44 protein-coding genes are annotated in these 57,671 nt (G+C 70.0%); 20 read left to right on the forward strand and 24 right to left on the reverse strand.

What is annotated here, in order from left to right; genetic code table 11:
* Nucleotides 1–284: endo-1,4-beta-xylanase (locus ACLQ2R_RS34400; protein WP_425965592.1), on the reverse strand; the 284-nt coding region annotated here is incomplete at its 3' end.
* A 424-nt stretch (nt 285–708) separates the two neighbouring features.
* Here ACLQ2R_RS34400 and ACLQ2R_RS34405 point away from each other — a divergent pair.
* A complete protein-coding gene (locus ACLQ2R_RS34405; protein WP_425965593.1) occupies nt 709–1,104 on the forward strand; it encodes a hypothetical protein in 396 nt (131 codons plus the stop codon).
* A 299-nt stretch (nt 1,105–1,403) separates the two neighbouring features.
* Here ACLQ2R_RS34405 and ACLQ2R_RS34410 read toward each other — a convergent pair whose 3' ends face one another.
* The 3 genes from ACLQ2R_RS34410 to ACLQ2R_RS34420 all read right to left on the reverse strand — a co-directional run bounded on the left by ACLQ2R_RS34410 (nt 1,404) and on the right by ACLQ2R_RS34420 (nt 3,777).
* The gene (locus ACLQ2R_RS34410; protein ID WP_425965594.1) at nt 1,404–1,628 is read right to left on the reverse strand and encodes a hypothetical protein; all 225 of its coding nucleotides are present in this window, start codon (nt 1,626–1,628) and stop codon (nt 1,404–1,406) included.
* Nucleotides 1,629–1,893: 265 nt separating this feature from the next.
* Nucleotides 1,894–2,709 (reverse strand): cellulose binding domain-containing protein, encoded by an 816-nt coding sequence (locus ACLQ2R_RS34415; RefSeq protein ID WP_425965595.1) that lies wholly within the window; start codon nt 2,707–2,709, stop codon nt 1,894–1,896.
* A gap of 198 nt (nt 2,710–2,907) precedes the next feature.
* Nucleotides 2,908–3,777 (reverse strand): endonuclease/exonuclease/phosphatase family protein, encoded by an 870-nt coding sequence (locus tag ACLQ2R_RS34420; protein ID WP_425965678.1) that lies wholly within the window; start codon nt 3,775–3,777, stop codon nt 2,908–2,910.
* 619 nt (nt 3,778–4,396) lie between these two features.
* Here ACLQ2R_RS34420 and ACLQ2R_RS34425 point away from each other — a divergent pair.
* Nucleotides 4,397–5,275, forward strand: coding sequence for an alpha/beta hydrolase (locus tag ACLQ2R_RS34425; protein WP_425965596.1), 879 nt, complete (start codon nt 4,397–4,399; stop codon nt 5,273–5,275).
* A gap of 111 nt (nt 5,276–5,386) precedes the next feature.
* Here the strand turns inward: ACLQ2R_RS34425 and ACLQ2R_RS34430 are convergent, their stop codons facing one another.
* Entirely contained in the window at nt 5,387–5,752 is a 366-nt protein-coding gene (locus ACLQ2R_RS34430) for a YybH family protein (RefSeq protein WP_425965597.1), read from the reverse strand.
* 101 nt (nt 5,753–5,853) lie between these two features.
* Here ACLQ2R_RS34430 and ACLQ2R_RS34435 point away from each other — a divergent pair, with 101 nt between their 5' ends.
* Together ACLQ2R_RS34435 and ACLQ2R_RS34440 are read left to right on the forward strand one after the other, a co-directional pair.
* Entirely contained in the window at nt 5,854–6,777 is a 924-nt protein-coding gene (locus ACLQ2R_RS34435) for a LysR family transcriptional regulator (RefSeq protein ID WP_425965598.1), read from the forward strand.
* A gap of 710 nt (nt 6,778–7,487) precedes the next feature.
* Nucleotides 7,488–9,053 (forward strand): PIN-like domain-containing protein, encoded by a 1,566-nt coding sequence (locus ACLQ2R_RS34440; RefSeq protein ID WP_425965599.1) that lies wholly within the window; start codon nt 7,488–7,490, stop codon nt 9,051–9,053.
* A gap of 5 nt (nt 9,054–9,058) precedes the next feature.
* Here the strand turns inward: ACLQ2R_RS34440 and ACLQ2R_RS34445 are convergent, their stop codons facing one another.
* The gene (locus ACLQ2R_RS34445; protein WP_425965600.1) at nt 9,059–10,333 is read right to left on the reverse strand and encodes a DNA cytosine methyltransferase; all 1,275 of its coding nucleotides are present in this window, start codon (nt 10,331–10,333) and stop codon (nt 9,059–9,061) included.
* An 85-nt stretch (nt 10,334–10,418) separates the two neighbouring features.
* Between ACLQ2R_RS34445 and ACLQ2R_RS34450 the strand changes: the two genes are divergently transcribed.
* Nucleotides 10,419–10,952 (forward strand): very short patch repair endonuclease, encoded by a 534-nt coding sequence (locus ACLQ2R_RS34450; RefSeq protein ID WP_425965679.1) that lies wholly within the window; start codon nt 10,419–10,421, stop codon nt 10,950–10,952.
* 54 nt (nt 10,953–11,006) lie between these two features.
* Here the strand turns inward: ACLQ2R_RS34450 and ACLQ2R_RS34455 are convergent, their stop codons facing one another.
* The 3 genes from ACLQ2R_RS34455 to ACLQ2R_RS34465 form a co-directional block, all read right to left on the reverse strand.
* Nucleotides 11,007–12,146 carry a DNA cytosine methyltransferase gene (locus tag ACLQ2R_RS34455; RefSeq protein ID WP_425965680.1) on the reverse strand — a complete coding sequence of 380 codons (1,140 nt, stop codon included), beginning with the start codon at nt 12,144–12,146 and terminating at the stop codon, nt 11,007–11,009.
* Between the two features lie 101 nt (nt 12,147–12,247).
* Entirely contained in the window at nt 12,248–13,198 is a 951-nt protein-coding gene (locus ACLQ2R_RS34460) for a NaeI family type II restriction endonuclease (RefSeq protein WP_425965681.1), read from the reverse strand.
* A gap of 572 nt (nt 13,199–13,770) precedes the next feature.
* Entirely contained in the window at nt 13,771–14,994 is a 1,224-nt protein-coding gene (locus ACLQ2R_RS34465) for a helix-turn-helix domain-containing protein (protein ID WP_425965601.1), read from the reverse strand.
* A gap of 316 nt (nt 14,995–15,310) precedes the next feature.
* On the opposite strand from ACLQ2R_RS34465, the gene ACLQ2R_RS34470 reads away from it, so the two are divergent.
* Genes ACLQ2R_RS34470 through ACLQ2R_RS34480 form a run of 3 tightly spaced genes read left to right on the forward strand, consistent with a single transcriptional unit; the run spans nt 15,311 to nt 16,490 of the window.
* A complete protein-coding gene (locus ACLQ2R_RS34470; RefSeq protein WP_425965602.1) occupies nt 15,311–15,742 on the forward strand; it encodes a hypothetical protein in 432 nt (143 codons plus the stop codon).
* Nucleotides 15,739–15,882 carry a hypothetical protein gene (locus ACLQ2R_RS34475; RefSeq protein ID WP_425965603.1) on the forward strand — a complete coding sequence of 48 codons (144 nt, stop codon included), beginning with the start codon at nt 15,739–15,741 and terminating at the stop codon, nt 15,880–15,882. Before ACLQ2R_RS34470 ends, ACLQ2R_RS34475 begins: the two co-directional genes overlap by 4 nt.
* Nucleotides 15,879–16,490: an ATP-binding protein gene (locus tag ACLQ2R_RS34480; RefSeq protein ID WP_425965604.1), complete on the forward strand. Its 612-nt coding sequence runs from the start codon at nt 15,879–15,881 to the stop codon at nt 16,488–16,490. The genes ACLQ2R_RS34475 and ACLQ2R_RS34480 overlap by 4 nt, the downstream gene beginning before the upstream one ends.
* Before the next feature lie 170 nt (nt 16,491–16,660).
* Here the strand turns inward: ACLQ2R_RS34480 and ACLQ2R_RS34485 are convergent, their stop codons facing one another.
* On the reverse strand, nt 16,661–17,020 hold the full coding sequence (locus ACLQ2R_RS34485) for a hypothetical protein (RefSeq protein WP_425965605.1): 360 nt from the start codon (nt 17,018–17,020) through the stop codon (nt 16,661–16,663).
* A gap of 258 nt (nt 17,021–17,278) precedes the next feature.
* On the opposite strand from ACLQ2R_RS34485, the gene ACLQ2R_RS34490 reads away from it, so the two are divergent.
* On the forward strand, nt 17,279–18,007 hold the full coding sequence (locus ACLQ2R_RS34490) for a hypothetical protein (protein ID WP_425965606.1): 729 nt from the start codon (nt 17,279–17,281) through the stop codon (nt 18,005–18,007).
* 100 nt (nt 18,008–18,107) lie between these two features.
* Here the strand turns inward: ACLQ2R_RS34490 and ACLQ2R_RS34495 are convergent, their stop codons facing one another.
* On the reverse strand, nt 18,108–19,568 hold the full coding sequence (locus tag ACLQ2R_RS34495) for a protein kinase domain-containing protein (RefSeq protein WP_425965607.1): 1,461 nt from the start codon (nt 19,566–19,568) through the stop codon (nt 18,108–18,110).
* Between the two features lie 222 nt (nt 19,569–19,790).
* On the opposite strand from ACLQ2R_RS34495, the gene ACLQ2R_RS34500 reads away from it, so the two are divergent.
* Nucleotides 19,791–20,003, forward strand: coding sequence for a hypothetical protein (locus ACLQ2R_RS34500; protein WP_425965608.1), 213 nt, complete (start codon nt 19,791–19,793; stop codon nt 20,001–20,003).
* A gap of 119 nt (nt 20,004–20,122) precedes the next feature.
* Here the strand turns inward: ACLQ2R_RS34500 and ACLQ2R_RS34505 are convergent, their stop codons facing one another.
* A complete protein-coding gene (locus ACLQ2R_RS34505; protein WP_425965609.1) occupies nt 20,123–20,515 on the reverse strand; it encodes a TIGR03618 family F420-dependent PPOX class oxidoreductase in 393 nt (130 codons plus the stop codon).
* 207 nt (nt 20,516–20,722) lie between these two features.
* Between ACLQ2R_RS34505 and ACLQ2R_RS34510 the strand changes: the two genes are divergently transcribed.
* From ACLQ2R_RS34510 to ACLQ2R_RS34520, 3 genes are all read left to right on the forward strand, one after another.
* Nucleotides 20,723–21,397, forward strand: coding sequence for an AAA family ATPase (locus ACLQ2R_RS34510; protein WP_425965610.1), 675 nt, complete (start codon nt 20,723–20,725; stop codon nt 21,395–21,397).
* A 223-nt stretch (nt 21,398–21,620) separates the two neighbouring features.
* Nucleotides 21,621–22,160 carry a DUF4262 domain-containing protein gene (locus ACLQ2R_RS34515; RefSeq protein WP_425965611.1) on the forward strand — a complete coding sequence of 180 codons (540 nt, stop codon included), beginning with the start codon at nt 21,621–21,623 and terminating at the stop codon, nt 22,158–22,160.
* A 116-nt stretch (nt 22,161–22,276) separates the two neighbouring features.
* Nucleotides 22,277–24,145, forward strand: coding sequence for a CASTOR/POLLUX-related putative ion channel (locus ACLQ2R_RS34520; RefSeq protein WP_425965612.1), 1,869 nt, complete (start codon nt 22,277–22,279; stop codon nt 24,143–24,145).
* A 13-nt stretch (nt 24,146–24,158) separates the two neighbouring features.
* Here ACLQ2R_RS34520 and ACLQ2R_RS34525 read toward each other — a convergent pair whose 3' ends face one another.
* From ACLQ2R_RS34525 to ACLQ2R_RS34545, 5 genes are all read right to left on the reverse strand, one after another.
* Nucleotides 24,159–24,293 (reverse strand): hypothetical protein, encoded by a 135-nt coding sequence (locus ACLQ2R_RS34525; protein WP_362811892.1) that lies wholly within the window; start codon nt 24,291–24,293, stop codon nt 24,159–24,161.
* A gap of 92 nt (nt 24,294–24,385) precedes the next feature.
* Nucleotides 24,386–25,603, reverse strand: a complete 1,218-nt coding sequence (locus ACLQ2R_RS34530) for a monooxygenase (protein ID WP_425965613.1) — start codon at nt 25,601–25,603, stop codon at nt 24,386–24,388.
* A gap of 269 nt (nt 25,604–25,872) precedes the next feature.
* Nucleotides 25,873–26,949 (reverse strand): lytic polysaccharide monooxygenase auxiliary activity family 9 protein, encoded by a 1,077-nt coding sequence (locus ACLQ2R_RS34535; protein WP_425965614.1) that lies wholly within the window; start codon nt 26,947–26,949, stop codon nt 25,873–25,875.
* Nucleotides 26,950–27,118: 169 nt separating this feature from the next.
* Nucleotides 27,119–28,306: an alanine racemase gene (locus tag ACLQ2R_RS34540; RefSeq protein ID WP_425965615.1), complete on the reverse strand. Its 1,188-nt coding sequence runs from the start codon at nt 28,304–28,306 to the stop codon at nt 27,119–27,121.
* 52 nt (nt 28,307–28,358) lie between these two features.
* The gene (locus tag ACLQ2R_RS34545; RefSeq protein WP_425965616.1) at nt 28,359–30,017 is read right to left on the reverse strand and encodes an alpha-amylase family protein; all 1,659 of its coding nucleotides are present in this window, start codon (nt 30,015–30,017) and stop codon (nt 28,359–28,361) included.
* A 194-nt stretch (nt 30,018–30,211) separates the two neighbouring features.
* Here ACLQ2R_RS34545 and ACLQ2R_RS34550 point away from each other — a divergent pair, with 194 nt between their 5' ends.
* From ACLQ2R_RS34550 to ACLQ2R_RS34570, 5 genes are all read left to right on the forward strand, one after another.
* A complete protein-coding gene (locus tag ACLQ2R_RS34550) occupies nt 30,212–30,649 on the forward strand; it encodes a hypothetical protein (protein ID WP_425965617.1) in 438 nt (145 codons plus the stop codon).
* Between the two features lie 144 nt (nt 30,650–30,793).
* Nucleotides 30,794–33,070, forward strand: coding sequence for a protein translocase subunit SecD (secD, locus tag ACLQ2R_RS34555; RefSeq protein ID WP_425965618.1), 2,277 nt, complete (start codon nt 30,794–30,796; stop codon nt 33,068–33,070).
* 318 nt (nt 33,071–33,388) lie between these two features.
* Nucleotides 33,389–33,745, forward strand: coding sequence for a four-helix bundle copper-binding protein (locus ACLQ2R_RS34560; protein ID WP_425965619.1), 357 nt, complete (start codon nt 33,389–33,391; stop codon nt 33,743–33,745).
* 228 nt (nt 33,746–33,973) lie between these two features.
* On the forward strand, nt 33,974–34,189 hold the full coding sequence (locus tag ACLQ2R_RS34565) for an EF-hand domain-containing protein (protein ID WP_425965620.1): 216 nt from the start codon (nt 33,974–33,976) through the stop codon (nt 34,187–34,189).
* 302 nt (nt 34,190–34,491) lie between these two features.
* Nucleotides 34,492–35,745, forward strand: coding sequence for a PucR family transcriptional regulator (locus ACLQ2R_RS34570; protein WP_425965621.1), 1,254 nt, complete (start codon nt 34,492–34,494; stop codon nt 35,743–35,745).
* A gap of 90 nt (nt 35,746–35,835) precedes the next feature.
* On the opposite strand, the gene ccrA is transcribed toward ACLQ2R_RS34570, so the two are convergent.
* Both ccrA and ACLQ2R_RS34580 read right to left on the reverse strand, forming a co-directional pair.
* Nucleotides 35,836–37,155 (reverse strand): crotonyl-CoA carboxylase/reductase, encoded by a 1,320-nt coding sequence (ccrA, locus tag ACLQ2R_RS34575; protein ID WP_425965622.1) that lies wholly within the window; start codon nt 37,153–37,155, stop codon nt 35,836–35,838.
* On the reverse strand, nt 37,152–43,775 hold the full coding sequence (locus ACLQ2R_RS34580; RefSeq protein ID WP_425965623.1) for an SDR family NAD(P)-dependent oxidoreductase: 6,624 nt from the start codon (nt 43,773–43,775) through the stop codon (nt 37,152–37,154). The genes ccrA and ACLQ2R_RS34580 overlap by 4 nt, the downstream gene beginning before the upstream one ends.
* Nucleotides 43,776–44,030: 255 nt before the next feature.
* Here ACLQ2R_RS34580 and ACLQ2R_RS34585 point away from each other — a divergent pair, with 255 nt between their 5' ends.
* On the forward strand, nt 44,031–45,155 hold the full coding sequence (locus tag ACLQ2R_RS34585; RefSeq protein ID WP_425965624.1) for an alpha/beta hydrolase: 1,125 nt from the start codon (nt 44,031–44,033) through the stop codon (nt 45,153–45,155).
* Between the two features lie 593 nt (nt 45,156–45,748).
* A complete protein-coding gene (locus ACLQ2R_RS34590; protein WP_425965625.1) occupies nt 45,749–47,653 on the forward strand; it encodes a hypothetical protein in 1,905 nt (634 codons plus the stop codon).
* Between the two features lie 201 nt (nt 47,654–47,854).
* Here the strand turns inward: ACLQ2R_RS34590 and ACLQ2R_RS34595 are convergent, their stop codons facing one another.
* The 5 genes from ACLQ2R_RS34595 to ACLQ2R_RS34615 all read right to left on the reverse strand — a co-directional run bounded on the left by ACLQ2R_RS34595 (nt 47,855) and on the right by ACLQ2R_RS34615 (nt 57,497).
* On the reverse strand, nt 47,855–49,261 hold the full coding sequence (locus ACLQ2R_RS34595) for a hypothetical protein (RefSeq protein ID WP_425965626.1): 1,407 nt from the start codon (nt 49,259–49,261) through the stop codon (nt 47,855–47,857).
* A gap of 159 nt (nt 49,262–49,420) precedes the next feature.
* On the reverse strand, nt 49,421–50,647 hold the full coding sequence (locus ACLQ2R_RS34600) for a glycosyltransferase (RefSeq protein ID WP_425965627.1): 1,227 nt from the start codon (nt 50,645–50,647) through the stop codon (nt 49,421–49,423).
* Nucleotides 50,648–50,791: 144 nt separating this feature from the next.
* Nucleotides 50,792–52,177, reverse strand: coding sequence for an MFS transporter (locus tag ACLQ2R_RS34605; protein WP_425965628.1), 1,386 nt, complete (start codon nt 52,175–52,177; stop codon nt 50,792–50,794).
* Nucleotides 52,174–55,569 carry an MMPL family transporter gene (locus ACLQ2R_RS34610; RefSeq protein ID WP_425965629.1) on the reverse strand — a complete coding sequence of 1,132 codons (3,396 nt, stop codon included), beginning with the start codon at nt 55,567–55,569 and terminating at the stop codon, nt 52,174–52,176. The genes ACLQ2R_RS34605 and ACLQ2R_RS34610 overlap by 4 nt, the downstream gene beginning before the upstream one ends.
* On the reverse strand, nt 55,569–57,497 hold the full coding sequence (locus tag ACLQ2R_RS34615; RefSeq protein ID WP_425965630.1) for a fatty acyl-AMP ligase: 1,929 nt from the start codon (nt 57,495–57,497) through the stop codon (nt 55,569–55,571). Before ACLQ2R_RS34615 ends, ACLQ2R_RS34610 begins: the two co-directional genes overlap by 1 nt.
* Between the last annotated feature and the right edge of the window lie 174 nt (nt 57,498–57,671).

A 57,671-nucleotide genomic window follows, 5' to 3' on the forward strand; every position in this document is an offset into this window, starting at 1 on the left:
TTCGGCTCGGTGGCGTCGATCTTCATCTCGTTCTCGGCCGTGATCATGTCGAACTCACGGGCGGCGATCGCGCTGTAGGTCGGGTCGCCGAGCCTGCCCGCCGAGATCGCGGTGCCGAAGTAGCGTCCGCTCTGCTGAGCCGCCGCACCGAGCGTGGACGCGGCCGCGTCGGCCGAGCTCATCGTGGCCACCAGGACCGTGGCGGCGCCGAACACGCTGAGCGCGCCGACGGCCATGGCCCGGCGCAGCCGGGACCGGGGCGGGGGTATGGCGATTGCGCCCATTCCTGAGCCTCCATAACTACGTACGGGTGAAGGGAAGGCGGGGACGTTCCCCCGCGGGCTCGACACCGCGCCCGCTCCGGGCGACCACCACCAGGCGTCAAGGACGCGGCCCTTCGCCGAACGATCCGGCGGAGGGGGCCGTCTTGATGCCTCAGTGTGGAAACATGTCCGAAACTTGTCAAGGCCGATCGAAACTTTCGGTTATCGCGTCCCTCCTGCCTGCGCCTCATCGCTCGTACGGAGCAGGATCGACGGTGTGAAAGTTTCGCCGTGGCCCTCTTCCAGCTGGGAGCACGGGTGAACGTTTCATCGGAGGCCGTCGCCCGCGGACCCGGCCCGCGCGATAGAACCAGGTGGATCGGCCGGCGGTCCCGGACCCGCGATACGGCGATGTTTCCGATCCTTGACAGCCGCTTCCCCTCTCGTGTGGGATCTGCGGCACCACCACCACCCCCACCCATTCGACGGAGAGGGGCCCGACCACACCGCGAACACCATCACCCTGAAGCCGGAGTTCCTCGCCGAGGTGAACGACGGCCCCGTCACCCTGACCTTCCACTTCTGGGGCGGTGCGCAGATCACGTACCGCATCACCAGGTCCGGAACCACGGTGACCGGGACCACCCGGGCCGGGGGCCGCGCGGGACAGTGGGGAGTCCCGCGCGTTCACCTCACAAAAGGTGAATCGGTCCAATCCCCGGATGAGATCTCCGGGCGAAGACCGAACATCCCTGTTTTCCCCGGTGAATTCGGTGTTCTCGACGTCGCGGCCATATGGGGAACGACTCTGTTCAATCACCGGGAAAGCCGGGAGAAATGAGGCCGATCCGGTTTCGGATGGGCGGGCTCGCTTGTCACGATGCCGTGGACGTCGTTCCCGCACCGCTCCACGGTGACGCTCCGTGTACTCCGGCGGCGTGACGGCTCCGGCCCGCACGGTCTTCCCTGAGAGGCGCTCCTGCCGTGGTGGCCGCAGGCGCCCCCGGCAGCCGCCGGATGGCGATGCCACGGGCGGTGACCGCCGGGACGCCGCTCTCGCCGGGAAACGCGAAGGGCCCGGCCCCTCGAGGGGCCGGGCCCGTGGACCGCGCCTGGTTCACGGCGGGTCCGCCAGGGGTGCTACCGCCACGCCGTGAAGTGCCACTTGTTGGGCTGCGACCAGGTACAGGACGTCACCTGGTATCCCGAGTCCCTGACCGCGTACCTCCAGTAGTTGCAGGTACCGGCGTCCGAATAACCGCCGTAGAACTTGCTTTCGGCGTGGGCCACGCCGCCGAAGGACAAGACCGTTCCGGCGATGGCGAAGCTCGCGACGCCGACGACCGCTCTTTTCACGAAACTCATGCTTTGGACCTTCCTTTGGACCCCCGTGGGGAATTACCGCTGCATATTGATCTTCAACCAGTGATCACCGATATGCAAGACCGTCTTTTGAATCCGGATACGGCGTACCGTCGGCGACACCGTCGGCGGTAACGACCGCCCGACATCCCCCACCCCCGCGAGAGTGACGAGGTGGCGCGCTGTCAGCCGGCCCGGACCTTCGGTTCCGCCCGTCGGACGGGCCCTGGTCGTTCAGCGGGGGCGTGTCACCGGGCCGGCCCCTCCCTCACGACCGAGCACACGCGATCCCGTTGAACAGGAAGGCCCCCGGAGGGGGGTTGGCGCCCGTGTGGGTGCCCTGGAAGCCGACGAGCAGCGACTGCCCGGGAGCCAGGTCCTTGTTCCAGGGCTGGGCCACGGCCGTCACCGCGCTCGCGGTCTGCGACCAGGTGGCCGACCAGCCGGAGGTCACCCGCTGGCCGGGGTCGGCGAAGGCGAACGCGAGCCGCCAGTCGGTGAAGGTCGCGGAGCCGGTGTTGGTGATCCTGATGTTCGTGCTCATCCCGGCACTCCACGGCCAGGAGGTGTACGTCACCTCGCAACTGCCGGGCACCGGGGGGAGGTCGTTGTAGATCGTGACGTCCACCGTCGCGGACGGGGCACTCACCTCGCCCTTGGTGTCGACGGCCACGACGTACAGGTGGTGGACCTCCGAGGCGACGTGGCTCGGGGGGAACGAAAGGTAGACCCTCCCCTCGGTAACCGCGGGCTGGAAGGTGGCCACCCGGACGGCCGTGCCGTTCCTGTTCTCGTACACGTAGTAGCAGGCGATGCCGTGCGGATCGACGGAGGCGGCCCAGCTCAGGTGCACCTGGTTGAGCGTGACGTTCACGACCGTCGGCGTTCCCGGCGCGGTCGGCGGGGTGCTGGAGGGCGCCGGGGTCTGCGGTCCCGTACGGCACGGGAAGGCGGGAGAGGCGGAGGGTGCCGGTGACGGTGCCGGTGCCGGTGCGGCCGTGGCGGTTCCGGCCCCCAGGAAGAGGAGCGCGACGGCCGTCGCCCCTCCGCCGGCCCAACCGGCCAGCCATGTGGTTACTCGCATTGATGTTCCCCCTTCGATGATGACCCCTTCAAGGAACGTCACACCCCGGACGGGACCGGTCAACGCCGCACCGCCACCACGGCCGGGTGACCCTGATGAACGGTGCCGGCCGATGAAACTTTCATCGACGCGGGTGCGCGGGAGCTCCCCGGAGTGCCGGGCGCACGTCGCGTGGATCCGCGCGGCCGCCCGCGGGTGTCAGAGGTCGACGCGGCCCATGAGCGGCAGATGGTCGCTGCCGGTCGCGGGAAGGGTCCAGGCGGCGACGGGGTTCGCCCCGCGGGTCATGACGTGGTCGATGCGGGCGAGGGGGAAGGTCGCGGGCCAGGTGAAGGCGAATCCCTTCCGTGTCGAGGCCAGCCGGGAGGTGAGCGGGGCCAGGCCCCGGTCGTCGAGGGTGCCGTTGAGGTCGCCCAGCAGGACGACCCTGTCCAGCGTCTCCGAGGCGACGGCCCTGCCCAGCGCGGCGGCGCTCTCGTCCCTGCGGCCCGAACCGAACCCGTCCGGCAGCCGGACGCGGAGCGAGGGAAGGTGGGCGACGTACACGGCCACGTCGCCGTACGGTGTCCGCGCGGTGACCCGCAGCCCGCGGTTCCAGTCGGGCCCGACGCCCGCCGGCCTGATGTCCACCGGCCGCGCGTCCGCCAGCGGGTACCGGGACCAGAGGCCGACGGTGCCCACGACCGCCCGGTGGGGGTGGCCGGACGCGAGGACGCGCTCGTAGACGGGCCGGACGGCGGGCGTCACTTCCTCCAGGGCGACGAGGTCGGCCCCGGCCCGTGCCAGGGCTCGCGCCGTTCCCCCGTGGTCGGGGTTCTCCTCGCCGACGTTGTGCTGAAGCACGGTCAGGTCGCCCGCCGCCTCCCGGTCGGCGGGCAGCGACCGCCCGCCGAACACCACGCCCCAGACCGCCGCGGGCAGCACCACGGCCACCGCCGCGAGGGCCGAGCGGCGCAGCAGCGCCAGTCCCAGCAATACGGGAACGGCCAGGCCGGTCCAGGGGAGGAAGGTCTCCAGCAGGCTGCCGAGATTGCCCACGGCGTTGGGCACGACGCCGGGGAACCCCATCGCCACCGCCACCACCACCGCGGCCGACGCGAGAACCCACCCGCGCGGCCGTGACCCACCGGACCTACCGGATCTGCCGAACCTGCCGCCCGGCGCGCCCCGGCCCCACCTCCGGTTCCAGGCGCGGCGTCCGGCGCTCCTCTCCTCACCGCCAGCTTTCCGATCTTCGACCCTCATCACCCGACCGTACGGCCACCGCGGCCCGGCCGGGCCCTTCTCCGGTGACGCGAACGGAACGGCGACGGGGTGCCGCGCCTTGACAGCGTTCGTCGTGAAGCCCTGTAATGACGGGCATGTCGCGTGCCACCGGCCGGGAGGACGGCGGTGGCATGGAGGCGCCGCAGCAAGGGGATGACGTCGTGAGTTCACACTTCACTGGCAGCGGCTGACCGCACAGCGCCCGCGCGCCGCCCCCGCGCCCGGTGGTGCCCAGCACCACCGCCACCCGCGAGCCCTCCCGAGCCTTCCCGAACCCGACGCGCCCGGATCCAGCGGATTCACGCTCGACGGGTCGATGAACGGCTGACGTCCCGCTGTTCTCGCCGCGTACCTCCACCGATCTCGACCATGCCCGGAGCGGGCCGATGCCCGTCCGCTCCCGGAAAAGGAACCCCACATCGTGAACGTCACACGCATCCCCGGCACGCCCGACGACAGCACCGAGGTCCTGTCGCGGCTCATGACCCTGCACTCCTCTCCCCCCGACCTGCCCGGCGACGCCCACCTCACCCCCGTCCTGCCGCACACCGGCGGCATTCCCGGCACCTGGGTCACCGCAGGCCGGGCCACGGTCGAGAACGGGGTCACGATCTATCTCCACGGAGGCGGATTCGAGTACACGAACCCCCACTTGGAACGGCTCATGGCCTACCGCCTGTCGCGGGCGACCGGCCGTCCCGTCCTGGCGGTGGACTACCGGCTCGCCCCGGCCCACCGGTATCCGGCCGCCCTCGACGACGCGGTTGCCGCCTACCGGAGCCTGCTCGACCAGGGCGTGCCCGCGTCGCGGATCATCCTGGCGGGCGAGTCCGCCGGGGGCACGCTGCTGCTGTCGGCGCTGCTGGTCCTCAAGGAGGCGGGCGATCCCCTCCCCGCCGCGGCGCTGGCCGTCTCCCCGCAGACCGACCTCACCCTCTCCAGCCCGTCCATCGACGCCAACGACGGGCAGGACGTCGTCGGCCGGGCCGTGCTCGAACACGTCCGCACCCAGTATCTGAACGGGGAACGGCCGGACCGGGCACCCCAGTCCCCCCTGCACGGCGACCTGCGCGGGCTGCCGCCGCTCCTGCTCGTGGTGGGCTCGAAGGAGGTGATGCTCGACGACTCGCGGCGCTTCGCCGAGGCGGCCTCCGCCGCGGGAGGGGACGTCCGGCTCGACGTCTACGAGGGCATGCTCCACGCCTTCCACGCGACCGTCCTTCTCCCCGACCCGCCTCCGGTCGCCGTCACCCTGCTGCGCCGCGTCACAGAGTGGGCCGACGAGACGGTCGTGACGTAGACGCCGTCCTCCCGGAGTCGCCCCTCGGCCGTGCGGTCACCGTCATCACATGGACGTCGTCCTCCCGGAACCGTCCCCCGGCCGTGCCGTCACCGTTCTCCTCCGCGGCCCTCAGCTCCCGGGCGTCCGGAACTCCGGCTGGTCGATGACGCGCAGCCAGCTGCCGTCGGCCTGGCGGCGGACCACCTGTGCGCGGGCACCGGCACCGTCCCTGGGCGGGGTCGAGGTGAGCGCGATGTCCCCGCAGACCAGCGTCGGCAGCGGCTGCTCCCGCTCGAAGCGCGGCGCGTTGCCGAGGACCTTCTCCCACAGCCGGCGGATGGCCTCCCGGCCCACCGTCACGCCGCCCGGCGGGTAGGCCATGACGGCCTCCTCCTCGTACAGGGCGGCGAGGCCGGCGGCGTCACCGGCGTTGGCGCGCTCGACGAAGAGACGGGTGAGGTCCTCGGGCTTCATTGCCTTCTCGTTCTCGGACACCGTGTTCCTTTCCTGCGGTCCGCATGCCTACGGAACGAGTCTCGTCACGGGCCGACGATAAGTCCAATCAATCATCCGGATGAGAACTATAATCAGCACTTATGGAGATCAGGCAGCTCACGTACTTCCTGGCCGTCGCCCAGGAAGCGAACTTCACCCGGGCCGCGGAGCTGGTGCACATCAGCCAGCCCGGGATCAGCTCCCAGATCCGCCAGCTGGAGAACGACCTCGGGGCGACGCTCATCGACCGCTCCGGCCGCAGTGCCACGCTGACCGCGGTCGGCGAGGTGGTGCTCGACCACGCGAGGTCGGTGCTGGCCGCGACGGAGTCGCTGCGGAACGCCGTCGACGAGATGAACGGGCTCGTCCGGGGCAGGCTCGTCGTCGGCATGGTCACCGCGTGCACCGTCACCCCGTTGTTCGACGCGCTGGCGAGTTTCCACCTCGCCCATCCCGGGGTCGAGATCAGCCTGATCGAGGACGACTCCCGCAGGCTCGTCGAGTACGTCCGCGACGGCACCGTCGACCTGGCGCTGATCGGCGCCGCCGACCGGCCGCCGGGCGACCTGGACAGCCAGCAGATCATCAGCGAGCCGATCGTCGCCGCCGTACCGGCCGGTCACCCCCTGGCCGGACGTGACGGGGTGACGCTCGCCGAGCTGAACGCGTACCCGATCGTCTGCCTGCCCGAGGGGACCGGCATCCGCGCGGTGCTCGACCAGGTCTCCGCCGCCCGTGGCCTGAGACCGGCCATCGCCCTGCAGGCGAGCGCCCCCACCGCCGTGATCGACCTGGCCGAACGCGGGCTCGGGGTCGCCGTGCTCTCCGCGTCCATGGTCGCCTCCTGCGACACCCTGCGGACCGTCCCCATCACCGACGCCGACGTGCCCGCGGTGCTGGCACTGATCTCCGCACCGACCAGGAGCCCGGCACTACGAGAGCTGCTGCTGCACTGCCACCGCTCCTTCGACGAACCCCGGCCCGAGGACGGGGCCGTCCCGACGAACGGGGCGGCCGCCGGGTAGCCACACCACGGGGACAGCACACCGCCGACCGGGGTCGGTACGCCAGAGATGGTCGACAGGACGGCGAGGACGCTGAGCAACGGTCGGCGACCGCAAACGTCAGACGGGCAGGTCCCAACTCGGCCCGCCCGGTCCACCCCGCCGGACACACTGACCCTCTCGGCTCACCGCGAGTCCGTACGCCGACTAATGCCGGGACCCTGCGTCCTGCCAGGGAAGGACGGCGTCCTCGACCGTCTGGTCGGTGAGTGATCGGCCCTTAACAGGGTCTACCACCATGCCCCCAAGGCCGAACCGCATCTGACAGCGCGCATTCAAAGCCAAAGCATCCTGCCCTCTCTGGAGTAGTCAGCCAGCAAGGGCTACTAAGAAATTTAAAGTCCAACCGTTATGCCAAATAGAGGGAAGCCTGAATCCTCGAAACGACTCAACCGCCCCCCCCCAGAACCGCCTCTTACAGCACAGGCGGGCACGCGAATGCTCAGTTCAAGATATGACGTGTTCTGAGTTCTAATCCCTCGACAGGGCAGGTGAGCTACACAAGGCCATCGCCACTCTTCAGGAGCGCCAAGTCACCCGAACGGGACAAGAGCCCTGAAGAACCGTCACTGGTACGAAGTATTCTCTTAATCGTGTATACCTAGACATGTTAAACTTCACCATGTCTGCGACGGCTCAGGGACGCGTATCTAGATTGACGGAGGACAAGAATGGGGGTTGGAAGCGATGCGCCGCTGCTTTCTCAGTATAAAACTTGGTTACAGCAACCAGGGGACATAAAGGCCGACATAGAGGGGCGTGAATTTTTCGAGCACGCCTTGATCGTCTTAGATACCAATGTTCTTCTGAGTCTCTATGAACTGCATATATCTGCCAGGGATGAGGTCATCGACGCTTTAAGGCGCGTGCAGTCACGACTATGGCTTCCCTACCAAGTTGGACTAGAATTTGTCCGGCGCCGACACGGCGTAATAGCGGCAAGGACGCGCTCGCTCAATGAAGCGCTTAGTGATATCGACAAGAGAATGACTGCAGCCCGACAGTCTGTGATTGCTGCCCGCGATGAGGTTGGTCGTCTATATGTTAAGTATGCATGGAACTATGAAGTTGGTCAAGAATTATCAGAGTCAATAACTCAGCAGTCAATAGATGCCGCTCTCATAGACATAAAAAAAGATCTCCGAAAATGGATCAAAGACCTTAAAGATAAGCATGATCTAGCGCTCGGATCGATTGACTCCGACGATCACATACTCCCTATAGTTGCAGATCTGTATGGTAACCAAATAGCATCTCCAGTGCCGCCCGGCGTTGTTCGCGAGCGAGTTAACGAAGCAATCGCATACAGATTCCCGAACAAGATTCCTCCAGGCTTTTCTGACTCCTCGAAAGAAACAGATCTCAACCGGGCTGGAGACTATCTAATTTGGGAAGAAATTATCGAATATGCTGAGCAACTACCTACGCCAAGGCGCATAATTTTTGTATCATCTGATGAGAAGGATGATTGGTATGAGCCAGCTGAGCCGGGACGTGCTGCCCGACCATGGCCGATGCTGTCAGATGAGCTATGGGCGCGCGCAGGTACCGAATTACGAATACTACAATCAGCACAATTTTTCAAAGGAGCTCATCAGTATCTTAATGCACAAATTAGCACAGCAACCTATGAAGAAATTGACCGAGCAACGGAGACGCTTGAAGAATCGAGGGCACATCAAGATGCCGTCCGCGCTGTTGACAACCTGAGAGCTCACCTTTTAGCAGGAGACTCTTCAGACGAATTATTAGACTCGTACCTACATGTAAAGCGGGTTCTAGCTAGCTCAATGCAAGCTTTGGTGAGAGATCAAATTTCAGACAGTTGTCCCGAATTTCATGCACTACGCAATGAGCTTTCTTCATTTATGATATCGAGGGTGGAGGGAAGACTCTTAGACAAATATCTAAAAGTCCCATATGGAAGTCGGGTGCATGAAGATCTTTTTTCTGTTCTCTATCAGAACATGGGAAATCCCGTATCTGCCGCCCGCCTCCGTATCGTCACTGGAGACTCTGTACATACCGAGCGTCGCACTAGAGAATTGCGTGAACTTGGCTTCAACATCGATGCACAGAAACTAGTCGATGGTGATGCATATACCCTACACAACCTGAGTCTCGATCGCTCGCTCGTCCGGTCTATTATTGTAAATAATGTCCGGCGCGATCACGCTCTCCCCTTGCGCGAGCGTGAACAGATCTTGCAAACCCTGAACGATATTGACTTTCAATAAAGCTGCTAACTGATGCGTGCCCTGTTTTTAAGGAACTGCGCATTCCTGTCGTGATCTTCCTGCCCCAGGAAAGCCTTGAAATTTCCTAGCCTGTATACGGTTTCGCTGCTTCCATTCCGAACCTCTATGTGAAAATCATGACCGAGAAGGCTGATGCGTCGCTCCAGATCATGCAATTCGATCGGTGATGGAAGTTGTTGGAGAATCTGAGCAGCTGTCATAAAGCCGTTATTCTTGCGCAAGGCCACGTATATAGGGTCGTCTTTAACACCTGGATCGTCGGACCGACTTTGTCCTTCGTGGTTCAGTGCCGCAGCGATTGCTTTACCAAGCTGCATAGCAACAGGCGGAGGAAACGCGTTTCCGATCTGTCGGTACTTGGAAGTTTTTCGGCCAGAAAATTCCCACGCGAATTTTTTGTCATCCCAGCCTTGAATCCTGGCAACCATATCGCAGGTTAGCTTGGGTCCACGGTCAGGGTTTGTAATATCAGCATCAGTGCGCGGCGCGTGGTCCGCCAACCCCAGTGCATCAACACCAAGTAGGCGCCATGCTTCTTTAGCCCGGGACGGTCCTAGATCGGCACCACCGTGCTTTTTGGAACCTCCGACGATGGTTGGAGCGATATCATTAGCTTTTCGCGCCCACGCTTCGGCTCCGGACCAACCTTCGGCACCCATAAGACGCTTGAGCACTCCACCTACTGTAGAGCGGTTCTTCTCAGAAGGCTCGGGCCAATGAAAGTAGGAGAAGTCCTCAGGCTTCATGGCGACCAATACGAAACGCGGTCGGAGTTGAGGTACACCGTACTTAGACGCATGCAAAAGCCGCCAGTCTGCGGCATAGCCAAGGCTACGCAATCTATCTAGAACATGTTGGCGATATCCGGCGAAACGGGGCATGCTTAACCCGCGAACGTTTTCGAGCATCAGAGCTCGAGGCCTGACTACCTCGACTTGCTCGATGGCCCAAGCAAACAAATCTCGTTCATCAGAGGCGCCTAGCTGTTTGCCGGCGACTGTGAATGGAGGGCAGGGAACGCCTCCCGCTAGTAGGTCCACACCAGCGAACGTCATCGGTTGCCAGATGGAGGAGTCAGCTACATCTCCTTCCACCACCCAGTCATCACTGGTGGTCTTGAGACGCTTACTGTTGGCTCGTAGAGTGTTACAAGCATTTGGATCAAGCTCAAAGGCAAGGCGGTGAGTGAAGCCTGCGCGATGCAGCCCGAGTGCCTGCCCTCCTGCACCAGCGCATATCTCAACTACTTCAAGAGCCATGCGGAAGCACTCCCTTCGGACCGGCGCATCGCACGGTCATGCTGCTAGATGTATCTTCCCTGGGAAGACTGAGCTTTGGGTGAACATGCCTGACAGTATGAGAGATCAAGCCAGAAGGCAGGCCCATGCGAAGGGGCTGTACCCGGCGCCGCTGAGCGAGGGGCGCTCCCGGAACATGAGAGCTAACCGCCGAGCAGACACCAAGCCAGAGGTGGCGTTGCGCAGAGCCCTGCATCAGAGGGGGTACCGATACCGGAAAGATCTTCGGCTTGACCTCGAGGGTACGAGAGTGCGGCCTGACATCGTCTTCACCAAGAAGAAGGTCGCAGTGTTCGTTGACGGCTGTTTCTGGCACGTCTGCCCTGATCATGGTCGCGAACCGGTTGTGAACGAGTGGTACTGGACCCCTAAGCTCCGTCGCAACGTTGAGCGTGATCGAGCAGCTGACACGGCACTTCATGCTGCTGGGTGGTGCGTCGTACGCGTCTGGGAGCACGAGACGCTGACTGATGCACTCGCCGCCGTCGTCGCAGCCCTGAAGCCTGTGTCCGAACATGTGAGCGACGTTAACGCAAGCGGACGACAAAATCACATCGACAGGGCCGACAAGATCCCTTAAACGATCATGAATACCTGTCGGCAGGGCAAAGAGTACTTGATGGGCATGTATGTCTCACACGCAGAGTAGACACTTATCTGACGGCTGGTGGCTACCAATACAGCTTTGCACACCTACCACAGGACTAGTGGCCGCAAAGGCGACACTATGGATATGTATGGCTATTGCCTGCGCGAGGGCAGGGGGTACAGCATTTCCAATCTGCCGGGCGATTTCGATTTTTTTCCCAGCAAAAACATACGAATCTGGAAATCCTTGAAGACGCGCGGCCTCTCGGTGTGTAATGGGCCGATCAGCCTCCGGATGAAGATATCGTCCCTTCTCTGGCTTAAAAAACTCGGTTCGAATTGTAGGCGATGGACGATCCCACCACATTCTTCCCATAACATCCGTTGTACCGCTGAGCTTTTTTCTCCAACATTCAGGAAGTAAGTCAGGGCGATTTCGAGCGAGGTCGAAGCGATTTCCCCCTCGAGGGACTGCTCTGTAGCGTTCTAAAGATTTTTGTGTGGGATTTCTCCCGAAATGGAGATGCTGGCCCCCTAAAGCGTTTATTCGCACGTCAAACCCGTCCGTTTCAAACGGCAAGTCGGCGATTGCGTCCCGGACAGTGCGATGAGGAAGAGTATTTAATAAATTTGAAGCATGAGTTACTGGCGGCGGCCAAGAAATACCTTCTTGGCCTTTTATGCCAATAATGAATGCGCGAGAGCGCCTTTGCGGCACTCCATAGTCGGCAGCATTGAGGACGCTATAGGCCAGGCTATATTTTCTTAAAATGCTATCGCTAAGTGTATAAGCTTTGAAATTATGGAACTGCCGAGCACTCAAGATACCTGGAACATTCTCAATTAGAAAAACTTTAGGCTGTAAGCCTCGCACGACTCGGATGAAATCCCAAAGGAGTTCATTCCGAGGATCCTCCTCTCTCCTACTTCCGAGAGTGCTAAATCCTTGACAGGGTGGTCCACCCACTACCACATCGGCATCAGGAAAACTAGACAGATCCTGAATTGAAGAACAGTCGACCTTGCAATGAAGATTGTTTTGGATTGTTTGCGCCGCCCACCTATCTATTTCAACAGCAAGAATTGTTTCATACCCGAGATTTGCATTGTGGAACCCAAGCGAGAAACCGCCGGCACCAGAGAATAAGTCAATTATTCGGATGGGCTTAGAGGGACCTCTAAAAATAGTGACTCCCGGGGGGAACTAACTTACATCGAAGCCAGCTCTATACAATCATATTTCGGATCTAAAAGTTAGTACATGAAGGCGCAGTGCTGCGCAACTAGTCAAGGACGCTTTAGGTCAGGGAGCTCTGGAGCTGTTTCGATGAGGTCACCCGATTGCCATACAGTCCATTCTTCTCCGTCTAGAAAAACAAAGGGTTGATTAATTTTTCGTGAGCGCGACAAACGAATACTCACAAATTCACTTTCTTCTGGAACGGGTAATCCGAGCTGCATGGCAATATTTTTATGATTTATGTAATCGCCAAGAATAACAATACCTTCTTCGCGAAGCTGATCCCGGGCCCCACCGTTCTTCCGAAGCCTTTTTAGAGGATCTTGTTTGGGCTTTCCATCTCCCGTCGCTACTGTATAGATAACGTTCCTAGTTAGAAGTCGACCCTGAGCTCGGCGAAGTAGCTCGTTTAGTCGCTGCTGACCAGAACGCTTCGAAAAGATAGCCTCGACGTCCAGTTTCGGCATATGCAGGAGCGCATTTTCTGCTAACGCATGATTTGAGAATAGCCAGCGAATCTCGCCTTTTCCGTATTTGCTTAGCTGTTTCTTCTTGTCGCGATTCCCTTCACTCTCTTGAAGGTACTCCGAGCGCGCGCGAACAACTCCCGCAGACCAAACCCCTTTCTCGTCACTTGCCCACAAGCCAAATATGATCTCGTTGACGGCTTCCGGAGGAATCATCCATTTTGCGAGATCTTGCGAGTACTTACAGTCAACTTCGATATTGCATATTGAGTAATCAAGCTTATTGCCATCAGAGAATTTAAACTCTCTTTGGAGGTTGATCTCGACCAAGGTGCCACAGTGTGTCTTCTCGGTCTTGAAGAGTTGCTCCCATCTGTATCGGCCGGTATTTGGGCCATCAAGCAACATGTCAAGGGTGCGACGCAACACGGCCCCGATACGTGATCCGTCTGGATCCAAATTACGAAGGTGGCTGCACACTAGGTCTAGCTCAGAGTCAGGCATCACCATGCCAGGCAACGGTTCGTCCATCACCCTTTGAAGGGTAGCCGCTCAGGAAGACAAACGGGCACATCGTTACAATTAGGATATCTAATCTTCACAGGAGGTGGCGCACAAGGCTGCTGCAGCCCGGTGTCTACCTTCTAGTCAGTGCTCTCCTGAGGATGTGACCTTCACCCATGTACCGTTTCCTTTTAGCACCACAACGGCGATTTCACCTCACGACAAGGCCCCAACACATCTACGTGCTGAGCTATCGCTAGCGCGAAGAGATGTTAAGCATAGTCGTCCATGGTGTTAAGCGACCTAGGTATATTGACAGGCCCCTGTCTATGCCTCTAGCAGGAATTTTTCTCGTGGTTGAAATCCAATATTTAGTGATGGGAATTTCCGTAGCTTTCACCTAGGAAAAATTGAGAGACTCTCCGACCTAAAGCAAGGGAAATTAGCACAGCACTAGCCCATACGAAGTTTTGTTCTCCTGAAGAGCTCGTCCGTCCACCAAGCAGTTTGAGCGCTTCCAAGCAGTTGTCTTACCTACACGCCCTGACTGCTTTCACCGCAAACCAAAACGTAGGCAATCCGACATACGATCTGTCATCTTAAAGAATATGCATCCGCACACCAAGTCGACGGATTCGCTCCCGGTAGCTGTATCGCTCAAGGTCCAGCAGCGTTCGTACAGCCTGCTGGGCCATCGGATGATTACGCACCAACAGCGGAGCTGCCTTCTCCGCGCGCTCCAGTTCAGCCAGAGCCGCCTCGCGCTTACCACACCACAACAGACCCCGCGCGTAGTCGAGATGGTGATACCCGACGCGGCTCGCCTGCAGCTTCTTCGGTAGCCGTACCATCTCCCCCCTGTTCACAGCCTGCGGCCCGTCTCCCAGTTCGACCGCGACGGCGACACCGTGGATGTCGACGTTGGATCGATTCGTACACAGCTCGTAATAGTTCGTGCGCTGGCGTGTTCCGAGCCGGGTGACCGCCTCGTCGGCCAGCCGGTGTCGTGACCATGCCTCGGCGGCGTCGTTCTTGCGAGCGGCGGTGATCGCGGCTCGGAGCTGGAGTCCTCCCCAGACGGCCAGCGCTTCGGGCTCACCCGCCACGTATTCGTCCTCGATGCTCGCGCAGGCCGTGTCGAGCACGGTGAGCGCGTCGTTCCACGAGGTGCTGGACCACAGGTTCCGTATCCGCAGGTAGGCGAATATGGCGCCGTGGTACGGGTCCCCCGAGCGTTCGGCGGCCCAGCGGACCCGGCCGGTGGCGATGAGGGAGAGGTCGGCGTACCCGAGGTTGTAGGCGACCGAGTCGGCCGCCTGGTAGGCGGTCGAGAGCAGCCCGAACGCCGTACTCCGATCGGACTCGGGGTACAGATGGGTCGCGGCCTGGAGTTCGGAGAGCAGGGCCGGCAGGGCTTCGGCCAGTTCCGCGTAGCGGGCCTCCCTCCGTAACAGACAGACGTGTTCGGTGGCGGCGCGCAGGTCGGGCAGGGCCCGTACCTCGCCGTCCCATTCGGGGTCGAGGTCGTAGCGCTCCAGGTGTCGCCGGATCTCGGGGATCGCCGAGTGGCCGCGGTCCTCGGCCGGGGTGTCGCCGCGGTAGGGACGCGCGGTGAGCTCGTTGGGGTGGACGCGTAACACCCGGGAGAGGGTGTTGATCAACGCGATGGAGTCCAGCGGGATGCTGTCGTTCTCCACGCCGGACACCCAGGACTGCGCGCGGCCGATGCGCCGTGCCAGCTCGATCTGGGTGATGCCCGCGCGCTTACGAGCACGTCGTACGCGCCTTCCCACACTCTCCGCAGCCGGGTCAGAGTAGGCCATGGCCTCACGGTAACCCGCCATGACGCGCTTGGCTCCCGTCCTCGCCAAAGTATCAACCGCGCTGATGTCGCTGCCTCTCCGCGTCGCTACCGTCACTCTTCGTGAAGGAGCGACAGGTGTGGAAACGGCCGTCGATACGGGTGATCGGGCGATCCGATCTCGATGACGACGTGGCACTTCCGGCCGACGCTTCCCGGGACGGAGACCCGGTCACCGGCCACGGCGCGAACGTGGTCGGCGACATCGTAGAAGGCGGCCCTGCCAGGCGAATGGCGTCGCCGGGCAGAGCCTCGATCGCACAATGGAGGTGCGACCTGTGTCCAACCATAGGGGAACCATCAAGATCGTCAGGGTTCGCTGGCATGCCGAGCAGCCGCCCTCGCCGCTCGGGTGTCGCTGGTGCGGCCATCCCCCGTACGCGCACGACGCCGCCAGCCTGCCGCATCGGCCCGGTCACCTGTGGGAGCAGCCCACCCCGGCGCAGGTCCGTACCCGCATGGTCGCCCGGCGTCGTCTCGGGCTCTGTGGTCGGCTACCCGCTCCCGTGACCGGGCACGTCACGCCGAACCCGCTGACCACCGTGCCCCTGCGCGCGCAGGCCCATCCCGCTACGGGCTCCCCCACGGGCAGGGGACGCCACGCGCGTCCGGCCGCGATGGCCGTACCGCCCCACAGGCAGGAGTCGCCGCCGGGTCTGCGGCCCTGGACGGGCAGGCGCGAGTCGTACCGGAGAGGGGTTCAGGTATGAGCTTCCCTCTCGTCGGCGCCGCGACCGGCGCACCGGCCGACGTCGGCACGGCCGACACGGTGGACGTGGCCGACACCGATACGGCGGACAGGGCGGACGGGGCCGACACGGGAATTCGCAGGGGAAGGGGGGCGGAATGACCGCGCGTCTGCTGTCCGCGCTCGTCGGCGTGTTCGCCGACCGGTTCCGGACGACGGCCGGTGACGTGACGGGACCGGCTCTCCCGGTCGCAACGTGGTCGCCGCACCTCGGGCGGATACCCGGCTGGTCGGCGTCCCAGGCTCATGCGCCCGTCATCTCCCAGCGGTTCACCGCCGCCCGTGACCAGGTCAGGCCCGCGCGGAACTTCGTCGCCGAGCTCCTGGGGGACGGTCATCCGCTCCTCGACGACGCCATGCTCCTGACCAGTGAGCTGGCCACCAACGCCGTCGAGCACTCCGCCACCGACATCGAGGCCCCTCGCACCGAGCCCCCTCGGCCCGGCCCCGGTGAGGGTGAGGCCGGAGCGGACGACCGGCCCCGGGAGTTCGTCGTCACCGTGGCGTTCACCCCTCACGGCGTACTGGTCACCGTCCAGGACGCCGGAGCCTCCGGGGTTCCCTGTACGAGGGACGCCGGGCCGGCCGCCACGGGCGGACGGGGGCTCATGCTCGTCAACGAGCTCGCCACCCGTTGGGGATTCCACCGCGACTCCACCGGGACCGTCATCTGGTTCGAGCTCGGCTCGCCCGGGGCGCGGGCCGGATGAGCCACCGGATCGACGGCTCCGACGGCTCCGGGGACTCCGAGAGCCCCGACGGCTGAACACGCGTACGGCCACCGCGTGACCGTCGGCCGTCGTACGGCGGGCGAGGGTCACGCGGTGGCCGCGGGTCACGCACGGCCGGGAGTGGTTCCCGGCCGGGCGGCGACAGCCGGTCAGCAGTCGCAGATGAACCCGTAGGTGCCCCAGTCGGCCTTGATGGTCAGCTGGTACTTCGTGCCGTAGAGGCCGTTGACCGCACCCCGGTAGCTCTTGTTCGGGCTGACCGTGCCGCGGCCCACGCGTACGCCGGTCTCGCGGTCCCAGACCTCCCAGGTGGCGATGGAGGTGGTGTCGAGGCCGATCCACACGCGGTGCAGGTCGGTCCTGGCGGGGGTGTAGCCGCTGGCGCACTTGTTGGTCACGTAGGACGGCCGGCAGGTGTGGCGCGTCTCGGCGGCTGCGGGCTGCGCGAAGACGACGGATGCGGCGAGGACGGAGAGCGCGACGAGGGCCGGTTTGAAGGATTTGCGCATTAAATCGATCTCCCTAATCAAGGTTTTGGCGGGGCCAGTATGCCATTCGCCATGATCAGCCCATAAGACCTAACTCGGGTGGTTTTCGTACGCGGTGGCGGTCGGACGCGCCCTTGACGTCCGTGACCTCGCCCGGCCCGGGGAAGGGCGCCGGGCCGGACAGAGACGCCGAGGACGATCCGGCGGGTGGCGCATCGTTCGATATAGGCTGAGATTCTGTGAACCTGGAGGATTCCAGGGTGCTGTGGAGGCGGAACGGTGCGAACGATCCTCTTGCAGGCCGAGGGCGTTGCCGCCGAACCGGCCGTCGTCGAGCTTTCCCCGGGTCGCGAGGTCGTTTTCGGTCGCGGGACGGCGAGCGTCCCGGTCGATTTCCTCCTCGACCATCCGGAGGTCTCCCGGCGAGCCGGAATCATCCGTGCCAGGGATGACTACTGGCTGCTCACCAACCTCAGCCACGACGCCACCCTGGTCGTGGAGAATCCCGAGGGTGGCGGGGAGTTCGTCAAGGTGGCTCCGCGACGGGTCGCGGCGCCCGTGCCGTTCGAGTTCGCCCGCGTGGTGCTTCCGGTGGCGGGCGGCTCCTGTTCCTTCCTGGTGTTCGCCTCGCAGCACAGCTTCGTCGACCCCGACGCGCCCGAGGCCGTGGCGGGCGGCGAGCCGACGGTCTCCGGCTTCTCCCTGGACGAGACCGCGAAGTACTTTCTCGTACTGGTCGCACTCTGCGAGCCGCGCCTCCTCGACCCGGCGTCCCCGGTCATCCCGACGGCACCGGAGGTGCTGGAGCGGCTACGCGAGGTTCCCGGCTGCGCGGGACTGACGCGGTCCGCGATCAACTTTCACATCGACTATCTGGCACGTACGAAACTGCGCGTCAAGGCGTCGTCCGGCTCGCGCAAGGCCGACTGGCAACGCGCCGCGCTGGTCTCCGTCGCGCTGCGTTTCGACCTGGTGCGGGAGGAGCACCTGAAGCGGCTGATCACGTGATCGCGGCCGGTGTCCGACCTCCTCCCGCGTGACCACGGCCGGTATCGGGGGTTCTCCCCGCGCGGTCACGGCCCGTATCAGGCCCGGTGCCTGCGCGCGGTCACGGCTGGTATTCGGCCCGGTGCTTCCGCACCCGTTCGACGAACGGCCGGACACGTTCGGGAATCCCGTTCTCCCGGCGGACCACGTCGTCGGAGGAGCGGAACGCCGCGGCTCCCAGGAGGCCGGGATCTTCGGGCACCCCGGCCATCAGGGGCAGCCGTACGCACAGGTAGCGGCCGACGGCGGGGATGGTGTCCTCGGGTGACAGGGGCGGGGTGAGGATGACACCGCGGCGGTCGGCGGGCAGGTAGTACTGCAGCACCGACGGCGTCCAGCGCGCGAGGCCGTACTCGTTGCCGGCCGCGTCGAACAGGTTCTCGTCGAAGTTGCTCTCCGCCTTCAGGATGGCGGCGACCAGTGCCGGGCTCAGGCCCGGCTCGTCGCAGATCGTGCCGGCTTCGACGATCAGCGCGCGGTACCGCGAGGGGATGTCGGAATCGGAACGCAGCCAGCGCCCGAACGGATCGGCCACGGACGAGTCGACCATCCCGGCCCCCGAGACGCCGGTCAGCACCAGAAGGGCCGCGGCGATCGCCCCCGCCGTCCGTGCGCCCCTTTGCCGGCGTGGGGCCGCGGTGGTGCCTGCCAGCAGCCGCGCCCGGTAGAGCTGCCGCGCCGCGCTGGGCCGCAGCCTCGGGTCGGGGGTCAGGCAGTCGCTCACCCAGGAACGCCAGGCCTCGGGAAGCGAGACCGGAAGCGTCAGGGGGCGTTCCCCGGCCGCGTACTCGGCGGCGGCGACGTAGCGCGCGCGAGCCGTCGGGGCGCCGAAGGGAAGATGGCCGGTGAGCAGCTGGCACGCCGTCACGCCCAGCGCCCAGACATCGGCCGAGGCCCACACGGCGTGCCCGCGTTCGCTCACGTGCTCGCCCCAGCGCTCGGGGGGTACGTGGTCGACCGAACCCATCGGGGGAAGGTAGCCGTGGGTCCCGTCGATCTCGGTGGCCAGGCCGAAGTCGGCGAGGCGCACCGAGCCGTCGGCCATCACGAGCACGTTGTTGGGCTTGAGGTCCCCGTGCACCCATTTCTCGGCGTGCATGTGCGCTATGCCCTCGCACATCTCGGCGATCAGCCTCGGCGCGCCGGGAACGGGGGCACCCGCCCGGATCAGGTCGGCCAGCGACCGTTCCGCCAGGTCCATCACCAGGACGCACGCGCCGTCGAGCTCGGGATCTCCCGCGTCGTCGATGACGAGCGTCTCGTGCAGCCGGATCAGGCGATCGTGCCGCAGCCTGCCGTGCAGGCGTATCTCCCGCTGCGTCATGTCCTTGAGGTGTCCCAGTTGCCGCCGGGTGACCGTGCCCGTGGGCAGGAACTTCAACGCCGCCTGTGTCGCGCTCTCCCCGTCGCGCACTCCCAGGTAGACGCTCGCCCAGCTCCCCGTGGAGATGGGCCTGCCGACCCGCCAGTCACCGACGCGGTATCCCCGGGGAACACGGACCGCCCATCCCTCGGTGTCCATCGCCTTCCGCACTCCCTGTCGCGCACCCGTCGGAGCAAGATTTTTTAGTTGCCCATGAGGTTACATTCAGGTGAGCCGGCCGGGCCGCTGCCCTTCGCGACGGTGGCGGGCGACTCTCCGACGAGGCCGGGGGCTCCGGCGCGATCCGGACCGGGAAGGTCGCCTCGGTGTTTTTTCGCCGGACGCCGCGATGCAGAGGGAGAAAATTGGCACAATACGGGCATGCGATGCACGCAGTGCGACAGTACCGACCTGGAGCCGGGATTCGTCGAGGACTCCGGGGAGCACGCCTACGGCTACGCCCGCTGGATCGCGGGGCCGATCGAGCGTGGCCTGTTCGGCGTGAAACGCTTCGGGAAGGCCCGCTGGGACGTCGAGGCCTTCCGCTGCACCCGGTGCTTCCACCTCGAACTGTTCGCCCGCACCGAGAGGTGAACCCGCCGGGCCGCCGTGGCCGAAGCCACCGGCCGGCCGGCCGGATCGAAGCGTGATCGGATCAGGGCGTGATCGGACGGGGAGGCGCCATCGGGCCGGAGCGCGGGCGGGCCGGAGCCTCAGCCCATGGCGCTGATCTTCTCGGGCTCGATGACGAAGATCACACGCACCTGGTCGCGGCCCCCGTACCAGGGGTAGGGGGTGCCGAGGTACCTCTGGGCGAGCATCTCGATGTGGTCGACCGCGCCGTCGGTGGTGACCTTGACCACCCGGCCCCGTATCTGGACGTAGCGCGAGGGGTCGGCGGGGTCGGAGACGGCGACGGCCACGCGCGGGTCGCGCTCGATGTTCCTGGTCTTCAGGTGGCTCTGCACGCTGTTGATGATCACGTGTTCGCCGTCGGTGTCGGCCCAGGTCTGGGTCAGCTGCGGCGAACCGTCGGCCATCGAGGTGGCGAGGTAGCAGGTGCTCGGCCGGCGCAGCAGGGTGAGCAGTTCTTCTGTGAGTTTCACGGCGATCTCTCGGCCAGGTGGGTGCGACACTGTTCGAGCAGCTCAGCACGGTTGTGACGAGCATAATCACCGCGTCGCGGCAGGGGCCGGAGCGGGGTCCGTAAGGCCGTGGGCGGGGTCACGCCGGACGCGGGCGGCCGTCGGCGCGGACATGCGAGTCCGGCATTCCCGTACGACACGGGCGGGCGGGGTGGCTACCCTCGATTCATGATCGTGTGGTTGAACGGCACATTCGGCGCGGGCAAGACGACGACCGCGCGGGAACTCGTCTCGGTCATCCCCGAGGCCCGGCTCTTCGACCCTGAGCAGGTCGGCGTCATGTTGCGGCACGTCCCCGACCTGCCTCCCGTCGGGGACTTCCAGGACTGGCCGCCGTGGCGCGGCCTGGTCGTGGAGACCGCGCGGCGGCTGCTGGCGTACGTCGGAGGGGTTCTGGTGGTCCCGCAGACGGTCCTCGTGGAGAGGTACTGGACGGAGATCCGCGCCCGGCTGGAGCGGTCCCGCATCCCCGTCCACCACGTGGTGCTCCACACCGACCAGGCCACCCTGACCCGGCGGATCGAGGAGGACACCGCCGACCCCGAGGCCCGGCAGTGGCGGCTGGACCACCTCCCGGACTACCTCGACGCCCTGCCGTGGCTGATCCGCGAGGGGAAGGTCGTGGACACGACGCAGCTCTCGCCGTCGCAGGTGGCGCACGCGGTCGGCCTGCAGGTCGAGGGCGCCGGAAGGCCGCGTACGGCCGCGAGGACACCGGGAGCGGGAACGCCGGGTGCGGGGCCGGTGGCCCCTCCGGCGCGGACCGCCGTGCGGCGGACGGGCGGGCGGGTGCGGCGGGCCCCGGCGGAGCGGATCCCTCCGGAGGGCCTCGGATCTCTGTGAGGAGCCCGGCTCCGGCCGCCGCGACGAGGAGCTCGGTTCCGGCCCTCATGACGAGGAGCCCGGCTCCGGCCGCCGTGATGAAGAGCCTGGTTCCGGCCGCCGCGACGAGGAGCCCGGTTCCGGGCATCGCGACGAGCAGCCCGGCCGTCGCGGCGAGGATTTTGCTGTCCTATTAAAAGCTCGCAACGCGTCCTAAATGCCTACAGCGCATTACGCTCGATACATGTTCGACCAGCCTGTCTGTCACTGTCTGTTGTGCGTCAAGCGCGAGGTGGAGCTCGACGAGGCGGATCTCCGGACGATACGGAGCGTCCAGGACCGGGGATGGGCGGTCGTCATGATCCCCGAGGACGCGGACGGGCCGGGCTGGGCGTTCACCGTCGGGCTCTGGCACACGCTCCGCTCCCCGGAGGTCGCCATGTTCGGCCTGAGGCTGGAGGTGATGGGCAACTGCCTCGGCACGCTCGCCGACGAGATCTCCGCCGGCCGTCACCTGGTCGAGGGCCGGGAGCGGGACGACGTCATCAGGAACTACCCGGTCGTCGCCAAGACGGTGGACACGAGCTGGTACCGCTCGCTGTTCGGCACGGCGCTGCACTTCTACCAGCGGCCGCCGCTGCCGTTCATGGAGATCGTCTGGCCCGACGCCGCAGGACGGTTCCCCTGGAACGACGGCTGCGCCCCCCGGTTCCGCGAGCTCCAGCCCGCCCTGTGGATCCCGAAGGGCGAGCACGCCCCGGGCCCCTGGACCAAGCTCCCCTGACGGGTCGCGCGGCGTCGCGGCCGGTGGCGACCGGTCGCGGTCAGATTCCCGAACCCCCGTGGTGGCCTACGATTCCATGCGATCGTTGACAACGTTTTACTCACGGGGGGAGATTCATGGCACGGCGGGGGACACCGCGGGAGCGGCTGCGCTACTGGTTCGACAACACCATGTCGCGTGGCACGACCGCTCTGATCGGGTGGCTCGCCCTCATCTCGATCGGCCTGATCCTGCTGGTCACCGCGGGGGCCCTGTGGCTGACCCCGCGCGAGGCCGCGCAGCACCACGGCGCCCCGGGCATGCTGTGGATGACGCTGATGCGCACGCTGAGCCCCGGCAAGGTGGCCACCGACACCGGCAGCGCGCCGTTCGTCGCCCTGATGTTCGTCGCCTCGCTGGGCGGGATCTTCGTCGTCAGCGCGCTGGTCGGCGTCCTCGCGGGCGGCCTGATGGGCAGGTTCGAGAAGCTGCGCAAGGGCAGGTCGCGGATCATCGAGACCGGTCACATCGTGGTCCTGGGCTGGTCGGAGCAGATCTTCACGATCATCAGCGAGCTGGTCCAGGCCCACGCGAGCGACCGCGGGTCGGTCATCGCGATCCTCGCCGACAGGGACAAGCTCGCCATGGAGGACGAGATCCGGCGGTTCGTCGGCGACACCGGCAGGACCCGGCTGGTCTGCCGGACCGGCCGCCCCTCCGAGCCGACCGACCTGGACCTGATGAGCCTGGGCACGGCCCGCTCGGTGGTCGTCCTCTCCCCCCAGGGGGAGGACCCCGACTCGCACGTCATCAAGACGCTGCTCGCCCTGGCCAGGCGTGCCGGTGAGCACCCGCCGGTGGTGGCCGCCATCGCCGAGAGCTCCAACATGGCCGCCGCCCGCCTCGCCGGGGGCCCGGACGTCAACCTCGTCGACTCCGACGACACCGCCTCCCGGCTCATCGTGCAGTCGTCGCGGCAGTCGGGCGTCTCGGTGGTCTGCATGGACCTGCTCGACTTCACCGGCGCCGAGATCTACCTGCGTTCGGACCCGGACCTCACCGGGACGACGTACGGCACGGCGCTTCAGGCCTACCAGACCGCCACGGTGATCGGGCTGCGCCGGGCGGGCGAGGTCATGCTGAACCCGCCCTCGGACACCGTGGTCTCCGCCTCGGACGAGATCATCGTCATCGCCCAGGACGACTCCGTGATCCACCTGGCCGAGGGCATGCCCGGCCCCCGGGAGGAGGCGATCGTCTCCTACGAGCACACCGGTCCCGGCCCCGAGCGCACCCTGATCCTCAACTGGAACGGCCGGGGCCGCCGGATCGCCCGCTACCTCGACGCCTACGTCGCGCCGGGCTCCGTGCTGGACATCGCCTCCGACCACCCCGGGGCGACGGCCGGCCGGGAGGGGCTGGAGAACCTCACGGTCAACGTCAAGGAGTGCGACACCGCCGACCGCTACGCGCTCGAGTCACTGGGCCTGGGCCTCTACGAGCACGTGATCGTGCTGTCCGACGACCGCTACGAACCCGGCCACGCGGACATGCGCACCCTGACGACCCTGCTCCACCTGCGCGACATGCAGACCATCCTGAACGAGCACTACTCGATCGTCAGCGAGATGCACGACGAGCACAACCGGAGCCTGGCCGAGGTCACCGAGGCCGACGACATCGTGATCAGTGACACGGTGATCGGCCTGCTGCTCGCGCAGCTCGCCGAGAACCGGCACCTCGCCGGGGTGTTCGGCTGCCTCTTCGACCCCCGCGGCTCGGAGATCTACCCCCGTCCGGCGGAACGGTACGTCCGTCCGGGGGCACCGGTCGACTTCGCCTCGGTGATCGAGTCGGCCCGCCGCCGGGGCGAGACCGCGATCGGCTACCGCCTGGCGGATCACCTGAACGAGGCGCCGCACTTCGGCGTCGTCCTCAATCCGGACAAGTCACACCCGATCCGGCTCGGCCCCGGCGACTCGGTGATCGTCCTGGCCGAACACTGACCCCGGCCCGGGGTCAGGCGGTGATCATGAAGGCGAGCCCCAGCAGCACGGCGACGGGAATCAGCCAGACCACGACCTCGATCGCGAACTCCTTGTACACGGCGGGCTCTCCCTTGGACGCTGCGCGGAAAACGACGAAGGGCAGCATACGATCATTCGGCGCCTCCTCCCTAACCGAAGCCCGGTCAGGAAGGAGGCCGCCTCCCTGACCGGGGCGGGCTTTCCGGCCGTAAGGCCGTCCTACGCGCCCGGGGTCCAGAGGACCAGGCCCAGGCACATCTCGTCGCCGGTGCCCTCGCCCCAGACGACGTAGCGCGGGGTCGAGCCCTTCAGGGCGGGCAGCATCGCGCGCAGGCCCGCGTCGTGGGTGCAGGTGACCCGCAGGCGGTCGCCCTTCTCGACCGTGACGGGCTTGGCCAGCGGCCGGATGGCCTGCTCGTCGAAGTCGTACCGGGGGATGTCGAGAAGGGCTCGCTCGCCGGGGCCGCCGGGGTTCAGCTCGACCTTGATGGAGCGGCCCAGCAGGTGCATGTGCCCGGCCAGGGCGTAGATCGTGCCGTCGGCGGGCAGCGGCACCTCGCAGTGCTGGGTGTCGCCCGGCGGTGGCGGCGTGCCGCCGTTGCACATCTCGGCGAGCCCGGCCGGCGCCTCCTTCGCCTGGTCGCCGAAGCGCCGGCCCAGGTCCTCGACGGCGGCGTCGCGGTCGCACAGCGGGCCCGACTCCCGCTCGGTGCAGGGCAGCTCGATGGGGGCGATGAGCTGGCTGGTCTCCAGAGCGGTGAGCTTGGACGCCCCGTCGGCGAACCGGAGGCGGATGGCCGACTGATCGCTGCCCGTCGTCCCGCCCTGGACGGCGAGCAGGTTGTAGTGGACCTGCAGGACGAGCCTGCTGCCGGCGGCCACCGGGTGGCCGACCTTCTGGGTGAGCAGCGTCTCGTCGGCGCCCGGCGCCCAGTGGCCGATCCACGTGCCGTCCTCGATCCCGGCGTCGCCGAAGCAGGTCCAGCCCTCGCCGGGGGTGCTCGCGTCGAGGGTGCCGGCCTTCTCGGCCGCGCCCTGGTCGACCGCGTAGACGATCGCGTGGTGGACGAGGTCGGTGTTCTGCGGCAGGAACTGGTTGCCGGTGAGGAACGCCGGGGCGCTCAGGCCCGGGTCGAGCAGGAAGCAGCGGTACTCGTCGGTCGCTCCCGGGGGCGCGGCCGGGGTGTAGGGCTTGGGCAGCGTCAGGTTGACGAAGCGTTCCCCGTCGCGCAGCGGCGCGGCCGGGGGCGGGGCCGCGTTCGTCCCGTGGCCGGAGTGCGCGGCGGCACCCGGGGATGCGGGGGACGCCGGAGACGCCGGAGACGCCGGAGACGCAGTCGGATGATGCGCGGTGCTCGTGTCCCGCCCGCATGACGTGACGACGAGGGCACCCGCCAGCGCGAGGGCGGCCAGACCCGACCATCGTGTCGTTTTCATGCCTCCAGCGTCCCCGTTCGCGCCGGTTTTCTCATCGGTCCGTGAGCCCGACCTTCTCATCCTCAGGTCGTAGAGGATTCCGGGGGATCACCGTTCGCGAAGACGACGGACGGCATGGCGCCCGCCCGGACGCCAGGACGGCCGGACGGCAGGCGCCCGCCCGCCGGGACGACCGGCGGACGGGCGCGAGCCTTCAGGTGCCCGGGGGCTGCGGCTCCACCGTCCCCTCGGGGGACCGGGTGGAGCCGCGGGCACCGCTCTCCGGATCGTCAGGCGGAACCGCAGGTCACCGCCGGCGCGGTGCCGGGCGTGCCGGTGACGAGCATGCCGAACGTCGCCGAGGCCCCGGCGCCGAGCGAGCCGTTGTACGCGACGTTGCGGGCCGTCACCGCGGATCCGCTGCTCGTCACCGTCGCACTCCACGCCGAGCTGACCGTCTGCCCGCCGGCGTACGTCCAGCCGACCGTCCAGCCGGAGATCGGGGCCGCGCCGGCGACGACGCTGACCTCGGCCTGGAAGCCGCCGCCCCAGGTGGACACGACCCGGTAGGTGGCCGAGCAGCCCCGTCCGGGAGTGGGGGTGGGAGTCGGGGTCGGGGTGGGGGTCGGCGTGGGAGTGGGCGTCGGGGTGGGCGTCGGGGTGGGCGTGGGAGTCGGGGTGGGGGTCGGCGTCGGGGTGGGGGTCGGGCCGCCCGTGAAGTTCACGTCGCTGCAGAAGTAGTACGACTGGTCCGAGTGGCTGGCCTGCCAGATCGTGAACACGATGTGGTGACCGGTGCGGCCCGGGGCGTTCACCTCGACGGGGGTCGTGGCACCCGTGGGGACGCGGCCCGTCTGCCCGACCTGTTCCAGGTCACCCCAGCCCAGGCGCTGTGTCTTCGGATTGAATCCCTGCTTGGTCGCGTACACGCGTATGTAGTCCGCGCCGTGCAGGGCCTGGTCGAGGAGGTTCAGGGTGAAGCGGGCGGGCTTGTCGACCGTCTTCCACGCTCCGGGGACATCCATCGCCGCGTAGCGGCCGCCCTCGGCGAGGCCGCCGCTGCAGAGCTGGCCGTCGGGGATGGCCGCCTGGTGGTTACCGGCCACGCCCTCGCGGTACAGGCCGTTCCAGTTCCACATGGCCTGCACGTTGGCCTGCCAGGCCTGCCAGCACATGGGGTCCTGGGTGGCCATCTGCGGGTTCTGGAAGTCGCCTCCCCAGCGCTCCCAGCAGCCGTAGTTGCGGGTCGGGGGATCGCTCACCGAACCGTGCGCCGACGCGGGTACGACCAGCGCGGTGACGAGAAGCGCCAGCGCGCCCACGATGGCGAGCAGACTTCGGAGCAATGTGCGGGGGGGCGTCTGCACGGGTCTCCTCCTGGGATTCGGGGTGCATACGGGCGCCCACCATCTCCTAACCTCCTGTCAGGAACAACAGTGATGCCCGGACCGGGACCGGTGAGCTGGCCGTTCACCGCCAGAGGGATGAAACGTTCAAATTCCGCCCGCCTCCCCGGGCGCCGCGGGGCCCGCCGGGTCAGGACGAGTCCGGGCCGTTCAGGTAGTGGAAGACCGGCCGGGGGTGCATCAGGAAGTCGTGGTGGGAGATGTTCCAGGCGTAGGCGCCGGCCATGGTGAACTCGACGCGGTCCCCGGCCTTCAGCGCGATCGGGACGCGGCGGGCCAGCACGTCCTTGGGGGTGCAGAGCTGGCCGACGATCGTGATCGGCTCACCGGTCCGCGGTACGAGCACCGGCTGGTCGTGTCCCTTGGTGGCGGGGGTGCGCAGGTGGTGGGTCCCGCCCGCCACGATCGCGAACAGCTCCCCGTGCACGCGCTTGACGTCGATGACGTGCGTCACGTAGCGCCCGCAGTAGACGGTCAGCGACCGGCCCGGCTCGATCCGGAGCGTCTCGCCGGGACGGCGCAGGGCGGCCAGCCCCCGGCCGTAGGCCTCCCAGTCGAACCGGTCGCCGGGGTCGGTGTAGGAGACGGCCATGCCGCCGCCGAGGTTGATCTCGGTGACCCCCAGCGTCCGCGCGTAGTCCAGGATCGCCGCGGCCAGCTCCAGCATGCGGGGGGCGTCGAGCCCGCTGGCCAGGTGGGCGTGGACACCGCGCAGCCGTACGGCCTCCTGGGACCCGAGCAGCGCGACGCACTCGTCGACGCCCGCGGGGTCCATCCCGAACGGCGTGGCGCCGCCGCCCATCGCCAGCGCGGCCCCCTCGACGGCGATGTCCAGGTTCACCCGGAGCAGCACGTCGGCGGGGCGGCCGGAGGCGAGCAACCGGCGCAGCTCTCCGGGACTCTCCACGTGCAGCCGGGTGACGTCGGCCAGCAGCTCGGCGTCGGTCTTGCCAGGCCCGCCCAGCGCGACGGGCACGTGCGGGGCGTGCTCCCTGACGTGCGCGAGCTCGCCGCCCGAGGCGACCTCGAAGCCGTCGACGTACGGGACGAGCGTGCGCAGCAGCTCGGGGTCGGGGTTGGCCTTCACCGCGTAGTACAGCTCGACGTCCCCCAGCGCGGCGCGGACGGCGCGGACGTGGGCGTCGAGCTCGGCCAGGTCGTAGACGTAGGCGGGCGACGACCTCGGGCCCGGCGCCGAGAGCGAACCCGGCACCGGGGACGGTTCCGGGGCCGGGTCATGACCCGGAGCCAGGTCCGAGGCCGGAGCCGAGGGCCGGGCAGGGGCCGGGGCCGGGCGCGCGGGGATGGTGGAGCTCATGCTCTCCAGGATGACCGAGAGAACGCCCTGCACGCCCGCCCGACACACGGCGTCAGCGCTTGGCCGAGGTGTCCTCCGGGGCCGCCTCGGGGACGGAGGAGCGGAACCAGCGCGTCCCGTACGGCTCCAGGGTGAATTTCACCTTCCCGTCGGAGGGCAGGTCGATGGTGCCGTCGACCAGCAGGTCGACCAGGATCTCGCAGTGTTCGAGCCCTTCCAGCACGAGCTCCACCTCCGCCTTGCGCCCGGCGAAGTTGTGGACGGCGACCACGGTGCCGCCCTCGGCGTCGGCCCGGTGGGCCAGCACGGCGGTGTCCCCCGCGTCCAGGATGGTGTACTCGCCCCAGGCCAGCTCGGGGCACTCGCGGTAGCGTTCGATCAGCAGCATGACCCAGCGGAGCATCGAGTCGGGGTCGCGGCGCTGGTTCTCGACGTTGACGTTCTGCGGGCCGAAGTCGCCGGTGGGGGTGGCCACCTTTGTCTTCGGGTTCGGCGAGAAGCCGCCGCCGGAGGACCACTGCATGGGGATGCGGACCGCCATCCGCCCCTCGGCCTCCAGGTTCTCGCCCAGGCCGATCTCCTCGCCGTAGAAGAGCACCGGCGTGCCCGGCAGCGAGAACAGCACGCTGTAGGCGAGCTTGAGGCGGCGCATGTCGCCGCCGAGCATCGGGGGCAGCCTGCGGCGCAGTCCCCGGTCGTAGACCTGCATGTCCTTGTCCGGACCGAAGGCGTCGAAGACCTCCTGCTTCTGCGCCTCGGTGAGCTTGTCCAGCGTCAGCTCGTCGTGGTTGCGGACGAACATCGCCCACTGCGAGTCGTCGGGCGGCTTGGGCCGGTCGCGCAGGGCGTCGGCGAGGATCTCCGGGTTCTCGCGGGCCATCGCCAGGTGGAAGCGCTGCATGGCGATGAAGTCGAAGCACATGGTGATCTCGTCGCCGTTGCCGGCGTCGCCGAAGTACTTCATCAGGTCCGGGTAGGGCAGGTTCACCTCGCCCAGCAGGATCGAGGAGCCGTCGCGGCGGTTCATGAACGCCCGCAGGTCGGCGAGGAACTCGTGCGGGTCGCCGCCGATGCCCTCGATGAGGAACGGCACCGCGTCCACCCGGAAGCCGGACAGGCCCAGCTCCATCCAGAAGCCGAGGATGCGCGCGATCTCGTCGCGGACCTCGGGGTTGGCGGTGTTCAGGTCGGGCTGGAACCTGTAGAAGCTGTGGTAGTAGTACTGGCCGGTCTTCTTGTCCAGCTCCCAGAGGCTGTCCTCCTTGTCGGGGAAGACGATGGCCTTGGGGTCGACGGGGCCGGGCTCGTCCTGCCAGATGTACCAGTCGCGCTTGGCGGAGTTCTTGCTCGCGCGGGCCTCCTTGAACCAGGGGTGCTGGTCGGAGGTGTGGTTGACCACCAGGTCGGCGATCACCCGCATGCCCCGGTCCCTGGCGGTGCGCATGAACTCCACGAAGTCACCCAGGGTGCCCAGGCGCGGGTCGACCGAGTAGAAGTCGCTGATGTCGTAGCCGTCGTCGCGGCTCGGGCTGGGGAAGAAGGGCATCAGCCAGATACAGGTCACCCCCAGCCGGTCGAGGTGATCGATCTGCTGGGTCAGGCCCCGGAAGTCCCCGATGCCGTCCCCGTTCCCGTCCTTGTACGTCTCGACGTCCAGGCAGTAGACGACGGCGTTCTTCCACCAGAGATCGGCCGTGTAGGTCATTCGCATGCGCTCGCCCTACCCCGGCGTGGCACGTTTATGAGCACTTCCTGCGGGTCCGGAGGATCGCGCTCCCGGGGACTCGAAACGTGGCCCCGCTCCGGAGGGCGTCCGGGAGCGATCGCGTCCCGGCGGGTCCGGGGATGATCGCGCGTCAGCGGGCCGCCGACCGGCTACCGTGGACGGGACGGCAGGAGGGGATCATGCGGCAGCCACGGCGTAGCGCGCCTCTGGGCTGGCTGCTCGCGCTGCTGCTGCCGCTGCTCGTCTCCGGCGGAGCGGGCGGTGTGGCCGGCGCGACCCGCCTGGTCAGCGCCGTCGGCGCCGGTGGTGCCGGTGGTGCCGGTGTCGCCTCCTCGTCGCGGCAGCCGAGCGCGGCCCGGCCCTCCGGCGATCACCACCTCTCCTCCCGCCCGGTCTCCGACGGCGGGCGCGGCGTCCTGGTCACCGCCCTCGCCGGTCTCGGGATCGGCACGGGCGGAGGGAACGGCGCCTCGTCCGCGATCCCGCCGTCCGACCCGTGGCGTCCCGTCTCCCTCTCCGGTACGGGCTCCCGCCCGGCCGGTGACGACGGCACCCGCTCCCTCGCGGCCCTGCTCGTCAGGCCGGGCCGCGCACCACCCGCCTCCACAGCGAGCTGAGACACCCCGGCATTGCCCGGGGTGCCTTCGCCGTACCCGAAGCCGTACCGAAGCCGTACCCGAAGCCGTACTCGAAGCCGTCCCTTCGGACGCGTACGAGCCGTTCCGGAGACGTTTCCCACGTCCAAGCCTGTGGAGGCTTTCATGTCGCGTGCCCCGGTGGTACGCGCGGTGACCGCGCTCGCCGTCATCGCCGCCTCGCTCTTCATCGCTTTCACCATGTCGCCGCGCCTGGGCCTCGACCTGCGCGGCGGCACCCAGCTCGTCCTGGAGACCAGGGACTCACCGACCGTCAAGGCCGACGCCGCGGCCACCGACCGCACCCTGGAGGTGCTCCGCCGCCGCGCCGACGCCCTGGGCGTGGCGGACGCTCCGCTGGCCCGCTCCGGCGAGCGGCGCATCATCGTGGAACTGCCCGGCGTGCAGGACCCGACCAAGGCCGCCGAGGTCATCGGCAAGACCGCGCAGCTCACCTTCCACCCGGTGCTGGGCGCCCCCGACCCGGCGTCCGGCACCAAGCCGGGCAAGGGCGAGCAGATCCTGCCCGACGACCGCGGCCTCCCGGTGCTCATCGGGCCGGCCGCGCTGACCGGCGACGGCGTCGGCGACGCCGCGGCCGGGATCGACCCCCAGCAGGGCAGTGGCTGGTTCGTCACCGTCGACTTCCGTGACAGCGGCCGTGCCGCGTGGGCGAAACTGACCGGCGAGGCGGCCTGCGCCCAGCCGGGCGATCCCAAGCGCAGGGTCGCCATCGTGCTCGACTCCAAGGTGATCGTCTCGCCGCAGGTGAACGAGGGCGTGGCCTGCAACGTCGGCCTGCCCGGCGCCTCGACCCAGATCACCGGTGACTTCACCGCCGAGGAGGCCGCGGACCTGGCCCTGCTGATCAAGGGCGGCTCGCTGCCGGTGCCCGTGGAGATCATCGAGCAGCGGACCGTCGGCCCGACGCTCGGCTCGGCGGCGATCGCGGCCAGCGCGCAGGCGGCGGTCATCGGCATCGCGCTCACCGCGCTGTTCATCATCGTGACCTACCGCCTGGTGGGTCTCCTCGCCGCCGTCGCGCTGGCCTGCTACGCCCTCATCTCGTACGCGGCGCTGGTCGGGCTGGGCGCCACGCTCACCCTGCCGGGGCTGGCGGGTTTCGTGCTCGCCATCGGCATGGCGGTCGACGCCAACGTGCTGGTCTTCGAGCGGGCCCGCGAGGAGTACGCGGCCGAGCCGGTGTTCCGGAGCGCGCTGGAGAAGGGCTTCCGCAACGCGTGGAGCGCGGTGGCCGACTCCAACATCACCACCCTGCTCGCCGCGGCGCTGCTGTTCATGCTGGCCTCGGGGCCGGTACGCGGGTTCGGCGTCACGCTGAGCATCGGCGTGATCGCCTCGCTGATCACTGCCATGGTCATCACGCGCGTCCTGGCGCAGTGGGCGGTGAGCCTTCCCGCCGTGGCCGCCCGGCCGAGGATCACCGGTCTGGCGGGCATCGGGCGCGTCCGTACCTGGCTGAACGCCCGCAGGCCGGACCTGATGGGCCGCCGCACCGTGTACTACGCGGTGACCGGCGTGCTGGTGGCCGCGTCCGTGGCCGGGGTCGCGGTACGCGGGCTCGACTTCGGCGTGGAGTTCACCGGGGGCCGGCTCGTGGAGTACTCGACGAGCACCCCGATGACCGCCGACGCGGCCCGCGAGCTCGTCGGCCGGGCGGGCTTCCCCAACGCGGTGGTGCAGTCCTCCGACGACGGCATCTCCGTGCGGACCGGCCAGATCAGCCCCGCCGAGGTGGTGAGGATCGAGAACGCGCTGGAGAGCGGGGGCGCCCAGGTCGTCAAGCAGCGCGACGAGCTCATCGGGCCGAGCCTGGGAGAGGAGCTGCGCCGCAACGCGCTGATCGCGCTGGGGGTGGCGCTCCTGGCGCAGCTCGGCTACCTGGCCTTCCGGTTCCGCTGGACGTTCGGCCTGGCGACGGTGCTGGCGCTGGTCGCCGACGCGGCCGTGGTGATCGGCGCGTTCGCGTGGCTGGGCAAGCCGATCGACGGGGTGTTCCTGGCCGCGATGCTCACCGTGGTCGGCTACTCGGTCAACGACAAGGTCGTGGTCTTCGACCGGGTCCGCGAGCTGTGGGGGGCGCGGCCGAAGGCGGCGTTCGGCGAGGTGGTCAACACCGCGATCCTGCAGACCGTGCCCCGTACGGTCAACACCGGTCTGGGCGCGCTGTTCATCCTGGCCGCGCTGGCGGTGCTCGGCGGCGACTCGCTGACCGACTTCGCGGTGGCGCTGCTGATCGGGATCGTCGTCGGGACGCTCTCCTCGGCGCTGGTCGCGGGGCCGCTGGCGATCGATCTGGAGCACCGCCGTCCGGGCGTGCCGCCCCGGCCCAAGGGCCGCCGGCCGGCCCGCCCCCGCGAGGGGTCGGGCGCGGTGGTCTGACGGGTACGCTCCCCGCTCCGGCCCGTTGCCCGTCCCCTGCCCGTCCCCGCCTCGCGTGTCGTGGCCGGGGACGGGCCGAGCCGGGGGCCGGGGCGAGGGCCGGGCGGGGTGCTCGCGGCCGGGAACGGGGCCGTCGTGGCGTGTACCCGTCAACCCTCTAACCCGACCGGTGATGAGGGAATTTGTTCCTAAAAATCCCGCCACAGTGGATAAAAGGTGTCATTTCCGGCGGGACGGTTCGGGTGCCGGGGGCAGAACAGGGGTGGCGAGATCGCCGGCCGTCGCAGCGGCGCGGCCCACCGACCACGGGGAGAGAACATGAGCCACACGATGAAGATGAGCCCTCAGATCCAGAAGAGCATGGACGCGTGCATGGAGAGCCACACCCGGTGCGAGCAGACCATGACCTACTGCCTCATGCAGGGAGGCGGGCACGCCGACATGGCGATGATGGGCCCGCTCATGGACTGCGCCGACATGACCCGTCTGTGCGCGGACATGATGATGCGCCAGTCGCCGATGGCGATGGAGATGGCCGCCATGTGCGCGAAGGCGGCGACCAGGTGCGCCGAGGCGTGCATGTCGATGCCCAGCGACTCGATGATGAAGGCGTGCGCCGACGCCTGCCGGATGTGCGCCGAGGCGTGCCGGGCGATGTCTGGCGTACGGGCCTGAGCCTCCGCCCGCGAACGGTCTCCCACGGCGCCGGGATTCACGACGCGGAGGCGGTGGGAGTCGCGGAGGCGGCGGTGCGGGGATTCACGGGGCGGTGCCGGGATCCGCGCAGGCGGAGGCGGCGGGAGTCGCGGGGCGGAATCCTCCGGCCTCGCGCCGGTGATCGTTCCGGATCCCGCTAGTGTGCGTGACGTCTGATTTCCCTGCTGCCGGAAGGCGGATGCAATCGTGGCGGACGACTACGCGACAACGTTCCAGATCGTCGATGTCGACGGTGACGGCCTCATCTCGATCCCCGAGCTGAGCCGTCTCATGGAGGTGCTCGGCGAGCCGATCACCCCCGAGGCGGCCCAGGCGGCCGTCGCCAGGATCGACGTGGACGGCGACGGACTGATCTCCCTGGAGGAGTTCGCCGGCTTCCTCAGCCGGCACCGGGCCGGCTGAATCGCCCGGATCACGACCGGTCGAACCGTCCGGCACCGGGCCGGGCGGGCCGTCCGGCTTCGGCCCGGGCGCCCGCACGACCTCACACCGGACCCGTCGACGGGCCCGGCCCGGACATCCGGGCCGGGCCCGTCGCCGTACCCGGTCCGGCGGCGTTTCTGGAACGGTCCGAGCCATACCAGCGCGAATGATTTTCCCGTCAGGCTCACCAGGTGTTGCATTCGAGACAAGAACAAGCGTTTGCTAATTGTCCGAAGTGTCAATTAGGTGAGAATCCGAGGCGCACTCCGACGGGAGGGTCTATGGCGACGAAGGAACACACCCGGATCGCTGCCGCAGTCTCGAACGGCCGCAAGGCAAGATCCCAGGACCTGTCCGACCAACGATTATGGCGCTCGGCCCCGGCCAACGCCGCCAAGCTCCTGAGGCCCGGCCTGGCCCAGGTCGCGCACCAGGTGATCGAGGAGATCACGGCACGGATCCCCGAGTACGCCCGCCCCGCCGACGAGAACTACATCAAGGTCATCCGGCTGGCCGTGGACGAGGCCCTGCGCCAGTTCGTCGACCGGATCGAGAACCCCAGCGCGCCGTGGGACCCCGACGTCTTCCGGACCATCGGGCGCGGCGAGGCCAACGAGGGCCGCAACCTCGACCCCCTGCAGACCGCGCTGCGCCTGGGCGCCCGGGTCGCCTGGCGGCGGCTCACCGAGCAGTCCGAGCAGCTCGGTCTCACCCCGCAGCACCTCTACGACCTCGGGGAGGCCATCTTCGTCTACCTCGACCAGCTCGCCGACGCCGCGGCCGAGGGGTACGACGAGGCCAGGGCCCGCGCGGCCGGTGAGATCGAGCGCCGCCGCCACCGGCTGATGGACCTGCTGCTCAGCCAGCCCCCCGCCTCTCCCGAGGCCATCGCCGACCTCGCCAAGGCCGCCGGGTGGCGGCTTCCCCGGATCGTGGCCGGGGTCGCGCTGGAGGAGCCTCGCGGCGGGCACCGTCCCCCCTCGCTGCCGCCGGACGTGCTGACCGGCCTCGACCGGCCGGACCCCTGCCTGATCGTCCCCGACCCCAGCGGTCCCGGCCAGGCGCAGACTTTGGAGATGGCCCTGCGCGGCTGGAAGGCCGCCGTGGGACCCGCCGTCCCGCTGTCCGCCGCCGCCACCTCGCTGCGCTGGGCGCGGGAGGCGCTCGACCTGCGACGGCGCGGCGTGCTCACCGAGCGGCGCGGCCTGCTGCGCTGCTCCGACCACATGGCCACGCTGATCGTGTTCAAGGACGAGGAGCTGGTCAGCGCGCTCACCGAGGTGCGGCTCGCGCCCCTGGCCCACCTGCGTCCCAGCCAGCAGGACCGGCTGGCCGAGACGCTGCTCGCGTGGTTGCGGCACGGCCGGGGCGCCGGCGAGGTCGCCGCCAGGTTGCACGTGCACCCGCAGACCGTGCGCTACCGCCTGCGGCAGCTGGAGGAGCTCTACGGCGACCAGCTCAGCGACCCGGACATCCGGTTCGAGCTGGAGATCGTCCTGCGGGCCCGGCAGTCCGTGACGGCCGGGACGGGCTGACCCGGGCCGCGGACCCCGCCGCGTGGCCACGACGACGCCCCGGTCCCGGGCGCGGGGCCGGCCCCGGCCTGGTCGTGCGGCACGGGACGTTCAGGCCGTACAGCCCCGGAACAGCCTGATGCGGTCCTCGCCGATGCGTTCCCTGAGCGCGTGGTCCTCGACGCCGAGGTCCTCGGCGGGGGCCAGCGCGAGCACGCCGACCTTGCCGACGTGCCGGTTGAGCTGCACGGCCCGGGCGGCGGCGCCGGTCTCGGCGAGCGGGTAGACCGCCGACAGGGTCGGCTGCAGCATGCCCAGCGACAGCAGCCGGTTGACCTCGTGGCACTCCTGGTAGTTCGCCCCGTGCGAGCCGACGATCCGCTTGAGCTTCATCCACAGGTGCCGGTTGTCGTAGGCGTGGGCGTAGCCGCTGGACGACCCGCACGTGACGACCGAGCCGCCGCGCCGCGCGACGTAGACCGACGCGCCGAAGGTGTCCTGACCGGTGTGCTCGAAGACGATGTGCGGGTCCTCGCCGACCAGCCGGCGCACCTCGGCGCCGAAGCTCCGCCAGGCCTTCTCGTCGTCGAGGTGCTCGAACCGCGAGCGGTTCACCACGTGCTCGCAGCCCATCCGGCGCAGCAGCGCGGCCTTCTCCTCGGAGCTGACCACCCCCACCGGGATGCCGCCGCCGTTGCGCACCAGCTGCACGCCGTACGCGCCGAGCCCGCCGGTCGCCCCCCAGACGAGCACGACGTCCCCCTGCTTCATCCGGGCCCCGCGCTCGCCGACGAGCATGCGGTAGGCGGTGGAGGCGCACAGCATGTTGCAGGCGGCCTCCTCCCAGGTCAGGTGCCTGGGCTTGGCGAGCAGCTGGGTGGCCTTGACCACCGCGAACTCGGCCATCCCCCCGTAGTTGGTCTCGAACCCCCAGGCGCGCAGATCGGCGCCGAGCATGGAGTCGGAGTGGGTGATCGGGTCCTGCTCGTCCACGTACGCGGGAGAGACGACGACCCGGTCGCCGATCCTCCAGTGCCGCACGGCGGCCCCCATCCGGACGACCACCCCGGAGGCGTCCGAGCCGAACACGTGGAAGTCCCTGTCGTGCCGGGGGTCCTGGCGCCCGAACCGCTCCAGGAAGGCGAACGTGGGGATCGGCTCGAACATGGCCGTCCACACGGTGTTGAAGTTCACGGCGCTCGCCATCACCGCGACCAGCACCTCGTCCGGGCCGAGCTCGGGCATGGGCACCTCGCCCACGTGCACGGAGGCGGTGATGTCCTTGTCCACCCCGTCCACGCCGTGCCTGCTGCGACCGAACATGCCGACCTCGTCCTTGCGGGTGTACGCGGCCCTGAAGGTCGCCGGGACCTCCAGCCGTGCCAGTTCCCGAGGGTCGGCACCGTCGGCGACGGCCTGTGCGAGGGTCATGTCCGGCCTCCAAGGTGAGCGGCGATGATGCCGACGTACGGCGGGTCGAGCAGGTTGAGATGGTGCGCGCCCGGGATCACGACGATCTCCAGGGCCGGGGCGAGCGGGCCGAACCCCCGCGAGGGGTCCTCGGCGTGCGCGTAACGGACGTCCTCCACCGCCCACGGGGTCGGCTCGGTGGACCGGTAGAGCACGACGCGCCCCGGGTAGCTCCCCGGCCGGTACGCCTCCAGCGCCAGGGTGTCCTCGTGCGAGGTGATCTGGTGGCGCAGGACGGCCGCGCCCAGCAGGTCCACCACCCCCGCCCCGGTCACCCGTTCCTCGACGAGCGCGAGCCGCCCCGCCTCGTCCAGGGCGGCCAGCTCGTCGCGGTCCAGGCGGACGCGCACCCCGTAGGTCGCCTCCAGGTAGGCGGCGAAGTCCGCGTAGCGCCCGGCCGCGATCTCCGCCCGCTCGGCCTCGGGCACCTCGTCGGGCAGGCCCGCGTCGATCATCGCGACCAGCTCGACGTCCTCCGCGCCGAGCCGCCGCGCGATCTCGAACGCCAGGACCCCGCCGAACGACCATCCCCCCAGCCGGTACGGCCCGGACGGCTGGACGCCCCGGATCTCCTCCACGTACCGGGCGGCCCGCTCCCCGACCCCCTCCCCGGGGCCGAACGCCCCCGCGCCCGCCGGTCTCTCCAGCCCGAACACCACCCGGCCGGGGCCGAGCAGTCCCGCCAGCGGCGCGTACACGCCGGTCGTCCCGCCCGCCGGATGCGCCAGGAACAACGGCACCGCCCCCGTGCCCGCGTCCTCGTCCGTGTTCTCGTCCGTGCCCGCGCTTTTGTCCTTGTCCGCGTTCCCGACCGTGCCGGTGCCCGTACCCGCGTGCCCGTTCGCGGGGGCGGGGGCGCGCCGGGCCGCCAGGAACGCGCGGGCGGCGGGCGTGAGCGGGCGGACCAGGCCCCGGGCGGCCTCCTCCTCGTCGATCTCCCGCACCAGGTCGGCCACCTGGGCACAGGTGCGCGCGCCGCCCGTCCCCTCGGCTTCGGCTTCGGCTTCGGCTTCGGCGAGCACGCGGCCGGTCTCCTCGCCGAGGACGTCGAGCAGGACCGGCAGGACATCGGGCGGGACCTCCTCGGTCACCCCCTGCTCCCGGCCGAGGATCCGGGTGAGCGCGGCGACGACCCGCCGCTCCGCCGCGTCCCTCGGCTCCACCGGCCGCGCCGGGGCCGCCGTGCCGCGCAGGCCCAGCTCCGCCGCGACGGACATGGCCACGTCCCCGAGCGTCGCCCCCTGCAGCATGGGCGCGGCGGGCACGGCCACGCCGAAGTCGTGCTCGATCGTGCCGCGCAGCCGCGTGGCCGCCAGCGAGTCCAGCCCGGCCTCGGTGAGCACCGTGTCCCGCTGGAGCCAGGCCACGTCGAATCCCAGCACGGCCGCCGCGCGCTCCCGCACCCTGCCGACCACCACCTCGATCGCCCGTGCGGGCTCCATGGCGGCCAGGGTCCCGGCGTCCGGCCCGCCGTCGCCACCCGCTCCTGCGTCCGTGTCCGCCAGGTCCGCGAAGTACGGCATGCGCGCGAGAGCGGGAAAGGCGGCGACGGCCTCGGACGTGTCCAGACGGAGCACCCCCGCCGCGTCCGCCTCCGCGAGGAGAACGGCCTCCAGCGCCTCGACGCCCTCGTCCCGGGTGAGGGGCGAGACGGCGGGCAGAGCCGCCCCGGTGGCTCCGCCGACCCCGGCCCAGGTGCCCCAGTTGATCGTCGTCCCCGGCAGTCCCCCGGCTCTGCGGAGGTCGCAGAGGGCGTCCAGCCAGGCGTTCGCCGTGGCGTACGCGGCCTGCCCCGGGGAGCCGAGCAACGCCGACGCCGAGGAGAAGGCCACCCACCAGTCCAGGTCCGCGTCCCGGGTGGCCTCGTGCAGTGCCAGACCGCCGTGCACCTTGGCCGACCAGACCCGGCGCAGGTCCCCCGGGCCCATGTCGGCGACGAGCCGGTCGTCCAGCGCGCCCGCCGCGTGCACCACCCCGCGCAGCCGCACCCCTCCGGCGATCACGGCGCCGACGAGCCGCCCGGCCGTCCCCGGGGCGGCCAGGTCACCGGTCGTCACCCGGACGTCGACGCCCAGGCCGCGCAGCCGCCCGATCTCGGCGATCCCCTCGGGCGACGGCCCCGACCGGCCGCCGAGCACGATCCGCCCGGCGCCCCGCTCGGCCAGCCAGCGGGCCACGACCAGTCCCAGGCCGCCGTACCCACCGGTGATCAGATAGCCCCCACCGCGCCGTACGACCCGCCCCGCACCTCTCCTTCGGGCCGGGGCGGGTCCGAGGACCGTGCCGTTCCCGGGCGCGGGAAGGGTGACGGCGTCGCCCGCCAGGCCGGGAGCCGCTGCGAGACGGGCGATGTGGCGGGTTCCCGAGCGCCAGGCGACCTCGTCCCCGGGACGGTCGCCCAGCAGCTCCGCCAGCAGGGACCCCGTGTCGTCGGCGTCCACCAGGCAGGCCCTCAGCCCGGGATGCTCGAAGACCAGGACCCGGATCAGCCCGCGCAGCGCGGCGGCACCCGGGTCGCCCGGTTCGCCGTCCAGGACGGCCTGTGCCCGGTCGGTGACGATCCTCAGGCGCGGCGGCACCCGGTCCGGCCTCTCGCCGGCCGGGCCGGTGAGGTCGCCTGCCGCCGGGCCGGTGAGGTCGCGGACGATTCCGGCGACGGTCAGGAGCAGTGCCTCGCTCTCCTGCGGCCTCATGCCGGCCGGGACCAGCACCACCACCTCGTCGCCCGCCGCATCCGGCCACGTGCCCGCCATGGCGTCCGTCGCCGGGAGGGGCAGCCCGCCTGCCGGTCCGTCCGTCACCGTGCCCGTCGCTGTGTCCGTCACCGTGCCCGTCACCGTGTCCGTCGCTGTGTCCACCGCCGGGAACGGCGGCGGGACCGGTTGCGAAGGCGATGACCCCGTGCCGGGAGCGGATCGCTGGGCGGGGACGAGAGAGGGGTGCGCGCGTTCCGGCGGCGAGGTTCCGGGCAGCACGAGAGCGCGGGCGGCATGTCCCGCTTCGAGGAGTCCCGCGACCAGGCCCGCGGCTCGCCGGTCCTCCCTCCCCGCCAGGACGAGCCAGCTCCGGCCCGGTTCTGCGCCGGTGTCGTGCGCCGGGCCCGGGCCGTCCTCCGGGTCCGGGATCCAGACGCGGCGCACGAGCTTGCCCGCCAGGGGGACCGGCACGGCGGTGGGCGGAACGTCCCTGACGAGCAGCCCGGACGGGGTGCCGTCCGCCCCCAGCCGCTCGACCTCGAACGGCATGCCGTCCGGGACGCGGAGCCGTCCGGCCAGCTCCGCCGGACTCGGTACGGCCGCGACCGCGGGCGAACCGGGGGCGACGCTCGCGGTCCCGTACCGGATCCAGGTTCCGGCGGCGTTCCTGGCGTCGATCTCGACCTCGCCGGACGGGGTGAGGGTGACGCTGACGGTGGCGGGCAACGGCAGGAGCGCGTCCAGCGTGACATCGGCCAGCGCGGCCTCGCCGTACACGGTGAAGGCCGCGGCCTGGGCGAGGGCCGCCACCGCGGCCAGCGGCATGACCGGCAGGCCGTGCGGTCGCCACACCGCCGGGTCCAGGCGCCAGGGGGCGTCCGACAGGTCCTCGAGCGTGGTCGTCCAGACGTGTCCGGCCGGGCTCTCGACGTGCACGCCGAGCAACGGGTGGGTGCCCGGCGGCTGCGCGGGAGGCGGGGAGGGGGAGAACCAGTGACGCTCGTGCCGCCAGGGCGAGGACGGGACATCCACGACCGTTCCCGAGAACGCCGGGAACGGCAGGGGCGGCGGAATCGGTGAGAGCAGTGAGGGCATGGCGACGACGGTGGTGGCGAGCTGGGTGCGGAACTCCTCGTCGTGTCCCCGGCGCAGCGAGTGGGTGATCACCGTCCCGGCGGGAAGGCTCTCGCGCAACGCCCCGGCCAGCACCGGATGCGGGCTGATCTCGGTGAAGAGCGTGTGGCCGTCCTGCGCGGCGGCCTGGATCGCGCCGAGCAGGCGCACCGGGCGGCGGATCCCGGCCGCCCAGTAGGCGGGCTCGAAGGCCGGCACCTCGCGAGGATCGGCGAGCACGGTCGAGTAGAACGGGAGTTCCGGCCTGCCGCCCGCGATGCCGTCCAGGGCCTGCCGGAGCCGCGGCAGCAACGGCTTGACCTGCGGCGAGTGCCCGGCGCCCTCGGCGGTCAGCACCCGGGAGAGCAGGCCGCGCGCCCCGACCTCGGCGGCGAAGGCCGCCACCCGGCCGGGGTCGCCGGTGACGACGCACTGCCTCGGCGAGGAGTACACCGCGACGTGCAGATCGCCGGGGACCTCGTCGGCGGCCACCTCCAGCACTGCCATCGCGCCGCCGCCGCCGAGCGTGCCGAGCAGCGCGGCCCGGCGGCAGATCACCCGGACCGCGTCCCGGACGCCGATCCCGCCCGCGACCACAGCCGCCGCGACCTCGCCCATGGAGTGCCCGACGACCGCGGCGGGCCTGATCCCGTACGCCGCCCACAGCCGGGCCAGTGCCACCTGCGTCGCGAAGACGACCGGCTGCGCCGTGGCCACCCCCCGCGCCTCCGACCCGCTCACGACGAGCTCGCGCAGCCCGATGCCCGCCTCCTCGGCGAACAGCGGATCCAGCTCGTCCACGGCGCGGGCGAAGACCGGTTCCTCGCGGTACAGGCGCGATCCCATGCCCGCCCACTGCGAGCCGTACCCGGAGAACACCCAGACCGGCCCGCGCCCTCCGGTCACCGCCGCTCCGGTGACCCCCGCACCGTCACGGACGGCCCGCAGCCCCGCGGCCAGTTCCTCCCGATCGGCGGCCACGACGGCGGCTCCGGCCCGGCCGCGCCCGGCCCGGCGAGCGAGGGTGTGCGCGATGTCGCCGAGCGCGGTTCCGGTGTCCGAGGGGACCCATTCCGCGAGTACCCCGGCGTGGGTCCTGACCCGCTCGGGGGTGGTGTCGGTGAGCAGGAAGACCCGGGCGACCCGCCGGTCGTGACCGCGTTCCCCGGCCTGTTCCCGGCTCTCTTCCTGAACCTGTTCCCGGGTCTGCTCCCCGGACTGTTCCCGGGTTCGATCCCGGGGAGCGGGGCCGAGCACGGCGTGGGCGTTGGTGCCGCCGAACCCGAAGGAGGAGACCCCGGCCAAGGGGTACCCGTCCGGCCACGGGGTGGGGGCGGTGACGACGGCCAGGTGCTCCCAGGAGATGTGCGGGTTGGGCCGGTGGAAGTGCAGGCTGGGCGGGATCACGCCGTGGTGCAGCGCGAGGGCCGTCTTGATCAGGCCGGTGACGCCCGCTGCGGCCTCCAGGTGGCCGAGGTTGCTCTTCACCGAACCGAGGAGCAACGGCGTCGCGCGATCCCGGCAGAGCGCGGCGGCGACGGCGCGGGCCTCGATCGGGTCGCCCAGGAAGGTGCCCGTGCCGTGCGCCTCGATGTAGCCGGGACTGCCCAGACCCGACCAGACGGCGCGCAGAAGCTCCTCCTGCGCCTCGGGGTTGGGCGCGACCAGGCCGTTCGACCTGCCGTCCTGGTTGACCGCGGTGGCGTGGAGCAGCGCCAGGACCCGGTCGCCGTCACGCCGGGCGTCGGAGAGCCGCTTGAGCACCACGACACCGCAGCCCTCGGCCCTGACCATCCCGTCCGCCGAGGCGTCGAAGCTCTTGCAGCGCCCGTCGGGCGCGGTGCCCCCGCCCCGGTCGAACGCCACGGTGACGACCGGCGAGAGCAGCAGGTTGACCCCGGCGGCGACGGCCAGGTCGCTCTCGCCCGACCGCAGGGCGCCCACGGCCAGGTGGGTCGCGACCAGCGAGGACGAGCACGCCGTGTCGACCGCGAGGCTGGGCCCGCGCAGGTCCAGCAGGTAGGAGAGCCGGTTGGCGGCGATGCTGAACGCCGCGCCCGTGGCCGTCCAGGCGTCGACCCTCGCCGCGTCGGCGGTGGTCAGGTGGGCGTACTCGTTGCCGGAGATGCCGACGAAGACGCCCGTACGACCGCCGCGCAACGACCGGGGCGCGATCCCCGCGTGCTCCAGCGCCTCCCAGGCCGTCTCCAGCAGGAGCCGCTGCTGCGGGTCCATGGTCTCGGCCTCACCCGGGGCGATGCCGAAGAACTCCGCGTCGAACCCGGCCACGTCGTCCAGGAAGCCGCCGTGCGCGGTCGTTCCCGCCAGGACCTCGGCGGTGCGGGGGGATCCGTCGTCGAAGTGCTCCCAGCGCCCCTCGGGCACCCGGCCGACGGCGTCTCGGCCCGTCATGAGCAGCCGCCAGAGGTCGCCGGGACCGTGTACGGAACCGGGCAGGCGGCATCCGGCGCCGATCACCGCGATCGGCTCGCCGGAGACGGCCGGCCTCGCCTCTCGGGCGCCGGTCGTCTCGCGGGGTACGAGCCCCCGGGCCAGCCGGTTGATCGTGGGGTACTCCCAGACCAGCGTGGGTCCGAGCTCGCGTCCGAGGAACACCTCCAGTTCCCCGGCGACCGCGACGGCGTCGCGCGAGGAGAGACCGAACTCCTCCAGGGGGCGGTCGGGGTCGACGTCCGCGAGGGGCAGGCGGCAGCGGGCCGCGATACGCCCCGTGACGAAACGACGGATCTCGTCCTCACCGAACAGGTCCACGCGGCGGCTCCAAGAACACCCGGGGTGGTCGGCAAACTTACCCAGACGTATCCGCATAAAGGAGCCATGACAGACCACAATCCACTTCGGCGTTTTGTAACGGGCGTGATAAGGGTCTGTATTTGTCGATATTTGTGGTTAAGACGCAAGTCACAGCGCTGTTTCGTTGCGAACGCTCATAGCCGAAAGGCGACCGTCCGACCTAGGGTCGCCTCTGCCACGGCCCCTGTCGTCAGGCCGGGCGGAGGAATGACCATGCGACCTGCTCGACGCGGACTCCCGGCGCTGGTGGCCGTGCTGACCCTCGGATCCCCGATGGCCGCGCACGCCGATCGCACCGAGACCCCGCACGCCGAGCCGTCCGCGGGCCGGAGCCCGTGGGGGCCGTGGCCCGCCGCCAAGCCGGGCCGCGCGCGGGTCGTCAAGGAGAACTGGCTCGGCCTGCGCATGGTCGACCTGCACATCTCCTCCCCCTCGATCAAGGCGACCCTCCCGGTCCGCCTGCTGTTGCCGAACGGGTGGGCCAAGAACGCGGACCGCACCTGGCCCGTGCTGTACCTGCTGCACGGCGGCGCCGACGACTACACCGCGTGGACCCGGATGACCGACATCGCGGCCATGACGGAGGACATGGACGCGATCATCGTGATGCCCGAGGCGGGCCGGGCCGGCAACTACTCGAACTGGCACAACAACGGCAGGAAAGGCGCACCGGCCTGGGAGACCTTCCACACCTCCGAGGTACGCCGCCTGCTGGAGACCGGCTACCGCGCCGGGAGCCGGCGAGCGGTCGCCGGACTATCCATGGGCGCGTACGGCGCGATGAAGTACGCCGCCCGGCACCGCGGGATGTTCCGTTTCGCGGGCGCCTACAGCGGCGTCATGTCCACCCGCCTGCCGGGCATCCCCGAGCTCATCATGAACGCGCAGGCCGCCGAGGGGCAGGACCCCAAGGCCCTGTGGGGCGATCCGATCAGGAACCGCGGCGTCTGGAGGGCCAACGACCCGGCGCACCACGCCCGCAACCTGCGCGGCGTGCGCGTCTACATCTCCAGCGGTACGACCAGCCGCCTCGGCGAGCTCGACCCGCCCGGGGTGCCGTGGAACCCGGCCCACCTCGGCGAGCCGATCTCGGCGTACACGGCCAGGCACCTGATCGCCAAGCTCCGCCTGTACGGCGTCAGACCCACGGTGCACCTGTACAGGAACGGCACCCACACCTGGCCGTACTGGAAACGGGAGTTCGACCGGTCGTTCCCGATGATCCTGTCCGCGCTGGGCCTGGAGGGGGCCGCGGCGAACGGTGAGGAGACGGCCGCCGCGTCCCGGCAGGGGAAGGGAGGGGACGGCGGCTCCCAGAACCTGCTCGGCGGAAACTGACCCCTACGTCGATCCGTCGGTCCGTCGCTCCGCCTGTCCGTTTCTCCGTTGTTTCGCCGGTCCGTCGACCCCTCGGTTCGTGATCCGTCTCTCCCTTGCTCAGTCGCTTCGCGATCCCTTGCTCCGTTGCTCCGTTGGCCCGTTGGCCCGTTGGCCCGTTGGCCCGTTGGCCCGTTGGTCACGGTTCCAGGCACCCTTCATGGTGAGAAGTTGACTCTCCGTTCAACGAACAATAACTTTGGGTAGTCACATCAGCACCCGGTGTGACAGGGGGATATGTGCCGTGAACGCCCCGGACGGGGCGGGTCCCGGCCTTTTCCGGAGGCGGTCCCGGGTCTCGTGGTCCTGGACCGTCGGCCGCGCCGCGATCCGCGTCTTCGCCGTGCCCCGCAGGATTCCGGCCGGAAGGTGATCCGGCCGTTCTCCGCCGATCACACCGGGGACCGTCCGCGTCCGGGGCCCGGCCATGCCGGGCGGACGCGGCGGCGCCACTCACAGGGGAAGAGGCCCAGCAGTCGATGAGGAGATCATCCAGCGGCCGGGCAGGGGACCTGCCGCACGGGTCGCGCGGGGCCCGGCATCCGGTGACCGTCATGGCCGAGCAGATGACCGACGTCCTGCTCGACCTCGGCTACCGCGTCACCGAGGGGCCCGAGATCGAGGCGGAGTGGTTCACCCACGTCTCCACCGGCACCCTCGACCTTCCTGGCACCCTCGGCCCACCCGGTGCCTTTGATCCACCCGGTGCCCTCGACCTGCCCGGCGCCCTCGACCTGCCCGGTGCCCCCGGCCTGCCCGGCACCCGCCCTCCCGTCCGGGTGCTGCGCGTACGAGATCCGACGGGGTCCGGGCGGGGGGCAGGACTCGTGCTGCGCGCCCACACCGCGCCCCTGCGGGTGCGGGCGATGCTCGGCTCCTCACCTCCGCTCCGCGCCGTCTGCGCGGGCCGCCTGTTCCGGCCGGGAGCGGCCGGCGCCACCCATGGCCCGGTGTTCAACGAGGTCGGGGGGATCGCCGTCGACCTGGGTCTCACCGCGGTCGACCTGAGGAAGACCCTCGACCACCTCGCCGCCTCGGTGTTCGGTCGCGGCACCGTGACCCGGCTCCGTCTCCCGCGTCCGGCCCACGCCGAGCCACCCGCGAGGACGAGCCCGGGGACGGACGTGCGGCGGCCCCCGGAGAAGACCTCGAAAAAGACCTCGGGGACGGACCCGGAGGGGAACGTGGGGACGGATCTGGAAAAGGCCCCGGAGACGGACCCGGACGGGGACGTGGGGACGGACCTGAAGATGGACGTGGAGGTGCGGTGCCCGGTCTGTCACGGCGTACCGGAGCCGCCGCGCGACGATGCCGGCGCGGACCCGTGCGGGACGTGCGGCGGCGCGGGCTGGGCGAGGTGGGGACGGTGCGGCCCCGTCCACCACCGGGTGCTGGCGACCTGCGGCGTCGACCCGCACCGGTACGGGGCGTTCGCCTTCGGCCTGGGTGTCGAGCGCACGCTGATGCTCCGGTACGGGTTGCGGGACGTGCGCGACCTCGTCGACGGCGACGTCCGTCCCCTCCTGCGGATGAGCGATCCGCGGACGGACGACCCCCCGCCCGGCGGCGTCCCGCGGCCCGGTCCCCGCCCGCGGGCCACGCCCGGCGCGCGAACACCACCGGGCTTCCGGGGCACGCCGGGCCCGCGAACGCCATCGGACACGCGGGACACGCCCCCCTCGGCGGCCGTGCCGGCCGCGCGGGCCGTACCGGACATGGAGACCATTCCCCTGACGCGGGCCGGTCTCGGCAGGAGGAGCACACCGGGGAACGGCACCGGCGGGAGGCTCGGCCGGGCACAGGACCTGTGGCGGCGGATCGGGCACGCGCTCGCGGACGCCGGATACGTCGAGACGCCGCGCCTCCCCTTCGTCTGCGACGCCGCGTGGGACGCGTTCGACCTGGCGTCCGGCGACGCGCGACGCGACGCGCCCGTGCTCACCGACCCGATCGATCCCCGGGAGCGGTCGCTGCGCACCACGCTCCTTCCCGGGCTGCTGGCCGCGCTGGCCCTCAATCTCGCCCGGGGCAACCTCGAACCCGCGCTCTTCGAGCAGGGGACGGTCTTCATGCCCCTGCCCGGCACCGGCCCGCCGCTCTCACCGCCGCTGGACCGCCGCCCCACCGACGATCAGCTCGCCGCGCTAGAGGCCACGATCCCCGCCCAGCCGCGCCATCTCGCCGTGGTCCTGACCGGTGAGTCGTCCTGGGCCCGCGCGGTCGACGCCGCGCGGACGGCCGCGCACATCACGGGGGCGGGCCTGGTCACCCGCCCCGCCGTGTACGCGCCCTGGCTGTCCGGGCGCTGCCTGGAACTGCTCGCCGCCGGGACCGTCCTGGGTCACGCGGGCGAGTTGCGCGCCGGTACGGCACGAGCCCTGGGCCTTCCCGCGGGAACGAGCGCCATGGAGCTCGATCTCACCGCGATGGAACGTCTCACCGGCGGCCGGGCCGGGTGACGGGACGGCGAAACGTACCGGACGGCCGACACGTACCGAGGAGTACGTCCGACGGTGCGACGACCGGCACACGCCGACGACGCGACGGGCGGCGCGCGTCGGCCGACGCGTCAGGCGGTGACGTCAAAGAGTGACGTCAAAGAGTGACGTCAAAGAGTGACGTCAAAGAGTGACGTCAAAGAGTGACGTCAAAGAGTGACGTCAGACGGTGGCGAGGTAGACCTGGCCGAACGCCTCGGAGAGCCTCTTCAGGTCGGTCGCCACGTCCTTCTCGGGGGTGGTCGGGTTGTAGACGGCGGCCAGGCGGCGCTGGATCGGGGTGAGCTTCTTCAGCTGCTCCCAGGCGGTCAGCCGGTTCACGGTGCCCTGGGCGTTCTGCACCCGGGTCCAGACGTTCACCTGCTGGGCGCCGCCGTCCTTGACGGGCGCACCGAGCCGGGAGGCGATCTGGGCCTGGGTGACCTGGCCGACGAGACCGGTCTCCTCCGCGGCGACCTGGGACAGCACGTCCCACGACCGGGCGCGGACCTGGATCCACTGGTTGCGGTGGGCCTGCGCCGCGTTGATCTTCCAGGTGTCGTAGCCGCCGTACAGCAGGCCGCTGTCCAGGGAGAGCTGGTCGACGCGGCCCGCGATCAGGTGTGCCTCGACCTTCTCGGGGGCGAGCAGCGGGTGCCGCTTGCGCATCTCGGTCTTGCAGGCGTCGTTCGCGCCGCAGGCCAGCTCGGGCACGACCGTGTGGACGCCCAGCCGCTTGCCCGGAGCGACCTGGCGCAGGGCCTCGGAGGCGGCGGTGACGAACGCGGTGATCTCGGCGTCCGTGGCGAACGTGGTGGTGTAGCCGAGCTGGGAGGTGAACCGGATGCCCGCCACCTCGGGGCGCGCGGCCAGCGCGCCGACGCGCTTGACCGCGGCGGTGAAGGCGGCGGTGCCGGCCTTCCAGTCGTCGGCCAGCTCGGTGTTGATCCAGACCCTCAGCTGTACGGCCTTCGCGGCGGTGATCGCCTGACCGGCGGGGGTCTGCGCGGCCGCCGTCGCGGCGGCGGGGTCCGGCGCGAACGCGGCCGTTCCCGAAGTTCCCGGCGTCCCGGACGTCCCGGACGTCCTGGACGTCGAGGTCGCCGACGGAGTGGTGGTGCCCGTGCCGGGGCCGGTGAGCGAGGGGGGTCCCTTCAGCTCGGAGCCGCTCTCCGTACCGTCGCCGCCCTCGATGTGCCCGTCGACCGAGCACTGCTGGCCGGCCTCGCAGTCGGGTGACCCGTCCTCCCCGTCACCGCCGGGGAAGGGGGAGTTCTCGTCGCCCTCGACGCTGTCGTCGCCCGCCGGCGGGCAGAAGGAGCCGGAGGCCGAGCAGTCGATGAACTTGCCGTCCGACGGGGTGGCCTCCTTCAGGTGGGCCGAGTCGTCGGCCCCCCAGAACATCGCGACCCCGAGGGCCTCTTCGGGCTTGGCCAGCCAGGTACAGACCATGAAAGCCGGGGCGTCGGCACCCAGCAGATCGGAGCAGTCACGGGGATCGTCCTGCGAGTACGCCGCGCCCGGCGTCATCACACCGACGAGCGCGAGTGCGGCACCGACGGCGAGAGCCCGGCGCAGAGTAGGTCGCATATCCGAAACTCCCCGGTGAATACCGTCAAAACGATCGATTCGCACTTTACCCAATCACCATGTCCTCAACAGCCCCGGTCAGAAAATCAGCGGCGTGCCGTGACCTTCCCCCGGATCCTCGCAGGCCACCTCACCACGATCCCGGTCATACCGGAAAGGTCATAGCCCCAGCGCGTCACAGGCACGCCGCACGCCGTCCTCGGCGCGCAGCCGCTCCCCCAGCCGCGCCGCCGCCGCCCGCGTCCCGGGATCCCGTACGGCGAGCGCCACCCGCGCGGCCAGCGCGTCCGCGGTGAGCCTCCCGATCGGCAGCGGCGCGGGCCCGGCTCCCAGCGACGCGACCCTGGCCCCCCAGAAGGGCTGGTCGGAGAAGAAGGGGCAGACCACCGCCGGAACCCCGGCCCGCAACCCCGCTCCCGTGGTCCCCGCGCCGCCGTGGTGCACCACCGCGGCGACCCGGGGGAACAGCCCGGCGTGGTCGGCGTCACCGATGACGAGCATGTCCTCCGCGTCCGGGTACGGGAGGTTCTGCAGGATGCCGCGCATCCCGGCCCGGCGGAGCGCGGCCACCACGGCCCTGGCCGTGGCGACCGGATCGGCGGGGACCATGCTGCCGAACCCCACGAAGACCGGCGGCGGTCCCGCGTCCAGGAAGGCGGCCGGTACGGGCGCGGGAGGCTCGGGGCGTTCCGGCCACCAGTACCCGGTCAGGTGCACGTGCTCGGGCCAGTCCGGCGGCCGGCCGACCACGTGCGGGCTGACCCCGCACAGCACCGGCACCCGGTCGGCGCGGGCCCTGCGGAACGGGCTGCCCCGCATCGGCCCGAGCCGCAGCACCCGGCCGCGCACCCGGTTCACCATGCGGCCGAGCAGCAGCTCGCTCAGCGTCTCGACGAACGCGTAACTGGCCCGGTTGGCCGTCCCGCCGAGCGTGCGCCACGGCACCAGCGGGTTGGGGAAGGCCCTGGTGGGCTCGCTCGGCTGGAAGTGCATCAGGGCGTAGGGCATGCCGTGCCGCTCGGAGAGATGGTGCCCGAAACCGCCCAGCGCGGGCGCCAGGACGAGGTCCGCGCCGGCGCAGGCGGCGTCCACCTCTCCGGCGAGACGCTCCGCGAGCGGTTCCACGACCGTGCGGAACCCCCTGACGAACCCGGCGGGACCGCTGCGCAGCCACGCCTGCCCCTCCTCGGACTCCACGATTCCCAGCGGGTCCACGCCGAGCGGGACGAGTCCGAGCTCGGCCGGACCGGCCCGGCGGACCAGGTCGCCGTACCGGGCCGCCGCCACGACCGTGACCCGGTGCCCGCGCCCGGCCGCCTCGGCGCCGAGCGCGACGCACGGCTGGGTGTCGCCCCGCGAGCCGAACGCCAGGATCACGATTCTCACCGGGACGTCACCTCGCCGATTCCCACGGGGACGATCCCGACGATTCCCACGAATACGACCCGCCGAGAATATGACCCGCCGATCCCCCAGGGACCGACCCCGCCGATTCCCACGGGTGTGCCCCCGCCGATCCTCATCGGAGCGTCACCTCGCCGACCTCCGTGGGAGCGTCACCAGGCTGACGACCGCCCCGACGGCGACGAGGCACGCCGCCACGAGCAACCCGGCCGAGTACCCGGCCGTGAAGCTCGCCGAGCCGTTGACGATCACTCCGACGAGCGCGATGCCGAACAGCCCCGACATCTCCCGCGCCACGCTGAACACGCCCCCGGCCACACCCGCCCTGGACTCGGGTACGGCGCCCAGCACGGCCGATCCGAGCGGCATGGTCAGCGCCGAGCCGATCCCGATCACGCACACGGCGGGCAGCAGCCCGGCCCAGCCGTCCCCGGGCCGCAGGAACGCGACGGCCACCATGCCCGCGGCGACGAGGACGAGCCCCAGCGCGACCGTACGGGCGGCGCCGAACCGGCGCTCCGCCAGCGGCGCCAGCGGGGTCACCACGACGACCAGCAGCGCCAGCGGCACGAACGCCAGCCCCGACATGACGGGGGTGAAGCCGAGCACGCCCTGCAGGAACAGCGCGGTGAAGAAGAACACCCCGTTGACGCCGAGCCCCCAGAGCACCTGGGCGAGCACCCCGCCGGTGAAGGCCCGCGCGCGGAACAGCGCCAGATCCACCATCGGGTCCCTGCCGGTCCTCTCGGCGACCGCGAAGGCGACCGCGCCGGCCGCGGAGAGCACCGCCGCCGCCAGGACGGGAGGCGAGGTCCAGCCAAGCTCGGTCCCGAAGGTCAGCGCGAACGTCCCCGCCGACAGCACGACCACCGACGACACGACCCCCGGCGCGTCCACCCGGACGGCCCGCTCGTCGCGCGTCTCCGGGACCACGACGGCCGTGAGCGCGATGAGAAGGACGCCGAGCGGGACGTTGAGCAGGAAGATCCAGCTCCAGTGGGCGTGCTGGGTGAGGTAGCCGCCGACCACCGGCCCCAGGGCGAGGGCCCCGGCCCCCGACGCCATCCAGACCGCGACCCCGGCGGACCGCCGCCGTTCGTCGTTGCCGACCGAGACGACGGCCAGCATGGCCGGCAGGATCAGCGCGGCCCCGCACCCCTGGACCAGCCGGGCGGCGACGAGCGCACCCGTCGAGGAGGCCAGCCCGGCGGCGAGGGAGGCCGCCGTGAACACGGCCAGCCCGGCGACGAGCATCCGGCGGCGACCGTGGACGTCGGCCAGGCGCCCCCCGGCGAGCATCAGACCGGAGAACGTCAGGACGTAACCGGTGACCACCCATTCGAGCGCCGCCAACGACGTGCCCAGCTCGGCCTGGACGGTGGGGAGCGCGACCGTCACGACCGTGTTGTCGAGGGTGGTGACGAACCCGGCCAGCCCGATGACCAGCAACAGCAGCCTGTGCCGTCCACGCGACAGGGGCGGGGCCGGGGGTGCGGACGCGAGGTCGCTCATTCCTCCACCTCGATCCACTCCCAGCCGGACCCGTCGGCGGTGGGCCGCGCGACCCGCGTGCTCCGGGCCTCCACGGCCACCCAGCCCACGGCGCCGCCCCGCGCCTCCCGCCTCTCGTCCCCCCTCCACGCGGGCTCCTCGTCCGGCCCTGCGACCTCCGCGGGCGACGGGACCGGAGGCGGGGGCGGGGGCGGAGGCGGGGGCGGAGAGGAAGGTGAAGGTGCGGAGGAAGGCGTAGGGGACGCGCTCGCCGGCGGGACGGCGGGCGGCACGCGCCGTACGGGTGCCGGGCGGATCTGTGGTTCGAGCTGGTCGATCAGGTGGCTGCTGACCACCGGCACGACCGGCACGGCGGGTTCCGGCACAGGGGGCACCGGGCCGGTATCCGTGAGCGGCACGGACCCGCCCGCGGGCCGTGGATCCGGAGCCGGCCCGGACGGTTCCTCGTCATCCTCCCCCCAGTGCCAGCCGGGACCGTTCAGGTTCGGCTTGATGACCCTCTTCGGCTTGCGACCGGACGGCCGCGCGGGTTCCGGCCCCGGCCGGACGGGTCCCGGTGCGGGTCGCACAGGTTCGGGGGCCCGTCGAGGGGGTTCCGGCTCCGGGCGCGCGGGCTCGGGTGCCGACCGCACGGGTTCGGGCTCTGACCATGCGGGGCGCGGAGCCGGTGCGAACGGCGGCTCGGCGAACAGCGAATCGGCGAGCGAGGGCTCCGGAACGGGAGGCGGAGCCTGGACGAAGGGCTCGGGTTCCGGGACGGGAGGCGGAAAGTGGACGGAGGGCGGGACGCGGGCCGGGGGTGGAGGGGGTTCGTAGGGGTGGAGCACGGTCGCGGAAGGGAGCGGCTCGTACGGGTGGAGCACCGTGGCCGGTATGACGATCTCGTCGTCGTCCGGCCGCACCACGTCCTCCCGCGTCGTGGCGATCACGCGTACCGGAACGGCCGGAACCGTCCGTGCGGGACCGAGAGGAACGGCCGGGCGAGCGGCCCGCGCGACGGGCGACCGCGTGGCCCGCGCGGCTCGCGGAGAGGACGGGGAGGGCGGGGAGGGCGGGGCGGGGGGAAGCTCCAGGCGGTGCGCGGCCACGGTGCGGCGGAACCCCCGCACGGGTTCGCGCTCCACCGTCACGTACGTCGCGGGAAGCTCGCCCCGCGCGTGTTCGTGGAGCTCGCGGAGTTCGACCCGGCGGTGGATGCCGCGCAGGGCGACCGGCAGCCACCAGTTGGCCTCGCCCGTCAGCCGCATCGTCGCGGGCACCAGCAGACCCCTGACCAGGGTGGCGTCCACCACGATCGCCACGAACATGCCGACCCCGAGCATCTTGACGACGGTGATCCCGGCGGTGGAGAAGGCGGCGATGACGACCAGCAGCAGCAGCGCCGCGCTGGTGATGACCCCTCCGGTCCGTTCCAGCCCGGCCGCCACGGCCACGGTGTTGTCGCCGGTGCGCAGCCACTCCGAGCGGACCCTGCTGAGCAGGAACAGCTCGTAGTCCATGGACAGTCCGAACACCACGGCGAGGATCAGCACCGTGATGGTCGCCTCGATGGTCCCGGTCGGGGTGAAGCCCAGCAGGCCCGCGAGGTTGCCGTCCTGGAAGGCCCAGACGATCACCCCGAACGACGCGCCCAGGGACAGCACGTTCATCAGGATCGCCTTGACCGGCAGCAGGATCGAGCCGAACGCGGCGAACAGCAGCAGGCCCGTCATGAGGCAGACCACCAGCGCGGTCCATGGCAGCGTGGCGCGGAGGCCGGCCTGGAGGTCGAGCTGCGCGGCGGTGGCGCCGCCCACGACGACGTCCTGGAAGTTCGGCTCGGGCGGCAGCTCGCGGATCCTGTCGACCAGCGCGCGGGCCTCGTCCGACATCGGGTCGGTGTCGTAGCGGACCGCGAGCCGCACGGCGCCGCTGTTCTGCGAGACGCCGGTGACGTCGACGCCGGTGACGTGGTCGAGGGCGTGCAGGCGTTCCGCGAAGACCCTGACGTCCGGCGGTCCCACCTGGGTGACCGGGGTGATCCCCGAGTCGCCGACGCCGACCGGGCCGCGCGGGGTGCCGACCTCGGAGGTGAGCGCGCCGGGCGCCGAGGTGGTCATCGGCCCGACGAGGTCGCGCTCGACGAGCACGACGACCTCGATGGGCGACATCGCGTTCTTGGCGAACGTGGCGTTGATCGCCTCGGCGACCTGGCGGCTCTCGAACCGTTCGGGCAGCACGCGGTGGTCCACGCTGCCGAACCGCGCGTGGGCGAAGGGCGCGGCCAGCGCGAGCAGCAGCAGACCGACCCCGAGGAGGTACGCGACCGGGCGGCGCATCACGCTGGAGGCGATGGAGTGCCAGGCGCCCCTCCTGCGGCGTCCAAAGTCGGGCATGAGCCTGATCGCGTCCACCCTCGGCCCGAGCACGGCCAGCAGCGCGGGCAGCACGACGAGCGCCGCAGCCATCGCGACCAGCACGACCGCGGCGGCGCCCAGCCCGATGGAGCGCAGGAACATCTGCGGGAAGAGCAGCAGGCCGCTGAGGGAGGTCGCCACGGTCAGCCCGGAGAAGGCGACGGTGCGTCCGGCCGTGGCCATGGTCCGCACCACCGCCGCCTCGGTGGACGCCCCCCGCCGGATCTCCTCCCTGAAGGCGCTGAGCACGAAGAGCGAGTAGTCGATGGCCAGCCCGAGCCCGAGCATCGTCACGACGTTCAGCGAGAACACCGAGACGTCGGTCACCTCGGTGAGCAGTCGCAGCAGCAGCAGCGCGCCCGCCACCGAGAGCAGCCCGACGACCAGCGGCAGGCCCGCCGCGACCAGGCTGCCGAAGACCAGGACGAGCAGGACGAGCAGGATCGGCATCGAGATGGCCTCGGCCTGCCGCAGGTCCGCGCCGGTCTGCGCGTTGAGGTCCAGCAGCAGCGGGATCCGGCCGCCCAGCTTGACGGTGTATCCGGCGGGCATCCGGCGGAGCTCGTCCTCGATCTCCGCGTAGCCGTCCTGCTTGGTCAGCTGCCCGCCGCGCAGGGTGACGAGCGCGTAGGTGGAGTGCCTGTCCTCGGAGACCAGGTCGTCGGCCCTGGTCGTCCAGTACGTGGTGGTGCTCGCGACGTGCTCGGCGGGCAGCGCGCGGAGCGAGGCCCGCACGTCCTTCTCGAACTCCGCGTCGGCGGCCTCGTAGGCGGGGTGCGTGTAGAGGGCCACCACGTCGGGCGAGTTCCCGCCGAACCACTGCTCGCTCCACCGGGCGGCCGAGGTGGACTCGGCTCCCGGGTCCTCGAAGCCGCCGTCGGACATCCTGCCGAACAGCCCCAGCCCGACGTAGCCGGCGAGGAGCCCGAACACCGTCCCCAGGACCAGCAGGGACCAGCGTCCCCGGTAGACGGCCCGCCCGAGCGACTCGAACATCAGACGCCGGCACCTCGCCCGCCGGTCGCGTCCTCACCGGCGCCGGCCGCACCCTCGCCGGGCACCCTCACGGTGGACGCATCCGCGCTGGACGCGTCCTCTGCGGGCCCGCCGGGCGGCGCGTCCCCGTACGACGCGCCGCCAGGGAACACGCCGTCGTGGTAGGCCCGCGCGCAGGCGCGGCGGGCGATCTTCCCGCTGGACGTGCGCGGCACGGCCCCGGCCTCCACCAGTACGAGGTCGTGCAGCCGCAGGTCGTGGTTCTTGGCGACGGCGACGCGGACGTTCGCCGCGACCTCGTCCTCGTCCCGCCCCCCGGCCCTGCGCGACCGCTCGGCCACCACCACCAGCAGCTCGGTCTCCTCGCCGGGCACCGCGAACGCGGCCACGTGGTCCCTGCGGACGGCCGGGTCGGCCTCCTGCACGGTCGCCTCCACGTCCTGTGGATAGTGGTTGCGCCCGTCGACGATGATCAGATCCTTGATCCGCCCGGTGACGTAGAGCTCGCCCTCGTAGAGGACACCCAGGTCACCGGTCCGCAGCCAGGCGCCCTCCGCGTGGGTGCCGCCGGCACCGCCAGGACCGCCCATGCCGTGGGTACCGTGCGTGCCGCCCGCGCCGGCTGTACCGGCTGTACCGGCTGTACCCTCGGTGGCCCGGAGGACGTTGCCGAACACCTCGGCGCTGCGTTCCCCGTCCCGCCAGTAGGCGCGTGCGACGTTCGGGCCGCGTACCCAGATCTCGCCGACCTCGCCGTCCGGCCTGGGCATGCCGGACGCGGAGACGACGACCACCTGCTGGCCCGTCGGCACCCCGCAGGAGACGAGGTCGCTGACCCGGCCCCGGCCGGTGTGCGGCACCGCGCGCCCGGCGGTCAGCGCGTCCCGGTCGAACAGGGTGACGCGGGCGGGCAGGTCCCGGTCCATGGCCGTGACGAACACCGTCGCCTCGGCCAGGCCGTAGCCGGGGGTGTGCGCCTCGGGACGCAGCCCGCACGAGGCGAACGCCTCCGAGAAGCGGTGGATCGTGCCGCCCCGGAGCGGCTCGGCGCCGTTGAGCATGACCGAGACGCCGGACAGGTCCAGCGTGGCCTTCTCCTCCTCGGTGACGCGGCTCGCCGTGTACTCGTAGGCGAAGTTCGGGCCGCCGGTGAACACGTCCTCGTACGCGGCGAGCATCCGCAGCCAGCGCACCGGGTGCATGACGAACGCCACCGGGTCCATGAAGACTGCCCGGTTGCCGCCCACGATCGGCGCGGCGATGGTGGCGATCAGGCCCATGTCGTGGAAGAGCGGCAGCCAGAGCGCCGCGGTGGAGACGCGGGGGGTGGCGCGGAAGGCCGCCCACAGCTGCCGGGCGTTGGCGGTGACGTTGCCGTGGCTGATCTCGACCCCGGCCGGGGTGCGCGTCGAGCCGGAGGTGTACTGCAGGTACGCCAGGTCGCCGGGGCCGATCGGCTCGGGCTCCCACTCGTCGGCCAGCAGGCCGGAGACCGTGTCCAGGGTGAGGACCAGCTTGGGACGGGGGACGGAGCGGCCGTCCAGGAAGGCGTGCACGCCCTCCAGCGCGGACGTCGTGGTGAGCACGCACACCGGGTCGGAGTCGGTGTAGGCCAGCAGCAGACGGTCGGCGTGGCCGGGCAGGTCCGGGGCGAAGAGCGGCACCGCGATCACCCGGGCGTACATCGCGCCGAGCATCGCGACCACGTAGTCCAGCCCCTGCGGCGCCAGGATCGCCACCCGCTCCCCCGGGAGCATCACCTCGCGGAGCCGTACGGCCAGCGCCCGCGCCCGCAGGTCGGCCCCGGCCCAGGAGAGCGTGTGCTCGACCCCGTCCCGCCCGGTGGAGTGGTCGATGAAGGTGTAGGCGGGGGCGTCCGGGATCTCCCGCGCCCAGCGTCCAACCTGGGCGATCAGCGTCTCGCGCATGCTCAAGGTCCCCTCACCGCGGTACAGGGACCTAGCAACTTACGTCAGGCGCTTCCCGCGATTCTTGCCACAGCCCTCCACATTCCCGGGCGCCGGTTATTACCGGCATGACAAGATCACCGACCGGTCCGAGCGCGGGCGACGGCACGCGGGGAGGACAGGCCCGGCGACGGC

It is taken from the genome of Streptosporangium sp. DT93 (assembly GCF_049844535.1).
GTDB lineage: Bacteria > Actinomycetota > Actinomycetes > Streptosporangiales > Streptosporangiaceae > Streptosporangium.

Coding starts and splice junctions, on each gene's coding strand:
- ACLQ2R_RS34570 (WP_425965621.1), top strand. CDS start 34,492: ATGGCGACGAAGGAACACACCCGGATCGCTGCCGCAGTCTCGAACGGC.
- ACLQ2R_RS34525 (WP_362811892.1), bottom strand. CDS start 24,293: ATGCTGCCCTTCGTCGTTTTCCGCGCAGCGTCCAAGGGAGAGCCCGCC.
- ACLQ2R_RS34585 (WP_425965624.1), top strand. CDS start 44,031: ATGCGACCTGCTCGACGCGGACTCCCGGCGCTGGTGGCCGTGCTGACC.
- ACLQ2R_RS34590 (WP_425965625.1), top strand. CDS start 45,749: ATGGCCGAGCAGATGACCGACGTCCTGCTCGACCTCGGCTACCGCGTC.
- ACLQ2R_RS34530 (WP_425965613.1), bottom strand. CDS start 25,603: ATGAAAACGACACGATGGTCGGGTCTGGCCGCCCTCGCGCTGGCGGGT.
- ACLQ2R_RS34420 (WP_425965678.1), bottom strand. CDS start 3,777: ATGGGGTTCCCCGGCGTCGTGCCCAACGCCGTGGGCAATCTCGGCAGC.
- ACLQ2R_RS34435 (WP_425965598.1), top strand. CDS start 5,854: ATGGAGATCAGGCAGCTCACGTACTTCCTGGCCGTCGCCCAGGAAGCG.
- ACLQ2R_RS34610 (WP_425965629.1), bottom strand. CDS start 55,569: ATGTTCGAGTCGCTCGGGCGGGCCGTCTACCGGGGACGCTGGTCCCTG.
- ACLQ2R_RS34605 (WP_425965628.1), bottom strand. CDS start 52,177: ATGAGCGACCTCGCGTCCGCACCCCCGGCCCCGCCCCTGTCGCGTGGA.
- ACLQ2R_RS34495 (WP_425965607.1), bottom strand. CDS start 19,568: ATGGACACCGAGGGATGGGCGGTCCGTGTTCCCCGGGGATACCGCGTC.
- ACLQ2R_RS34410 (WP_425965594.1), bottom strand. CDS start 1,628: ATGAGTTTCGTGAAAAGAGCGGTCGTCGGCGTCGCGAGCTTCGCCATC.
- ACLQ2R_RS34510 (WP_425965610.1), top strand. CDS start 20,723: ATGATCGTGTGGTTGAACGGCACATTCGGCGCGGGCAAGACGACGACC.
- ACLQ2R_RS34440 (WP_425965599.1), top strand. CDS start 7,488: ATGGGGGTTGGAAGCGATGCGCCGCTGCTTTCTCAGTATAAAACTTGG.
- ACLQ2R_RS34520 (WP_425965612.1), top strand. CDS start 22,277: ATGGCACGGCGGGGGACACCGCGGGAGCGGCTGCGCTACTGGTTCGAC.
- secD (WP_425965618.1), top strand. CDS start 30,794: ATGTCGCGTGCCCCGGTGGTACGCGCGGTGACCGCGCTCGCCGTCATC.
- ACLQ2R_RS34485 (WP_425965605.1), bottom strand. CDS start 17,020: ATGCGCAAATCCTTCAAACCGGCCCTCGTCGCGCTCTCCGTCCTCGCC.
- ACLQ2R_RS34515 (WP_425965611.1), top strand. CDS start 21,621: ATGTTCGACCAGCCTGTCTGTCACTGTCTGTTGTGCGTCAAGCGCGAG.
- ACLQ2R_RS34450 (WP_425965679.1), top strand. CDS start 10,419: ATGCCTGACAGTATGAGAGATCAAGCCAGAAGGCAGGCCCATGCGAAG.
- ACLQ2R_RS34560 (WP_425965619.1), top strand. CDS start 33,389: ATGAGCCACACGATGAAGATGAGCCCTCAGATCCAGAAGAGCATGGAC.
- ACLQ2R_RS34445 (WP_425965600.1), bottom strand. CDS start 10,333: ATGGCTCTTGAAGTAGTTGAGATATGCGCTGGTGCAGGAGGGCAGGCA.
- ACLQ2R_RS34465 (WP_425965601.1), bottom strand. CDS start 14,994: ATGGCCTACTCTGACCCGGCTGCGGAGAGTGTGGGAAGGCGCGTACGA.
- ACLQ2R_RS34475 (WP_425965603.1), top strand. CDS start 15,739: ATGAGCTTCCCTCTCGTCGGCGCCGCGACCGGCGCACCGGCCGACGTC.
- ACLQ2R_RS34415 (WP_425965595.1), bottom strand. CDS start 2,709: ATGCGAGTAACCACATGGCTGGCCGGTTGGGCCGGCGGAGGGGCGACG.
- ACLQ2R_RS34615 (WP_425965630.1), bottom strand. CDS start 57,497: ATGCGCGAGACGCTGATCGCCCAGGTTGGACGCTGGGCGCGGGAGATC.
- ccrA (WP_425965622.1), bottom strand. CDS start 37,155: ATGACCCTCGCACAGGCCGTCGCCGACGGTGCCGACCCTCGGGAACTG.
- ACLQ2R_RS34550 (WP_425965617.1), top strand. CDS start 30,212: ATGCGGCAGCCACGGCGTAGCGCGCCTCTGGGCTGGCTGCTCGCGCTG.
- ACLQ2R_RS34595 (WP_425965626.1), bottom strand. CDS start 49,261: ATGCGACCTACTCTGCGCCGGGCTCTCGCCGTCGGTGCCGCACTCGCG.
- ACLQ2R_RS34540 (WP_425965615.1), bottom strand. CDS start 28,306: ATGAGCTCCACCATCCCCGCGCGCCCGGCCCCGGCCCCTGCCCGGCCC.
- ACLQ2R_RS34545 (WP_425965616.1), bottom strand. CDS start 30,017: ATGCGAATGACCTACACGGCCGATCTCTGGTGGAAGAACGCCGTCGTC.
- ACLQ2R_RS34460 (WP_425965681.1), bottom strand. CDS start 13,198: ATGGACGAACCGTTGCCTGGCATGGTGATGCCTGACTCTGAGCTAGAC.
- ACLQ2R_RS34500 (WP_425965608.1), top strand. CDS start 19,791: ATGCGATGCACGCAGTGCGACAGTACCGACCTGGAGCCGGGATTCGTC.
- ACLQ2R_RS34480 (WP_425965604.1), top strand. CDS start 15,879: ATGACCGCGCGTCTGCTGTCCGCGCTCGTCGGCGTGTTCGCCGACCGG.